At 70.6% G+C, this 57,671-nt stretch carries 49 protein-coding genes and 1 tRNA gene (2 of these 50 only partly in view); 13 read left to right on the top strand and 37 right to left on the bottom strand.

The window, feature by feature from the left end; genetic code table 11:
• From B3G12_RS01115 to mca, 3 genes are all read right to left on the bottom strand, one after another.
• On the bottom strand, positions 1-1,207 hold the 5' portion of the coding sequence (locus B3G12_RS01115; RefSeq protein WP_290498691.1) for a thioredoxin domain-containing protein. 920 nt of this gene lie to the left of the window's left edge; only the first 1,207 of its 2,127 coding nucleotides appear in the window; it begins with the start codon at positions 1,205-1,207; its stop codon lies beyond the left edge, outside the window.
• A 99-nt stretch (positions 1,208-1,306) separates the two neighbouring features.
• Positions 1,307-1,639 (bottom strand): hypothetical protein, encoded by a 333-nt coding sequence (locus tag B3G12_RS01120; protein ID WP_083482306.1) that lies wholly within the window; start codon positions 1,637-1,639, stop codon positions 1,307-1,309.
• Positions 1,640-1,645: 6 nt separating this feature from the next.
• Positions 1,646-2,566 carry a mycothiol conjugate amidase Mca gene (gene mca, locus B3G12_RS01125; protein ID WP_126874772.1) on the bottom strand — a complete coding sequence of 307 codons (921 nt, stop codon included), beginning with the start codon at positions 2,564-2,566 and terminating at the stop codon, positions 1,646-1,648.
• A gap of 202 nt (positions 2,567-2,768) precedes the next feature.
• Here mca and B3G12_RS01130 point away from each other — a divergent pair, with 202 nt between their 5' ends.
• The 3 genes from B3G12_RS01130 to B3G12_RS01140 all read left to right on the top strand — a co-directional run bounded on the left by B3G12_RS01130 (position 2,769) and on the right by B3G12_RS01140 (position 4,255).
• Positions 2,769-3,248, top strand: coding sequence for a DUF4307 domain-containing protein (locus tag B3G12_RS01130; RefSeq protein ID WP_126874771.1), 480 nt, complete (start codon positions 2,769-2,771; stop codon positions 3,246-3,248).
• 183 nt (positions 3,249-3,431) lie between these two features.
• Positions 3,432-3,929, top strand: a complete 498-nt coding sequence (gene greA / locus B3G12_RS01135) for a transcription elongation factor GreA (RefSeq protein ID WP_055082587.1) — start codon at positions 3,432-3,434, stop codon at positions 3,927-3,929.
• Positions 3,930-4,039: 110 nt separating this feature from the next.
• Positions 4,040-4,255 (top strand): hypothetical protein, encoded by a 216-nt coding sequence (locus B3G12_RS01140; RefSeq protein ID WP_055082585.1) that lies wholly within the window; start codon positions 4,040-4,042, stop codon positions 4,253-4,255.
• 126 nt (positions 4,256-4,381) lie between these two features.
• Here B3G12_RS01140 and ilvA read toward each other — a convergent pair whose 3' ends face one another.
• Positions 4,382-5,629, bottom strand: a complete 1,248-nt coding sequence (gene ilvA / locus B3G12_RS01145; protein ID WP_094393567.1) for a threonine ammonia-lyase — start codon at positions 5,627-5,629, stop codon at positions 4,382-4,384.
• A gap of 150 nt (positions 5,630-5,779) precedes the next feature.
• The gene (locus tag B3G12_RS01150) at positions 5,780-7,150 is read right to left on the bottom strand and encodes an AI-2E family transporter (RefSeq protein ID WP_290498697.1); all 1,371 of its coding nucleotides are present in this window, start codon (positions 7,148-7,150) and stop codon (positions 5,780-5,782) included.
• A 73-nt stretch (positions 7,151-7,223) separates the two neighbouring features.
• Between B3G12_RS01150 and B3G12_RS01155 the strand changes: the two genes are divergently transcribed.
• Positions 7,224-7,826 carry a nitroreductase family protein gene (locus B3G12_RS01155; protein ID WP_232300192.1) on the top strand — a complete coding sequence of 201 codons (603 nt, stop codon included), beginning with the start codon at positions 7,224-7,226 and terminating at the stop codon, positions 7,824-7,826.
• Between the two features lie 191 nt (positions 7,827-8,017).
• On the opposite strand, the gene B3G12_RS01160 is transcribed toward B3G12_RS01155, so the two are convergent.
• The 18 genes from B3G12_RS01160 to B3G12_RS01245 all read right to left on the bottom strand — a co-directional run bounded on the left by B3G12_RS01160 (position 8,018) and on the right by B3G12_RS01245 (position 28,105).
• The gene (locus B3G12_RS01160; RefSeq protein ID WP_055082577.1) at positions 8,018-8,818 is read right to left on the bottom strand and encodes a Bax inhibitor-1/YccA family protein; all 801 of its coding nucleotides are present in this window, start codon (positions 8,816-8,818) and stop codon (positions 8,018-8,020) included.
• Positions 8,819-8,963: 145 nt separating this feature from the next.
• Positions 8,964-9,037 (bottom strand) — tRNA-Leu (locus tag B3G12_RS01165).
• 56 nt (positions 9,038-9,093) lie between these two features.
• Positions 9,094-10,479 (bottom strand): NAD(P)/FAD-dependent oxidoreductase, encoded by a 1,386-nt coding sequence (locus B3G12_RS01170; protein WP_290498699.1) that lies wholly within the window; start codon positions 10,477-10,479, stop codon positions 9,094-9,096.
• A 108-nt stretch (positions 10,480-10,587) separates the two neighbouring features.
• Positions 10,588-11,946 carry a S8 family serine peptidase gene (locus B3G12_RS01175; protein ID WP_126874768.1) on the bottom strand — a complete coding sequence of 453 codons (1,359 nt, stop codon included), beginning with the start codon at positions 11,944-11,946 and terminating at the stop codon, positions 10,588-10,590.
• 70 nt (positions 11,947-12,016) lie between these two features.
• The gene (locus tag B3G12_RS01180) at positions 12,017-12,964 is read right to left on the bottom strand and encodes a Ppx/GppA phosphatase family protein (protein ID WP_126874767.1); all 948 of its coding nucleotides are present in this window, start codon (positions 12,962-12,964) and stop codon (positions 12,017-12,019) included.
• Between the two features lie 60 nt (positions 12,965-13,024).
• Entirely contained in the window at positions 13,025-13,576 is a 552-nt protein-coding gene (locus tag B3G12_RS01185; protein ID WP_126874766.1) for a DUF501 domain-containing protein, read from the bottom strand.
• Positions 13,573-14,106: an FtsB family cell division protein gene (locus B3G12_RS01190; RefSeq protein ID WP_126874765.1), complete on the bottom strand. Its 534-nt coding sequence runs from the start codon at positions 14,104-14,106 to the stop codon at positions 13,573-13,575. Before B3G12_RS01190 ends, B3G12_RS01185 begins: the two co-directional genes overlap by 4 nt.
• Positions 14,107-14,255: 149 nt before the next feature.
• On the bottom strand, positions 14,256-15,539 hold the full coding sequence (eno, locus tag B3G12_RS01195; protein WP_144942392.1) for a phosphopyruvate hydratase: 1,284 nt from the start codon (positions 15,537-15,539) through the stop codon (positions 14,256-14,258).
• Between the two features lie 115 nt (positions 15,540-15,654).
• Positions 15,655-16,527 carry a MazG nucleotide pyrophosphohydrolase domain-containing protein gene (locus tag B3G12_RS01200; protein WP_414672716.1) on the bottom strand — a complete coding sequence of 291 codons (873 nt, stop codon included), beginning with the start codon at positions 16,525-16,527 and terminating at the stop codon, positions 15,655-15,657.
• The gene (locus tag B3G12_RS01205; protein ID WP_144942393.1) at positions 16,524-17,723 is read right to left on the bottom strand and encodes an adenosine deaminase family protein; all 1,200 of its coding nucleotides are present in this window, start codon (positions 17,721-17,723) and stop codon (positions 16,524-16,526) included. The genes B3G12_RS01200 and B3G12_RS01205 overlap by 4 nt, the downstream gene beginning before the upstream one ends.
• A gap of 2 nt (positions 17,724-17,725) precedes the next feature.
• A complete protein-coding gene (locus tag B3G12_RS01210; RefSeq protein WP_186367277.1) occupies positions 17,726-19,558 on the bottom strand; it encodes a hypothetical protein in 1,833 nt (610 codons plus the stop codon).
• Between the two features lie 226 nt (positions 19,559-19,784).
• Complete coding sequence (locus B3G12_RS01215; RefSeq protein WP_144830769.1) at positions 19,785-20,198, bottom strand: cytidine deaminase; 414 nt, start codon at positions 20,196-20,198, stop codon at positions 19,785-19,787.
• Between the two features lie 41 nt (positions 20,199-20,239).
• Positions 20,240-21,565, bottom strand: a complete 1,326-nt coding sequence (locus B3G12_RS01220; RefSeq protein ID WP_414672717.1) for an ABC transporter permease — start codon at positions 21,563-21,565, stop codon at positions 20,240-20,242.
• Positions 21,562-22,779: an ABC transporter permease gene (locus B3G12_RS01225; protein ID WP_144942395.1), complete on the bottom strand. Its 1,218-nt coding sequence runs from the start codon at positions 22,777-22,779 to the stop codon at positions 21,562-21,564. Before B3G12_RS01225 ends, B3G12_RS01220 begins: the two co-directional genes overlap by 4 nt.
• Positions 22,776-24,416, bottom strand: coding sequence for an ABC transporter ATP-binding protein (locus tag B3G12_RS01230; RefSeq protein ID WP_144942396.1), 1,641 nt, complete (start codon positions 24,414-24,416; stop codon positions 22,776-22,778). Before B3G12_RS01230 ends, B3G12_RS01225 begins: the two co-directional genes overlap by 4 nt.
• A gap of 27 nt (positions 24,417-24,443) precedes the next feature.
• A complete protein-coding gene (locus B3G12_RS01235) occupies positions 24,444-25,535 on the bottom strand; it encodes a BMP family lipoprotein (protein WP_144942397.1) in 1,092 nt (363 codons plus the stop codon).
• 120 nt (positions 25,536-25,655) lie between these two features.
• Complete coding sequence (locus tag B3G12_RS01240; protein WP_186367279.1) at positions 25,656-26,924, bottom strand: amidohydrolase; 1,269 nt, start codon at positions 26,922-26,924, stop codon at positions 25,656-25,658.
• Positions 26,925-26,989: 65 nt separating this feature from the next.
• Entirely contained in the window at positions 26,990-28,105 is a 1,116-nt protein-coding gene (locus B3G12_RS01245) for a mannose-1-phosphate guanylyltransferase (RefSeq protein ID WP_055083500.1), read from the bottom strand.
• A 331-nt stretch (positions 28,106-28,436) separates the two neighbouring features.
• On the opposite strand from B3G12_RS01245, the gene sdhC reads away from it, so the two are divergent.
• From sdhC to B3G12_RS01265, 4 genes are all read left to right on the top strand, one after another.
• On the top strand, positions 28,437-28,814 hold the full coding sequence (gene sdhC, locus B3G12_RS01250; RefSeq protein ID WP_083482375.1) for a succinate dehydrogenase, cytochrome b556 subunit: 378 nt from the start codon (positions 28,437-28,439) through the stop codon (positions 28,812-28,814).
• 4 nt (positions 28,815-28,818) lie between these two features.
• Positions 28,819-29,304 (top strand): succinate dehydrogenase hydrophobic membrane anchor subunit, encoded by a 486-nt coding sequence (locus B3G12_RS01255; RefSeq protein WP_055083498.1) that lies wholly within the window; start codon positions 28,819-28,821, stop codon positions 29,302-29,304.
• A 106-nt stretch (positions 29,305-29,410) separates the two neighbouring features.
• A complete protein-coding gene (gene sdhA / locus B3G12_RS01260; protein ID WP_126874918.1) occupies positions 29,411-31,162 on the top strand; it encodes a succinate dehydrogenase flavoprotein subunit in 1,752 nt (583 codons plus the stop codon).
• Entirely contained in the window at positions 31,162-31,944 is a 783-nt protein-coding gene (locus B3G12_RS01265; protein WP_126874919.1) for a succinate dehydrogenase iron-sulfur subunit, read from the top strand. Before sdhA ends, B3G12_RS01265 begins: the two co-directional genes overlap by 1 nt.
• 138 nt (positions 31,945-32,082) lie before the next feature.
• Here B3G12_RS01265 and B3G12_RS01270 read toward each other — a convergent pair whose 3' ends face one another.
• The 7 genes from B3G12_RS01270 to glyA all read right to left on the bottom strand — a co-directional run bounded on the left by B3G12_RS01270 (position 32,083) and on the right by glyA (position 39,009).
• On the bottom strand, positions 32,083-33,285 hold the full coding sequence (locus B3G12_RS01270; protein WP_126874920.1) for a YihY/virulence factor BrkB family protein: 1,203 nt from the start codon (positions 33,283-33,285) through the stop codon (positions 32,083-32,085).
• Positions 33,272-33,844 carry a 2'-5' RNA ligase family protein gene (locus B3G12_RS01275; protein ID WP_055083486.1) on the bottom strand — a complete coding sequence of 191 codons (573 nt, stop codon included), beginning with the start codon at positions 33,842-33,844 and terminating at the stop codon, positions 33,272-33,274. The genes B3G12_RS01270 and B3G12_RS01275 overlap by 14 nt, the downstream gene beginning before the upstream one ends.
• A gap of 63 nt (positions 33,845-33,907) precedes the next feature.
• Positions 33,908-34,936, bottom strand: a complete 1,029-nt coding sequence (trpS, locus tag B3G12_RS01280) for a tryptophan--tRNA ligase (protein ID WP_055083484.1) — start codon at positions 34,934-34,936, stop codon at positions 33,908-33,910.
• A 183-nt stretch (positions 34,937-35,119) separates the two neighbouring features.
• Positions 35,120-35,959: an exodeoxyribonuclease III gene (locus B3G12_RS01285; RefSeq protein WP_055083482.1), complete on the bottom strand. Its 840-nt coding sequence runs from the start codon at positions 35,957-35,959 to the stop codon at positions 35,120-35,122.
• Between the two features lie 59 nt (positions 35,960-36,018).
• A complete protein-coding gene (locus tag B3G12_RS01290) occupies positions 36,019-36,555 on the bottom strand; it encodes a hypothetical protein (RefSeq protein ID WP_126874922.1) in 537 nt (178 codons plus the stop codon).
• Between the two features lie 275 nt (positions 36,556-36,830).
• Positions 36,831-37,721 (bottom strand): bifunctional methylenetetrahydrofolate dehydrogenase/methenyltetrahydrofolate cyclohydrolase, encoded by an 891-nt coding sequence (locus B3G12_RS01295; RefSeq protein WP_094393553.1) that lies wholly within the window; start codon positions 37,719-37,721, stop codon positions 36,831-36,833.
• 1 nt (position 37,722) lies between these two features.
• Positions 37,723-39,009 (bottom strand): serine hydroxymethyltransferase, encoded by a 1,287-nt coding sequence (gene glyA / locus B3G12_RS01300; protein ID WP_055083476.1) that lies wholly within the window; start codon positions 39,007-39,009, stop codon positions 37,723-37,725.
• Positions 39,010-39,268: 259 nt separating this feature from the next.
• On the opposite strand from glyA, the gene B3G12_RS01305 reads away from it, so the two are divergent.
• Together B3G12_RS01305 and B3G12_RS01310 are read left to right on the top strand one after the other, a co-directional pair.
• On the top strand, positions 39,269-42,625 hold the full coding sequence (locus B3G12_RS01305; RefSeq protein ID WP_144942399.1) for a beta-phosphoglucomutase family hydrolase: 3,357 nt from the start codon (positions 39,269-39,271) through the stop codon (positions 42,623-42,625).
• Between the two features lie 117 nt (positions 42,626-42,742).
• Positions 42,743-43,276 carry a gamma carbonic anhydrase family protein gene (locus B3G12_RS01310; RefSeq protein WP_126874924.1) on the top strand — a complete coding sequence of 178 codons (534 nt, stop codon included), beginning with the start codon at positions 42,743-42,745 and terminating at the stop codon, positions 43,274-43,276.
• Between the two features lie 238 nt (positions 43,277-43,514).
• Here the strand turns inward: B3G12_RS01310 and purH are convergent, their stop codons facing one another.
• Positions 43,515-45,125 carry a bifunctional phosphoribosylaminoimidazolecarboxamide formyltransferase/IMP cyclohydrolase gene (gene purH, locus B3G12_RS01315; RefSeq protein ID WP_055083470.1) on the bottom strand — a complete coding sequence of 537 codons (1,611 nt, stop codon included), beginning with the start codon at positions 45,123-45,125 and terminating at the stop codon, positions 43,515-43,517.
• 175 nt (positions 45,126-45,300) lie between these two features.
• Positions 45,301-45,894, bottom strand: a complete 594-nt coding sequence (purN, locus tag B3G12_RS01320) for a phosphoribosylglycinamide formyltransferase (protein ID WP_055083468.1) — start codon at positions 45,892-45,894, stop codon at positions 45,301-45,303.
• 86 nt (positions 45,895-45,980) lie between these two features.
• On the opposite strand from purN, the gene B3G12_RS01325 reads away from it, so the two are divergent.
• On the top strand, positions 45,981-46,625 hold the full coding sequence (locus B3G12_RS01325) for a hypothetical protein (RefSeq protein WP_153245895.1): 645 nt from the start codon (positions 45,981-45,983) through the stop codon (positions 46,623-46,625).
• Between the two features lie 109 nt (positions 46,626-46,734).
• On the opposite strand, the gene B3G12_RS01330 is transcribed toward B3G12_RS01325, so the two are convergent.
• The gene (locus tag B3G12_RS01330; RefSeq protein ID WP_222126493.1) at positions 46,735-48,579 is read right to left on the bottom strand and encodes a DUF6350 family protein; all 1,845 of its coding nucleotides are present in this window, start codon (positions 48,577-48,579) and stop codon (positions 46,735-46,737) included.
• Between the two features lie 116 nt (positions 48,580-48,695).
• Between B3G12_RS01330 and B3G12_RS01335 the strand changes: the two genes are divergently transcribed.
• Positions 48,696-49,895 (top strand): glycosyltransferase family 4 protein, encoded by a 1,200-nt coding sequence (locus B3G12_RS01335; RefSeq protein WP_144942400.1) that lies wholly within the window; start codon positions 48,696-48,698, stop codon positions 49,893-49,895.
• Positions 49,896-50,114: 219 nt separating this feature from the next.
• Positions 50,115-50,411, top strand: a complete 297-nt coding sequence (locus B3G12_RS01340) for a hypothetical protein (RefSeq protein ID WP_126874927.1) — start codon at positions 50,115-50,117, stop codon at positions 50,409-50,411.
• Between the two features lie 221 nt (positions 50,412-50,632).
• Here the strand turns inward: B3G12_RS01340 and B3G12_RS01345 are convergent, their stop codons facing one another.
• The 4 genes from B3G12_RS01345 to B3G12_RS01360 all read right to left on the bottom strand — a co-directional run.
• Positions 50,633-52,213, bottom strand: a complete 1,581-nt coding sequence (locus B3G12_RS01345; RefSeq protein ID WP_144942401.1) for a GMC family oxidoreductase — start codon at positions 52,211-52,213, stop codon at positions 50,633-50,635.
• A gap of 176 nt (positions 52,214-52,389) precedes the next feature.
• Entirely contained in the window at positions 52,390-53,883 is a 1,494-nt protein-coding gene (locus B3G12_RS01350) for an aldehyde dehydrogenase family protein (protein WP_144942402.1), read from the bottom strand.
• Positions 53,880-55,910, bottom strand: coding sequence for a choline BCCT transporter BetT (gene betT / locus B3G12_RS01355; protein WP_232300236.1), 2,031 nt, complete (start codon positions 55,908-55,910; stop codon positions 53,880-53,882). The genes B3G12_RS01350 and betT overlap by 4 nt, the downstream gene beginning before the upstream one ends.
• Positions 55,911-56,351: 441 nt before the next feature.
• Positions 56,352-57,671, bottom strand: the end of a protein-coding gene (locus B3G12_RS01360; RefSeq protein ID WP_144942404.1) for a hypothetical protein. 1,806 nt of this gene lie beyond the right edge of the window; only the last 1,320 of its 3,126 coding nucleotides appear in the window; its start codon lies beyond the right edge, outside the window; it ends in the stop codon at positions 56,352-56,354.

The raw sequence follows: 57,671 nt of genomic DNA on the forward strand, positions 1-57,671 counted from the left end.
CCTCACCCCACGCGGCGGTGACCGGTTCGGGGCGGACGCCCCCACTGCTGGAAAGGCCCTCGTCGACGCGGCTGAAGGTGTAGTACGCACCCTCGCGCTCCGCGTGCGGTTCGTCCGGGGACGGGTCACTGTCCGCGTCGAGGGACGCCGCGAACGCACCCTGGGGGGTCACCATCTCCCGGTGAAGCCAGTGCACGAGCGCGGTGGCGGCGTGACGGTACCGCGCCGCACGGTTCGGGTCCGTCCCCTCACGCTCCAGGATCACCACGGTGCGGGCGAGCACCCGCAGCAGCTGGGCGTTGTCGTAGAGCATCTTCTCGTAGTGCGGCAGGGACCAGTCCGGCGTCACGGAGTAGCGGAAGAACCCGCCTCCCACGTGGTCCTGGAGGGCTCCGAGCACGATTGCGTCCAGCGTCCTGCTCAGCAGCTCGCGTGCCGCTCGCCGCTGCTCCGGGATGAGCCACGAGGACGCCGTGCCCTCGTGGGCCTGGAAGGGTGACCGCGCAATCGTCGTCAGGGCCTCGAGCACCGGGGACGGCGGGAACTTCGCGCCCCCGCCGAAGCCCTCGTGGGCCGCGTCTCGGGCGAGTTCGAGGCCGTTGAGCCACTCACCCGCGAGCTCACCGGACGGTTCCCGCGCGCCGTCCCCCGCAGGCTCGGCCACCGCGGAGGGGCCGGCGTCCGCGAGCATCCTGTCGACGAGCTCCGGGTGCTGTTCCAGGGCCTCCGTCAGCTGCTCCGCGGAGCGTTCGACCTCGTCCCGTCGCACGGTCCAGGCCTCGGTGACGGCCACCATGACCTGCATGAAGGAGGGTCTGCCGTGCGCCGGCCGCGGTGGGTAGTAGGTGCCGGCGTGGAACGCGCGGCCCTCCGGCGTCAGGAACACGGTCATGGGCCAGCCGCCCTGACCGGTGAGCAGCTGGGTGGCCGCCATGTACACCGAGTCCACGTCCGGGCGCTGCTCACGGTCCACCTTCACGGGAACGAAGTGCGCGTTGACGTAGTCGCCCGTCTCCGGGTCCTCGAAGGACTCGTGGGCCATCACGTGGCACCAGTGGCACGCCGCGTAGCCCACGGAGAGCAGCACCGGCACGTCGCGCGTCTGCGCCTCCGCGAAGGCCTCGGGACTGAACTGCCACCAGTCCACGGGGTTCTCCGCGTGCTGGAGCAGGTAGGGACTCGTGGCACCGGCCAGACGATTCGGCATGGCACCACCGTCTCACAGTGCGGCCGGCGCCGTCAGGACCGGCTGGAGCCGTCCCGCCCGTCGGGTGCGCGGCCCGTGTGCGGTGACCGGACGGCGTCGCTACCGCTCGACGTCGCTCTCAGCACCGGTGCGGCGGGCGGCGTCGTTACCCGCTGTGCGGCCCTCGGCCGACGTCGTGCCCTCCGGGAGCGCACCGGTGGCGGCCCGTTCCTCGGCCGCGCGCCGCTCGGCGTACTCCGCCCGGTAGCGCAGCCGCCGGTTGCGACGGTTGAAGTCGATCACCAGCAGCACCACGGCGACCGCCAGCACGAAGGTCATCAGGAACCCGACCAGCCCCGGGGAGACCTGGCTCGGGTCGAGACCGGGGCGCAGCGTGTTCTCGGGGCTCGGCGCGGGCGTGGCCGCGTTCAGGACGCTCAGCAGCGTGGGCACGCGGGATCACTCGCTTCCGGGGTTCGAGGGCGCGTCCGCGACGCCCGCGAACAGGTCCGTCTCGGGCAGCTGCGCGTCCACGCGGGACTCCGCGAGCGTGTAGTCCTCCCACGGCCACACCTCCGCCTGCGTCTCCGCGGAGACCGCGAAGAACATGCCGTTCGGGTCCACCTGGGTGCGGTGGCTGCGCAGTGCCTCGTCCCGGGCCTCGAAACGGTCCGCGCACTCGATCCTGGTGGTCGTCTCGTGGCGCGGCACCGGCGGGCGGTGGCCCTCCGGATCGGACTCCTGAATGGCGGCGATCCGCTCGGCGTAGGGCGACTGCAGCCCGCGCGCCTCGAGCGCCTCGTGCAGGGCGACGAAGCGCTCCACGTTGAAGGCGCGGTCGTAGTACAGCTTGGACGGGGCCCAGGCCTCGCCCGTGCCGGGGTACGCGTCCGGATCCCCCGCGCGCAGGTACGCCTCCATGGCCACGTTGTGGGTCTGGATGTGGTCCGGGTGCGGATAGCCGCCGTTCTCGTCGTAGGTCAGGATCACGTGGGGCCGGAACTCCCGCACCAGCTGCACCACGGGCGCCGCGGCACGCTCCAGCGGCTGCAGTGCGAAGCACCCCCACGGCAGCGGGGGAAGCGGGTCCCCCTCGGGCAGACCGGAGTCCATGAAGCCGATCCAGCGGTGCTCCACGCCGAGTGCACGCACGGCAGCGGCCATTTCGTGGCGGCGCAGGCCGGCGAGGTCCCGTTCGGCCGCGACATCCCCCTCCATCTCGGGGTTAAGAATCGAGCCGCGCTCGCCGCCGGTGCACGTGGCCACCATGACGCGGGCGCCCAGGCCCGCGTAGTGGGCCATCGTTGCGGCTCCCTTGCTGGACTCGTCGTCGGGGTGGGCGTGGATCGCCAACAGGCGCAACTGTGAATAGTCCGTCACCGAACGAATGCCTCCAAGACCTCATCGCGGAAAACCGCCGTAAAAATGCAATCCCCGGTATCCTACGCCGCACCCGAATGCCGTGCGGCGCGTGCGTCACGCCACTTCACGACCGACGACGCCTCCCGTACCGGCCGCGCGGCGGCGTCGTCCGCCGCTGGGTACCCAGTCTTCGCCCACCGGCCCTCGGTAGAGTGGGGGCATGAGTTCTGCGATCCCCCAGCCGCCCGGTGGCGCGCCCGCACCCGGAACGGACCGCGTGCTCGCCCAGCGCTACGGCGGCGGGCACCGCCGCGTCAACCGGCCACGGCGGCGGGGGCCCTCCACACGCGGCTGGATCGTGATCGCGGCCGCTGCCACCCTTCTGGCCTCCCTGTTCGTCGTGTGGATCGTGTGGGGGAACTCCCAGCGGCCGGTGGCCAAGGACGTCAGCTTCCAGATCACGGACGCCGGTCACGTCTACGCGGACTTCGACCTCACAAAAGACCCGGACCAGACGGTCACGTGCGCGGTGCAGGCCCTCAACGAGCAGTACGCCGTGGTGGGCTGGCGCGAGGTCACGGTCGGGCACGTGGCGGACGAGGAGCTCAACGGCCGCACGAGCACGCACCGCGTCACGCTGCGCACCACGGGAATCGCCACGACTGCCGGCGTGGACACCTGCTGGGACGACGCCGGCTGACCCGCCCCCCCCTGCGACTGCGGTCGTGGAACGCGACACGTTGGGCTGGGCGCGCGGCCTCCACTAGACTTGCCGCGAGATCACATCCCCGACCCGGACACGCTGGGCCACGCGGCTCGCACCGGGGCGGGGTTTTTCACACGTGCTCACCAGGGCGGTGAGCACCGGAGAAACGGAGGCACAGTGCCTACTCACGAGGGAGCCTGGCTCACCCAGGAAGCGTACGACCGGCTCAAGAAGGAACTCGACTACATCGCCGGTCCCTACCGGCAGGAGATCGTCGACCGGATCGAACAGGCCCGCTCCGAGGGTGACCTCAAGGAGAACGGCGGCTACCACGCCGCACGCGAGGAGCAGGGCAAGAACGAGGGACGCATCGTCCAGCTGACCCAGCTCCTCGAGAACGCCCAGGTGGGCGAGGCCCCGGCGGACGACGGCGTCATCGAGGCCGGCATGGTGGTCACCGCGGAGATCGCCGGCGACGAGATGACCTTCCTCATGGGCAGCCGTGAGGTCGCCGAGGACCTCACCGGGGGCGAGGACCTCGAGGTATTCTCCGAGCGTTCCCCCATGGGTGCCGCGATCAACGGCCACAAGGTGGGCGACACCGTGAGCTACCAGGCCCCCAACGGCAAGGACATCACAGTCAAGATCCTGAAGGCCAAGCCCTTCAGCCGCTGACCCCCGAACTGAGGGCCACGCCGCAGCCGCGGTGTGGCCCTCAGCCGTTTCCTACGCCGTCACAGCACAACGTGGCGGCTCCCGTTGCCTCCCCGACAGGAGAACCCCTCGTGGTCACCCACTGGAACCGCACCCCGAACCGCTGGAGCGGGCCCCTACTCGTGCTCACCGCGCTGCTGGCCGTGGCCGCGGTGGTCGTGCACTTCGTGGGCCAGAGTCACCCCGCACTGAACTCGACCGGCGGTCTGCGCAACATCCTGTGGTTCGCCACGTTCGTCATGGCGTTCGTCACCTACGTGACGGCCCGCGGGGCACGACGCCGCTGAGCGGGCGCCGCGGCGACGTCGTCGCGTCCTCGTGGTCGTAGCGTCGTCCTCATTGCAGCGTCGTCCTTGCGACGTGGCTTCCGCAGCGGCACAGGCCCCAAGGCCCCGGGCCTGAGAGTCCAGGGATCAGTGCGCGATCACGGGGTGGAAGCCGTGCGCCTCCAGCTCGGCGATCACCTGGTCGCAGTGCTCGTGGCCCTTGGTCTCCATGTCGATGGTGATGGACACGTCCCCCATGGACAGGGAACCGCCGATGCGGGTGTGGTCCACACCCGTGACGTTGGCGTCCAGGTCCGCGATGATCTGCGAGATCTGAGCGAGCTCGCCGGGGCGGTCGGTCAGCATCATCCTGACCGTCATGTAGCGTCCCGCTGCGCTGAGACCACGCTGGATGACCTTGAGCATCAGCATGGGGTCGATGTTGCCGCCGGAGAGCAGCACCACCGTGTTGCCGAGGTCCGGGTGGCTCTCCTTGAGGTCGCCTTCGAGGATTGCGGCCACGCCCACCGCGCCGGCGGGCTCCACGACCATCTTGTTGCGCTCAAGCATGAAGATCAGCGCCTGGGCGAGCGAGTCCTCGGAGACCGTCACGACGTCGTCCGCGAGCTCCCGGATCACGGTGAAGGGCAGCTGCCCCGGGCGGCCCACCGCGATGCCGTCCGCGATCGTGGAGACCCGGGACAGCGTCACGATGGCATCACCGGCGAGCGACGGCGGGTAGGCGGCGGCGTTCTCCGCCTGTACGCCGATCACGCGGATGTCCCGGCCCTGTTCACGGGCCTTCGCCTTGATGGCCACCGAGACGCCGGCGAGCAGCCCGCCTCCACCCACTCCCGCGATCACGGTGTCCACGGTGGGCAGCTGGTCGAAGATCTCCAGGCCGATCGTGCCCTGCCCGGCAATGATGTCCACGTGGTCGAAGGGGTGCACGAACACCGCACCGGTCTGGTCCGAGAAGCGCTGAGCCTCCGCGAGCGCCTCGTCCACGGTGGAGCCGTGCAGCACCACTTCCGCGCCGTGGTCCTGGGTGGCCGCGATCTTGGGCAGCGCCGCACCGAGCGGCATGTAGATCCGCGCCTCGATGCCGAGCTTGGCGGCAGCGAGGGCCACGCCCTGGGCGTGGTTGCCGGCCGAGGCCGCCACCACTCCCCTGGCCTTCTCCTCGTCCGAGAGCTGCGACATCCGCACGTACGCGCCGCGCACCTTGAAGGAGCCCGCGCGCTGGAGGTTCTCGCACTTGAGGTAGACCTCCGAACCGAGCGCGCGCGACAGCGCCCGGGAGTGGGCCAGCGGCGTCCGCTCGGTCACCCCCTCCAGCAGCGTGGCGGCACGGCGGACGTCCTCCACCGTTACGGGCAGATCTGGGTGGGCCACAGAGAACTTCCTTCGTCGTAGCCGGTTGCTTGGTCCGCCGCGGGGTGCCGGGCCCGGTGGATCGCGACCGGGACTGCGGGGCGGGGACAACAGAACGCGGCGCCCGTGGGTGGGGGCGCCGCGCTCCATGCTATTACCTCGCGAGAGGTCTCAGCGCCGGGAGTCGTCCGTGCTCAGGACGTCCTCCTCGATGCTCGCGTTGTGCTTCGTCTGCTTGCGGTGCTTCTCGTCACGCCTGTGCTCCTCGGCCTCGCGCTCCTTGTGGCGCTTGCCGCGGAAGCGCTGGAGCAGCGCCATGACCTGGTCGCGGTCCAGGTCCTTCTTCTTGGCCGTCTTCTTGATCTCGCGGGGGTACATCAGCGGCTCCCACGCGATCTCGTCGTCGTGCTCCCAGGCACGGCTGGCCAGGTAGCGAACGATCGTGTTGAGCACGGCCATCAGCGGCACGGAGAACAGGGCACCGGCAATGCCGAAGAGCACGCTGCCGGAGGCCACCGCCAGGAACACGGCCACCGGGTGCAGGGAGACGGCCTTTCCCATGATCAGGGGCTGCAGCACGTTGGACTCGAGCTGCTGCACGAGCAGCACCACGCCCAGCATGGCCAGGGCGATCCGCGGGCTCACGGCCACGAGGGCGACCAGCACGGCCACCGCACCGGTGGCCACGGCGCCCACGATCGGAATGAAGGACGCCAGGAACACCAGCACGCCGATGGGCAGGGCGAGCGGGACGCCCAGGAAGAATGCGCCCACGCCGATGCCCACGGCGTCCACGAACGCCACGAAGACCTGGATCCGCACGTACTGGGCCAGGGAGATCCAGCCACGGCGACCGGATCCGTTGACTGCGGAACGAGCGCGGCGGGGGAAGAGCTTGACCACGAACAGCCAGATGTTCTCGCCGTCCATGAGGAAGAAGAGCAGCACGAACAGCATGATGATCGTGCCGGTGACGATGTTGCCCGCAGTGGAGCCGAAGGTCATGGCCCCGGAGAGGACCTTGTCCGAATTCTGCTGCAGCGTGTTGCCGAGGTCCGCGATCCACTGGTTGATGTTGTCCGTGGAGAGGTTCAGCGGGCTGTCCTCCAGCATGCCGATCAGCTGCTGGAAGCCCGCCACGGCGTTGTCCGAGAGCTGGGCGAAGCCCACGATCATCTGCTGCCCCGCCAGGGTGAGGAGCCCCAGGACCAGCACGATCAGGCCGAGCTCCACGGTGATGGAGGCGAGCGCGGCGGGGAATCCCCTGGAGCGCAGCCAGCGCACGGCGGGGAACAGCAACCCGGCGAGCAGGGCGGCGAGCAGTACCGGGATCAGAACGGTGGTGACGAGCGAGAGCAGCCACCCGACCACCCCCACCCCGGCGATGATGAGCAGGATGCGCCAGGACCACGCCGCGGCGATCCGCACGGGAGCCGTGACCGTGTCCTGGGCGTCGAGGGCGGGAGCGTCGCTCGACCGCGGGGCGTCCGGCACGCGGTCCGGGGACGTGCTCGCGGGAGACGTGGAGATGCTGGAAGACATGGGCACCATGATCGCATCATTGCGCGCAATGTTGTTACCGGGCCGCCGCCCGCGGGATGACAAAATGGCTGCCATGTCCACCACACTGCTGCGCATCCTGGCCCAACGCCGTCCCGCGAGCCTGCTGAGCCAGGAGGCACCCCGCCAGGAGGAGCTCGAGGCCGTCCTGCGTGCCGCCGCCGGTGCGAAGTACGACGAGCGGCCCACCGGCTGGCGTGCCGTGGTGACCACCCGCCCCTCAGCCCCCCTGCTGGCCGCCGCCATGGCCGGGCTGGCCTCGGTGCCCAACCTCACGGGCCCGGTCCCCCGCCTGAAGGGCAAGAAGATCCGGGTTCTCGCCGCCTACCGCGGTTCCCTTTCGTGGGCCTCCCGCGGCGGCGCCGCCATCGCGATCGTCTTCCGCCACCACCCGGAGCTCGAGGAGTCCAAGAAGGTCCAGCGTGGGGAGGTCTCCGCGGCACGCGGTGTCCTGGAGGCCGCGTTCTACGCGCAGGGCTGGGCCACCATCTGGTCCCAGCGCGAGCCCTACGACCGGGAGATTCTCCGCTCGTTCTACGACCTCGACGAGCACGAGGAGGTCCTCGGCTGGCTCTTCGTGGGCCGCGCCGCTCCTGACAGTGTGCCCTCCCGTGCGATCAACCTGCCACCTCGCGACCTCGGGATCAGCTACATCTGAGCGGGCACCGGGCGCGACGACGCTGCGCGGCCCCGGTGACGCGGCGTGCCGCACGTCCGCTGCGCAGCGCCGTTGTCGGCCCCGGTACCTAGCGGCGCCGCGCCTCGTCCACCGCCCTGGGACAGACAGAGCGACGGCCCGGTGTGCGTGCACCGGGCCGTCGCTGTCGGGACGTTTCAGTCCAGGAGGAGTCAGTCGCTCATCGACCGGATGATCGTCAGCAGACGCAGGATCTCCACGTAGGTCCAGATCAGGGTCACGGTCAGGCCGAACGCCGCAGACCAGGCAGCCTTCTGGGGGATGCCGCGCCTCACGCCGTCGCTGATGTTCTCGAAGTCCAGTACGAAGCTGTAGACGGCCAGCAGGATCGCGATGGCACCCACGAAGAGCCCCAGCGGAATGCCGAAGACGGAGACGTCGGTGCGCAGGTTGAAGCCGCCCAGCAGCGAGGTGCCCAGGTTCACGAGGGCGAAGATGGCGTAGGCCATCATGGCCACGAAAAAGAACTTGGTCACTCGCGGGGTCGCGCGCAGCACGCCCGTCTTGTAGAGCACGAGGACCGAGACGAAGACCGCCAGGGTGCCGATGACCGCCTGCACCACCACGCCCGGGTAGGTGCTCTCGAACATGCCCGAGATGCCGCCGAGGAACAGGCCCTCCGCGAGCGCGTACAGGATGATGAGCACGGGGCTGGGTTCCCGCTTGAACGAGTTCACCAGACCGAGGACGAGGCCCACGATGGCACCGGGAACCGCGAGGACGGGCACAAACCAGCCCGCGAAGGCGGCCACGACCACGCAGCCGAGCACGAGCGAAGTGCGCATTACGACGTCGTCGTAGCTCATGCGCCCGGTCTGGGCGGGCCCGGCGGCGGGCGCGTTGTACATCCGCTCGAGCTGCTCGGGCGAGTACTGGGCACCCTGGGGTGATGCGGGTACGGTGGTGGCGTTCTTCTTGTTGAAGTCTCGCAGGAGGGGGTTGCCGCCGGCCATGGGACGTCCTTTCTGGGCGTGGGCGAGCTGAGATCCCAGGTTAGCACCGGAACCTGCACGCCAGCCTGGAGTCCGTGGACGGCGAACAGACCCGCGGGGGTCGGTTCACGAGTGCCGGGCGGCGGGATCGGTGCTGCGTCGGGGGTGCCCCCAGTGGGATTCGAACCCACACTGAGCGGATTTTAAGTCCGCTGCCTCTGCCGGTTGGGCTATGGGGGCGGGTACGACGACGGTGGGGCCGCCCGCAGGCGGCCCCACCGTCGTCGACGTGCAGGCTACAGGCTGGCCTTGGCGTCCGAGACCTTCACGCCGGCGGCTTCCTCGAAGGCCCGGCGCGGATCGTGCAGGTGGCGCAGCGGCTGGGTGTCCCGCCCGAAGACCATGTTCAGGCCCCACTGGGTGAACACGCGTGCCTTGCGGTCCACCGTGGGGATCGCATAGCCGTGGTACAGACGGTGCATGAGCCACGCAGGCAGTCCGCCGAGGTCGATGTTGCGCACCGTGGCGGCACCCTTGTACAAGCCCAGTCCGGCCACGGAGCCGAGGCCCTCGTGATAGTAGTCCTGCAGGGGCTCGCCCTGGTGGGCGGCCATGATGTTCTTGGCCATCCTGGCTGCCTGGCGGACCGCGTGCTGGGCGTTCGGCACGCAGAAGCCACCCGGGCCGGCACCGGTGAGGTCCGGGACGGCGGCGATGTCGCCGGCGGCCCAGGCGCCGTCGAAGGGCCCGTCGTCGCCGGTGACGCGCAGGTCTGCGCCCACGCGCAGGCGGCCGCGCTCGTCGATGGGGAGATCGCTGTTCTTGATGAAGGACGCGGCGGCCACGCCGGCGCACCAGATCAGGGTGTCCGTGGCGAGCTCGCCGGCGGGCGACTTGTCACCCATGTTGATGAGCTTGACGACGTCCCCGTCTACCTCGGACACGGACGTGTTCAGGAGCACCTCGACGCCGCGGGAGCGCAGCTCGGCCACGACCTTCTCAGCGCGGTCCTTGGAGACCTCGGGCATGATCCGTCCCATGGCCTCGATCATCACGAAGCGCAGGTCCGAGACCTTCAGGCGGTCGTTGCGCTCCACAGCGGTACGTGCCATGTCCTCGAGCTCGGCAATGGTCTCGATGCCGGCGAAGCCGCCGCCCACGACCACGAACGTCAGCGCCTGGCGCTTGGCGTCCTCGTCGTCGGTGAGGGACGCCACCTCGATGCGCTCGAGCATCCAGTTGCGCACGGAGACGGCCTCTTCGATCGTCTTCATGCCGATGGCCTTCTCCGCGAGCCCCGGGATGGGGAACGTGCGGGTGTTGGAGCCGCCGGCCACCACGATCTCGTCGTAGGGCAGCTCGAACTCGGGACCCTCGTCGATGCCGCGGATGGTGACCTTGCGGTTGGCGTGGTCGATGTTCTCCACGCGGCCGGCGATCAACTCGCAGTCCCGCAGGTTCTGGCGGTGGGGAACCGTGGCGGAGCGCGCCTCAATGTTCCCGGCCGCGACCTCGGGGAGGAAGGGAAGGTAGGTCATGTACGGGTTGGGGTCCACCACGGTGACCACGCCGCCGGACTCCTTGATACGGGTCTGCAGCTTCTGCGCGACGGTGAAACCGACGTACCCGCCACCCACGATGAGAAGGCGCGGACGGTCCTTGGCAAGTTGATTGAAAGACATGCCTGGAAGTTTACTCATCACCGGGAACTTTTGCTCACGCCCTGCCGTACGGTGACGGCCTTGCAGGGTGCTCCGGAGGGTGCTCCACGCGGGTGGCGCACCGGCGTCTCAGCGCGAGAGTCGCCGGATGTGCAGGATCGCCGCCACGGTCAGGCCGCTGACGACCACCGCGAAGGAGGCGAGGATCACCACGGGCAACGCACCGGTCTCGTTCAGGGGCTTCTGCGCCACGGGCGGGGTGGCCTCCTGCGTCACGTGCTCGGTGTCCCCCTCGTCCGCGCTCGCCGAGGCGCTCGCGCCGGGCGAGGCGGTGTGCGGCCGGTTCTGCTCGATCCAGTGCTGCACGCTGCCCAGCGGGTTCTCCTCGGTGGTCTCGACGTCGTCCTCCACCGCCGCGCGGACGTCCAGGATCCCATAGCCGTAGAACGGGTCCTTGCCCTTCTCCCCCGCGTCGTGGGCCGTCTTGACGATCCGTTGCGCGATCTGCGCACCCGTGAGCTCCGGGTGCCTCTGCTTGATGAGCGCCGCCGTCCCGGAGACCAGCGGAACGGTCGCGGAGGTCCCGGACCACTCGGCGTAGCCGTTGCCCGGCATCGCCCCCACCATGTCCTCGCTGGGCCCCGCCACCCCGATCGAGATGCCCTGGGAGGAGGAGTCCCAGCTGGCCTGACGCTGGCGGTCCACCCCGCCCACGGACAGCACGCCCGGGATCGTCGCGGGGGCACCCACCTGGGTCAGTCCGCTGCCCCTGTTGCCCGCGGCAGCCACCACCAGCACGTTCTTCTCCTCGGCGTACGCGAACGCGGAGTCCCAGGACTGCGGCCACGCGGTGGCGTTGGAGCCCACAGACATGTTGATGACGTCAGCGCCGTGGTCCACGGCCCACCGGACGGCGTCCGGGATCTGCTCGTTGACGTCCTTCACACCCGGCTGCTCGGCGCCCAGCCACATCGACACCGGGAGAATCTCGGCGTCCGGGGCGACCCCCAGGATGCCCTGCTGTTTCCCGGGGCCGCCCGAGCGGTCCTCCCCGTGGCCGTGGCCCGCCGCGAGGGAGGCCACCAGCGTGCCGTGCTCCGGCTCCTCGCCGAGGCCCTGCTGCCCGTCCGCCCGCCCCTTGCCGGAGACGTCCGTGCCCTCCCCCACGGAGCCCGTGAGGTCCTGGTGGGAGCCGTCCACACCGGTGTCGATCACGGCGATCTTCACGCCCTTGCCGGTCGCGGACTTCCACGCGTCCCGCACGCCGTAGTCGTCCAGCCAGTACTCGCGCTGCTGGATGTCCGAGCCCTCCACGGCGGCCTTGCCGTTGGTGGGAGCGGGGGCGATGGGCGACTCCACGGGCACCGACGGCGCCGGGGCGGGCACCGCGGGCTGCTGTCCGAGCGCGGGGACCGCCGTCATCCCGACGAGCAGCGCGCCCGCCGCAGTGGCCGCGAGCAGGGCCCGAGTCCTCGTGCGTCCGATCATGACCCCTCTGTTCTGCCTCGCGGTGCGGCGCACCGCGCCCGTTCGTGCTCGTGGTGGACCGGGGCCCGCGTCAGGAGACCAGGGACAGTGCGATGCCGTCCAAAATATCGTGCTCACTCGCCGTCACGGCGCTGACCCGCCCGTCAGTGGCGGCCGAGACGCGCTCGAGCACCCGACGCCACACGAGAGCCCCGGCACCGATCACGTCCACGCGGCCCTCGTGCATGAAACCGAGCGCGGCACGCTGGTCCCGGGTCATCTGCGTCAGCTCACGGCAGGCGCGCACGACATCCGGGATGGACAGCTCGGTGCCGTTGATCCGCTGCGGGTCGTACTCCGTGAGGCGAAGTGCTGCCGCGGTGACCGTGGTGACCGTCCCTGCCACGCCCACGATCTTGGTGGTCTGCTCCAGCGGCACGGTCCGGGCGACCACGTCCATGGCCTCGTCCACATCCCGCAGCGCGAGCTCCTGCTGGGCCGCGGTGGGAGGGTTGCCGCCCAGGTGACGCTCGGTGAGGCGCACACAGCCGATGTCCACACTCTTCGCGGCCAGCACCTCCGTGGGCGTGCCGAGCACGCACTCCGTCGAACCGCCACCCAGGTCCACCACGAGCACGCGGTCCCGCGAGTCCAGGGACGACGCCGCATTGAGGGCACCGCGGAAGGACAACGCCGCCTCCTCCTCACCACTCACGACCTCCGGCTCGACTCCCAGGCGGGAGCGGATGCCCGCCACGAAGACGTCCCGGTTGCCTGCGTCGCGGGTCGCGGACGTGGCCACGAAGCGCACGCGCTGCGCCCCGTGCTGCGCGATCAGCGCCGCGTATTCGTCCGCTGCGGCGAAGGTGCGCTCCAGCGCGGCCTCCGCGAGCCAGCCGGTGGCGTCCACGCCCTGTCCCAGCCGGACGATGCGCATCTCCCGCACCACGTCCGTGAGCGTGGACCGCGGCCCGTCGGTGGCATCCGCGATGAGCAGACGGATGGAGTTGGTACCGCAGTCGATGGCAGCGACGCGCATGGCAGCAAGGGTCCTCTGGTCGTGGGGTGGGGAGTCGGAGTCGCTCGGCGCGGGGGCCGCTCAGGCCTCGCGCCAAGCGGGGTCGCACGCGCAGCGCTGCGGCGTCCACGTGGCGGAGATGCTCTCCAGCGTCTCGTCCCCCAGGGGGTTCACCCCGGGGCCCGCGGCCAGGCTGTGTCCCACGAGCACGTGGAGGCACTTCACGCGGGTGGGCATCCCCCCGGCGGATATCCCCTCGATCTCGGGCACCTCGCCGGTGCCGGCGAGCTCCCCGATACGACGGCGCTGGGCCAGGTAGTGCTCGTGAGCCTCCCGGTAGCGCTCGGTGAGCTCGGGATCCTCGGCCACGCGCTCCGACATGGCGTACATGGCACCCTCCGCTTCCAGCCGGGAGACAGCCGCGGTCACCACGGGGTGGGTCAGGTAGAAGACCGTGGGGAAGGGTGTCCCGTTGCCCAGCCGGGGTGCGGTGGCGACGACGAGCGGGTTGCCGCACACGCAGCGCGCGGCAATCTCCACCACGTCCCGTGCGGGCCGTCCCAGCTGGTGGCCCACGACCGTGAGGTCCTGGTCCGTGACGGTGCGGTCCTGCTCTCGTGCGGCGTCGCTCACTTGTCGCTGCTCTCCTGGGGTCGTGGTTCGAGGGTGACGTCCTGCTGCGGGTAAGCGGAGTCGACGACCGATTGCCAGAGCCCGTCACCCCACGCGGGCTTGCCCGCCTCGACCTGCTCGGCGGAGGACTCCACGCCCTGGTGGACGTCCGGCTGGGCTCCGACCACCACGTAGGCGCTCTCCCCCGGCATCACGTAGGACATCCGCTCCCGGGCCTGCTGCTCCACGTAGGAGTCGTCCCCCCACAGCTGCTCCTCGCGCTTGAGCTGCTGCTGCTGGTCCTGCTCCTCGGCGATGCTGCTGCGCAGCTCGGAGATCTGCGTGTGCTGGTCGATAAAGATCTTGGCCGTGGGCGCGGCCAGGAAGACGATGAGGGTGGCCACCACGATCAGCGCCACCAGACGACCGTTGAACGAGTGCGCCGGGGTGGGCGCCGCGAGGGTGTGGGAACCGCCGGGAGGTGCCGGAGTCTCGTCGCCATCGTCGCGCAGGGATCCCGGCCGGGGAATCCGCGGGCCTGGACCGACCATGCGGTCACCTCCGGGGGAAGACGTGGTGGGGCTCTTCGTGCTGGGCCAGTCTACCCGCAGCGCAGCGCCGCCCGGTCCCCTGCGAACGGGGACCGGGCGGCGCGTCGGTGGGCACCGGCGACGTCACGGGTGCGACGCCGCTGCGCGGCTCACTTCGCGGTGAAGCGCGGGAACGCGGAGGCGCCCGCGTAGGTGGCGGACTCGCCCAGCTCCTCCTCGATGCGCAGCAGCTGGTTGTACTTGGCCACGCGCTCGGACCGGGCGGGAGCGCCGGTCTTGATCTGCCCCGCGTTCACGGCCACGGCGATGTCCGCGATGGTCGTGTCCTCGGTCTCGCCCGAGCGGTGGGAGATCATGCAGCGGTAGCCGTTGCGCTGGGCCAGCTCCACGGCGTCGAACGTCTCGGTGAGCGAGCCGATCTGGTTGACCTTCACGAGCAGGGCGTTGGCCACGTGCTCGTCGATGCCGCGGGCCAGGCGCTCGGGGTTGGTCACGAAGAGGTCGTCGCCCACGAGCTGGACCTTCTCGCCGATGTGCTCGGTCAGGGTGGCCCAGCCCTCCCAGTCGTTCTCGTCCAGGGGGTCCTCGATGGAGACCAGCGGGTACTTCTCGACGAGGTCCGCGTAGTACGCGGACATCTGCTCGGCCGAGCGCTTCTGGCCCTCGAAGGAGTACGAGCCCTTCTCGAAGAACTCGGAGGACGCCACGTCCAGCGCGAGCGCGATGTCCTTGCCCGGCGTGTAGCCGGCCTTCTTGACGGCCTCGAGGATCAGGTCCAGCGCGGCGGCGTTGGACTCGAGGTTCGGCGCGAAGCCGCCCTCGTCGCCCAGACCGGTGGACAGGCCGCGGTCCTTCAGCACGGACTTGAGGCTGTGGTAGACCTCCACACCCCAGCGCAGGGCCTCGGAGAACGTGGGCGCACCGATCGGCGCGATCATGAACTCCTGGATGTCCACGTTGGAGTCCGCGTGGGAGCCGCCGTTGAGGATGTTCATCATGGGCACGGGCAGCACGTGGGCGTTGGGCCCGCCCAGATACTTGTAGAGCTCGAGGTCGGCGGAGCTCGCGGCGGCGCGGGCAATGGCCATGGAGGCGCCCAGGATCGCGTTGGCGCCCAGCTTGGCCTTGTTGTCGGTGCCGTCGAGCTCCAGCATGGCCTGGTCCACGGCCCGCTGGTCCGAGGCGTCCAGGCCCACGACCGCCTGCTCCAGCTCCTCGTCCACGGCGTGGACGGCGTCCAGCACGCCCTTGCCCTGGTAGACCTTCTTGTCCCCGTCACGGCGTTCGACGGCCTCAAACTCGCCGGTCGAGGCACCGGACGGAACGGCCGCGCGTCCGAAGCTGCCGTCCTCGAGAAGCGCCTCCACCTCGACCGTGGGGTTGCCGCGGGAATCCAGGATCTGGCGTGCTTGCAGCGCAATGATCATTGCCATGAAAATCTCCTTGTCGGTCGTCGACCCGTGGGACGGTCTGCGCCCCACCCTCCAGCCTACCGAGGGCACCGGGTCAGTGCGATCCGGCGGGGCCACCGGTTCTCGGCCCGCCTTCTCAGCGAGCCACGGGCCCGTCGTTCTCGCGCACGAAGCGCCGCACCGCCTGGCGCAGCGCGCGCTCGGCGTCGAGCCCGCGCGCCGAGCTCGACTCCAGCAGCGCGAGCAGGTGGTCTCCGAGTTCGCGCTCCCCCGCCTCCCGTTCCTCGGCGGTCGGCTCGGCCTGCGCGACGGCCACACCGGCGACGGCGTGGCGCCTCGCCTTGGAGAATGCCTTCTCGCCGTAGGCCAGCGCGGGCAGCGCCGGCGGGATGCCGTCGAAGATCCGGGTGCGGTGGGGCTTCTCGTCCCGCTTCACGGCGTCCCAGCGCGCGGAGAGCTCCGCGCTGTCGGGCGCTGCGGTGTTCGGGGTCGCGCTGTCCGGGGTGGCTCCGTCCGGAGTTGCAGTGCCCCGGGACGCGGTGCCCGCGCCGGTGGCGAACGACGCCGCAGCCGCGCCGTTCGCGGAGGACGTGGCCTCGACCGCGGACGACGTCGCCGCGTTGCCGGCCGCGGGCTGCCCCTCGGCGGCGTCGTTCCCCGGAAAGACGTGGGGGTGACGGCGGACGAGCTTGGCGGTCACCGCGTCGATCACGTCCGAGACGTCGAAGTGCTCCTCACCGGTGTGCTCCTGGCCGATCCGCGCGTGGAAGACCACCTGCAGCAGCACGTCCCCGAGCTCCTCGACGAGCTCGTCACGGCGCCGCCGGGAGGGTTCAAGCGTCTCGACCGCCTCGACGACCTCGTACGCCTCCTCCACGAGGTAGCGCAGCAGCGACTCGTGCGTCTGGGCGGCGTCCCACGGGCAGCCGCCCGGGGACCGCAGCCGGTCCATGACGGCGAGCAGCCGCTCGAACTCCTGCCCGGGTGCCGTCCCGTCCTCGCCGTTCACGCCCGCTCCTCCGTGACCTGCTCCTCGAGCCACAACTGGTACTTGCGGGGCACGAACGCCGCGCGAGCCGCGTTGCGCTGGACCACCACGACATCCTCGTCCGACCAACCCGCACTGGTGCGCAGCTGCTCGAGCTCGTGGCCGAGCGAGGTGTCGCTCATCAGCCGGTTGTCCGGGGAGATGGTGACCGCGAAACCGCCCCGCAGCAGCCGTGTGACCGGGTGCTCGGCAATGCCCTCGCCCCACGCGCTGCTCGCGCCGGTCTGCAGGTTGGAGCACGGGCAGACCTCCAGCGCGACCTGCCGGTCCCGGATCCAGGCCGCCAGCGGGGACGTGCCTTCCGGGTCCTCGTCCAGCAGCCGCACGCCGTGGCCCAGGCGCAGGGCGCGCCCCACCAGCAGGGCATCCGCCATGGACGCCGCGCCGTCCGCCTCGCCCGCGTGCAGCGTCACCGGGATCCGGTGCGCGGCCAGCAGGTCGAGGGCCTCGCGGTGGGCCGAGGCGGGGAAGCCCGCCTCGGGGCCAGCGAGGTCGAAGGCGACCACCGCTCCGGGCTCCGGCTCCCCGGGAACCCGGCCGGGCGACGTCGCCGTCGGGAGCTCCTGGGGCGTCAGCTGCTCGGCGGCCGCTCCCGCGGCGCCGCCGACGAGGGCATCCTCGCCGCGGACCCGGCGCACCACGAGCTCGGCGATCTCGGTGGAGCGCTCCAGGTGGCGCATCGCGCACAGGATCTGGACCACCGAGAGGTGGCCCCCGGCGGCGCGGACCTCCTCGACGCCCTCGGCCAGTCCCTGCTGCACGGCGTCCACCGCGGCGTCGAGCGTGAGCCCGCCCGCGACGTGCTGCTCCGGCGCCCACCGCACCTCGGCGTGGACGAGCCCGTCCGCCACGCAGGCCTGCGTGTACTCGCGGGCCACGCGGCGCAGGGCGTCCGCGGTCTGCATCACGGCCACCGTGTGCTCGAAGGTCTCCAGGTAGCGCACCAGGCTGCCGGAGTTCGCGCTATCACGGAACCACCGGCCCAGGGACTCGGCGTCGGAGGCGGGCAGCTCGTGGCCCGCCTCGCGGGCGAGGTCGAGGACCGTGGCCGGGCGCACTCCCCCGTCCAGGTGGTCGTGCAGGCAGATCCGGGGACGTGGCCCGAGGGCCCCGCCCGCAGTGCGGACGGGGCCCTCGGGGGACTCTCGTGTGCTCATGCTCAGTAGTTCCAGTCCTGCAGCGCCTCGTTGACGTGCTGCGGGATGTTGGAGCCGGTGCGCGGGTACATCCGCAGCTCCTCCAGGTAGTTCTGCCCCGGCAGCCGCTGCTCGTAGCGCACGAATGCCTCCTCGTCCGAGTAGTCGAACGTGACCTCCGGGGGCAGGCCCGGCCGGAAGCGGAACATCATAGCCAGCGGTGCACCGGAGCCCTCCACGTAGGAGTCGTCCTTGAGCTCCTGGACCTTCAGCAGGTCCTCGGGCACCAGATCGAACGTGGGGCGCTGGTCCCAGAAGCCGTTCAGGCGCACGTGGGTCAGGGCGTCGTAGTACGTGCCGAGCGCGCGCACGCGGATCAGCACTGTGGAGACCTCGCGGGCCGTGCCCTCGGAGCCGAAGAGGTGCCGCTGCGCCTCGGCGAGGCGGGCGAGCACGTCCCCGGTGGTGAGGGTGAGGTTGCCCGGAGCCAGCGCGGACATGTCCACGCCCTGCTCCTGCGAGCCCCGGTAGGACGGGGACACGTCCGTGGCGGCCGCGAGCTGCGGCGCCCCTTCGGGGTCCTCGTCCGCGTCGGTCGCGGCACCCGGGACCAGCGGGTCGCTCGTCTCGGTGCCGAACGCCGACTCGTCCACGTGGGCGGGCAGGTCCTCGGAACCGGTGGCGGTGCTCTCCTCCGCGGCCGCCGTGGCGGTCGTCGGGAGCTTTTGCTCATCCAGTGCCACGCCCTGCTCGGAGACGCCCTGCTCGGGGAGGTTCTGGCCGGAGAGGTTCTGCTCGGTGAGCTCCTCCCCCTCGGTGCTGGTCAGCGTCTGGGCGGTCCCGTCCGTGACCACCTCGTCCTGGGCGTCCACGGCGGGCGCGGTGAACGGGTCCTCGTCGGCCACGCCGGTCTCGGGCGCCACGTCCTCGGCGTCCCGGCCGTCCTGGGCGTCGAGGCCCTCGGCGCGGGCGGCGTCAGCGGCCGCGGCGTCCTCGGCCAGGGGGTCCCCTGCCGTGGTGTCCTGCGCGGTCGGTGCGTTCGTGACCAGCGGTGCCGGGTGCTCGCCGGCCGCCACGACGTCGCCGTCCTCGGCGGGCTGGGCCACACCGTTGTCGACCACGCGCACGGCGTCGTCCTGGCCGTCGAGCTCGGCCTCGCCGGGCGTCACGGCACCCGCGCCGTCGGCGCGGTCCGTGGACGTGACGTCGTGCCGGGCGTCCTCGGGGAGGCCACCGGTGGGTTCCTCGGCGACGCCGCCCTGGGAGGCGTGGTCTACCACGTCGCGATGCGCGCCGGCGTCCGCACCGGGACCCGCGATGGCGCCGTGGCTGACGGCACCGTGGCTGTAGCGCTCCACGCGGGACTCGCCGTTGGGGAAGTCGTAGGACACCGTGATCTCACGCCGGCCCTCGTTCGGGGCGGACGCCGCGATGTCCAGCTGCCGCCACGGGCCCACGGGGGTGCTCATGGCCTGGGTGTAGAGGTCCGCGACGTCGTCGAACAGCGGCGAACCCTGGTCCACCGTGCCGTTCTCCACCTCGTCCTGCGCCTCACCGACGGCCTGCCGGGTCTGGTGCGTCATGATGTTGCCGGACTGCACGAGCGTGAGCCGTGCGCGGTCCGCGCCGCGGGAGAGCAGCAGCTCCACGAGGTTGCGCAGTGCACCGCTCTCGGGCAGGGGCGCCGCCTGGGTCTCGGGCCGACGCCGGGTGCTCTCCTGCTTCGCAGCGGCCGACTCGGGGGCGTTCGGCTGCGCAGGCCGCTCCACCGCGGGGAGGGTCGGCTGCGGGCCGGGCGACGGCTGCGGGGCCGGGTTGGTGTTCTTGTTGCCGCGGAACAAATCTCTCAAACCCACGTGATCGTTTCCCTTCAGAGCCTGGCGTGGTTTCTCGTCCAAAGTATATGCGGGGCGTCCCTGGCGGAGCCTGGACCCGTGACACCGGGAGTCCCCGCGCGCACCGCCGTGGCCCGCGCCGAAGCCTCGTCCGCCGCGTCCCCGTGTCCATCCTGCTCGCGCAGCTCGGAGCCCATGGCCCAAGGAGACGGGCGGGGCAGGGATCGATGGCGGCCCGGCAGGACCGTCAGAGGTTCTGCGGCCCGAACGCGTCCGGCAGCACCTCGTCCATGGAGCGGACACCGCTGACGGTGAGTAGCTGCATGTCCTGCGCGCGGTGCTCGTAGAGCAGCTGGCGGCAGCGCCCGCAGGGCATCAGGACGTCCCCGTTGCCGTCCACGCACACGAACGCCACGAGGGACCCGCCACCTGACATGTGCAGCGCGCTCACCAGCGAGCACTCGGCGCACAGGGTCACTCCGTAGGAGGCGTTCTCGATGTTGGCCCCGGTCACCACCCTCCCGTCGGAGACGAGCGCAGCCGCTCCCACGGGGAAGTTCGAGTAGGGCGAGTAGGAGTGGGCGAGGGCCTCGGTGGCCGCGCGCTGCAGCTCCTGCCAGGTGGTCCCGTCCACGGGTGCGTGGGCGTGTGCGTCCTGCATGGGTGCTCCTGTCTCGTGGCCGCCGTGAGCTGGCGGCATCGTCATTCCTTGGTGTAGGGCTCTCCGGAAGCCGCGGGTCCTCGCGAGCGGCCCGCGAGCCCGGCGACGGCGAGGATCGTGACCACGTACGGCAGCATGGCCAGGAACTGGCTGGGGACCGGCGTCCCGAGGAACGAGAGGATGGACTCCAGGTTGGACGCGAAGCCGAACAGCAGGGACGCCAGCAGCGCACCCACGGGGTTCCAGCGCCCGAAGATCAGTGCGGCCAGCGCGATGTACCCGGCACCGGCGGTCATGTCCCGGGTGAACGCCGAGACCGAGACGAGCGTGTAGAACGCGCCGCCGATGCCTGCCACCGCGCCGCCCAGCAGCACGTTGCGCACGCGCAGCGCGTTGACGGACACGCCCAGGGTGTCCGCGGCCTTGGGGTGCTCCCCCACGGCGCGGGTGCGCAGCCCCCAGCGGGTGCGGTAGAGCGCAAACCACACCACGGCCACCGCGAGGTACATGAGGTAGCCGATCACCGACTGGTCAAAGAGCACCGGGCCGATCACGGGGATCTCTGCGAGCAGCGGGATCCGCACGAGTGGCAGCCGCTCGGGAGCGTTGAACACCGCGGCGTTGGGCTCCAGCACGGTGGCGAAAAGGAAGCCGGTCAAGCCCGAGACCAGCACGTTGAGCACCACGCCCACGATCACCTGGTTCACCCGGAAGCGGATCGCGAACAGTGCCAGCACGGCGGAGACCAGCACGGAGCCGAGCACCGCCGCGAGCAGGCCCACCCACGCGCTTCCGGCCAGGGTGCCCGCGACCGCCGCGGCGAACGCGCCGAACAGCAGCTGCGCCTCGATCGCAATGTTCACCACCCCGGAGCGCTCGCACAGCAGCCCGCCCAGCGACCCGAAGACCAGCGGGGTGGCCAGCGCCACCGAGCCCGCGAGCAGCGCCGTCACCGAGAGGCTGGGAGTGCGCGCGGTGGCCACGACCCACACGAGGAAGCCGGTCACGAACAGGAACCCTGCCAGCACGGCAGCCCAGCGTGGCAGTTTCCGGGCCCGGACGGCGGCCCAGACCGCGAGCACCGCGAGCGCGACAGCCACGAACCACCCCCAGGGCGCGGAGGGCACGCAGAGATCGGGCAGCCGGACGGCGTCGTCATCCTCGGAGAGGCGGAACTGCACCGCCTGCCCGGAGGCGCCCAGCGCAAAGACCAGCAGGGCGAGCAGCGCGAGGACGCCCAAGCCGAGAGCGGGCCGCAGGGTCCGCACACCCACCGCGCGGTTGGCGGCCGCGGTGGCGAGTTCGGTCTCCGGAACCGTGTCCCGACGCTGCGGTCGGGGAGCCGGGGTGGTGAGGGCGGAGCTCACGCGGCAACCTCCTGGATGCGGCGACGGCGGGTGGCGAGCGTGAGCAGCGGCGGCAGTGCCACGAACAGCACGATGAGGGACTGCACGACGAGCACGATGTCGATGTTCGTGCCCGTCATCGACTGCATGGTCACACCCCCGGCGCGGAACGCCCCGTAGAGGATGCCTGCGAAGAACGTGCCCCACGGCGTGGAGCGCCCGAGCAGCGCCACGGTGATGGCGTCGAAGCCGAAGGACGCCGCGACCCCGGAGGTCAGCGAGTGCTCCGTCCCGGAGATCTGGGCCGTGCCCGCGAGTCCGGCGAGCATTCCGGCGAGCAGCATCACGACGACGAAGCCGCGCGTCACCGAGATCCCCGCGGTCCGCGCGGCGCGCGGGTTGGCTCCTACCGCGCGCAGCTCGAAACCCACCGTGGAGCGGTTGAGCAGCCATGCGACGGCCACCGAGGCGAGCACGGCCACCACGAAGCCCCAGTGCAGCCGAAAGTGCTCCCCCAGCAGCTTGGGGAACATCGCATTCTCGTCGACGGCCGGGCTGATGGGGTTCGAGGAGCCCTCGCGCTGGAAGCCCGGCAGCGTGAGCAGCCACGCGACCAGGTTCAGTGCCACGTAGTTGAGCATGATGGTGAGGATGACCTCGTGCGCGCCGGTCCTGGCCTTGAGGAGGCCGACGATGCCTCCCCACACCGCGCCGCCCAGCGCGCCCGCAGCGAGCACGGCCAGCAGGTGCACGCCGGCGGGCAGGTGCCACGAGAACCCGACCCAGGCCGCGAGGGTGGCCCCCACGAGGATCTGTCCCTGGGCACCGATGTTGAACAGCCCCGCCCGGAACGCGAGTGCCACGCCCAGGCCCGCAAGGATCAGGGGTGTGGCCACGGTCAGGGTCTCGGTGAGGGGGTAGAGCTTTCCCGAGAGTCCCGCGCCGGACGGGTTGTAGACGGCCCCGTGGAACATCGCCACGTACGCGCTGGACGCCGCTCGCCACATCGCGGCGAACGTGTCCCCCGGGCGGGCAAAGAAGTACCCGGCGGTGTGGCGGACCTTCTCGTCCGTGACGGCGACCAGCAGCCCGCCCAGCAGCAGGGCGGTGACCACGGCGAGCACGGACTGCAGCGTGGAGCCCAGCAGCGTCCTGCGCTGCCCGTCCGCGGAGAGCTCGGTAGGTGGTGGCGCGGAGACCTGCTCCGTGGGTGCCGGTGCGGTGGAGGCGCTCATGCGGTGGGGTTCCCCTCGGGTCGGTCGGTCGCCGCGGATCCGGGTCGCGCGGCGTCGGCACTGCGGACAACCGCGCCGTTGTCCTGCTCGCTCGGCGAGGGCTGCTGCGAGTAATCCCATGGCACGGGCGGCACCACCGCCACCGCGGGCTCGCCCGCCATCATCCGGCCCAGTGCCTCGCGCGGGGTGTCCGGGCCCACGATGCCCATGAGACGGCCGTGGAAGAGGACGGCGATCCGGTCTGCGAGGGCGTAGACCTCATCCAGCTCGGTGGACACGATCAGCACGGCGGTGCCGGTGTCGCGCTCGGCCACGATCCGGCGGTGGATGAACTCGATCGAACCCACGTCCACGCCACGGGTGGGCTGGGAGGCCACGAACAGACTGAGCGGGCGCCCGAGCTCGCGGGCGATGACCACCTTCTGCTGGTTGCCCCCGGACAGCGTGGCCACTGCGGAGTCAACCGAGCCGGTGCGGATGTCGTACTCGGCCACCTGTGCGCCGGCGTGATCCGTGATCGCTCCGAGACGCAGGGACGGACCCCGGGAGAACTCCCGGTCCCGATACCTGTCGAGCACGAGGTTCTCGGCCACGGAGAAGGTCCCCACGAGACCGTCCGTGGACCGGTCCTCCGGCACGAAGCCCACGCCGAACCCGAGCACCTCCCGTGTGCCGAGCCCCACGAGCTCCCTTCCCTCCAGCCGCGCTGAACCGCTCACCCGCTCCTCGAGACCCACGAGCGCCTGCGTCAGCTCGGTCTGCCCGTTGCCCTGCACGCCGGCCACCGCCAGGATCTCGCCGGGTGCGACGTCGAGGTCCACACCGTCCAGCAGCACGACGCCGTTGTCCCCCACCACGGTGAGGCCGCGCACCTCCAGTGCGGCGCCGCCGCCCCGGGCGGGCTTCTTGGCCACGGTCAGGCTGACGTCCCGGCCCACCATCAGGGCGGCGAGCTCGTCCGTGGAGGTCTCCGGGCCCACCTGCGCGACCACGCGGCCGCGACGGATCACGGTGATCACGTCCGAGACGGCGCGCACCTCCCGCAGCTTGTGGGAGATGAAGACGATCGAGGTGCCGCTCTCCCGCAGCTGGCGCATGATCTCGAGCAGCTCGTCCGTCTCGCGCGGGGTCAGCACGGCGGTGGGCTCGTCCAGGATCAGCACCTCGGCGTCGCGCACCAGCGCTTTGATGATCTCCACGCGTTGCTGGACACCCACCGGCAAGTCCTCCACCACGGCATCGGGGTCCACCGCGAAGCCGTAGCGCTCGGAGATCTCCCGGATCCTGGCCCGTGTGCTCTCCAGGTCCAGGGACGCCCCGCGGGTGCTCTCGTGGCCCAGCGCCACGTTCTCGGCCACGGTGAACACCGGGACCAGCATGAAGTGCTGGTGCACCATGCCGATCCCAGCCGCCATGGCATCCCCGGGGCCGCTGAAGCGGACGGGTTCGCCGTCGATCTCGACGGCCCCGGACGTGGGCTCGTACAGCCCGTAGAGGACGTTCATGAGGGTGGACTTGCCCGCGCCGTTCTCACCGAGAAGGCAGTGGATCTGGTGGGGTTCCACCGTGAGGCTCACCCGGTCGTTGGCGGTGAAGTCACCGAACTTCTTGGTGACCTCGTTCAGTGTCAGCTGCACGTGTCGGCTCCTGCCGGGAGTGATCGGTCAGGGCTTCGGCGCGCTCTTGGACTCGACCGTGACCTTGCCGTCGATGACGTCCTGCTTCAGCTGCTGGACCTGCTTGTCGAGGTCCTCGCCCACCGCGTCCTCCTGGTCGTGGTAGGGAGCCAGGCCCACGCCGCCGTTCTCCAGCGTGCCCACGTACTGGGTGTGGTCAAAGGTGCCGTCCGCCGCCTGCGTCACGACATCCTCCACAGACTTCGACATCTCCTTGAGCACCGACGTCAGCACGTACTCCTTGCCGGAATCCAGGGACTCGTAGCCGTCGGTGTCCGGCCAGATCAGGCGCACCTCGTCGCCGCCCTTGTTCGCCTCGGACACCGCGTCTACCGTTCCCTGCGCAGCCTGTCCAGCCACGGGCAGCACCACGTCCGCGCCGTCCCCGATGAGGTTCTGAGTGACGGTCTTCGCCTTGGACGAGTCCTGGAAGGAGCTCAGGAACGTGCCGTTCTGCGAGTCCTTGTTCCAGCCCAGGACCTTGACGTCCTTCTTGTTCTTCTCGTTGTAGTACTTCACGCCGTCCGCGAAGCCGTCCATGAACACAGTCACGGTGGGGATGTCCATGCCCCCGTACGTGGCCACCTTGCCGGTCTGCGTGGTCCCCGCGGCCAGGTACCCGGCCAGGAACGCGGCCTCGGCGGTGTTGTAGACGATGGGCTTGACGTTGTCCGCCGTGATCGAGTTGTCGTCCACGATTGCGAAGTGCTTGTCCGGGTTCGCGGCGGCAACCTTCTTGGTGGTGTCCGCGAGCAGGAAGCCCACGGAGACCGTCAGGTTGCAGCCCTGCTGCGTCATGGAGGTGAGATTGGGCTCGAACTCCGTCTCGGACTGGGACTCCGCCTGGCTGACCTGGATTCCCTTGTGCTCCTCAGCTGCCTTGAGGCCCTCGTAGGAGCTCTGGTTGAAGGAGCGGTCCTGGAACCCGCCGTCGTCGGAGACGATGCAGCCCTTGAAGTCGGAGGCCTGCTGGCTGGACCCACCCGAGCTGTCCGGGGCGGAGCCGCAGCCGGCGAGGACCAGGCCGGTGACCCCGGCCAGTCCGAGCGCGCCGAGAGCGCGGAAACGTCGAGTGGTCATGGGGGTCCTCCGGTCGGTGGGGCTGGGGGACGCCGTGCGCTCGCGGGGCGGCGCAGGCGGCTCGTGAGTCTGCTCAGTGTAGCCCCGGAGAACCCCGTGAATGCCCTCACCCCGGGCGTGTCAAACCTCTGCGCCCTCCGTGCCCTCCGGCGGCAGTGTCGCATCCGCGAGTTCGCGCACCCTCAGGCGCAGGGCCCGCAGCGCGGTGGAGGCCATGACCTGGACGCCGCAGCGGATGGCCTCCTCCTGGGGGGCGTAGTCGGACTGGTGCAGGTCGAAGGTGCGCCCACCCGGCTCGCGCGTGCCCAGGCGCATCATGGCGCCCGGCACGTGCTGCAGGAACCAGGCGAAGTCCTCCCCGCCCATGGACTGCTCGACCAGCAGGATGCTCTCCTCCCCCAGCTCGGCGCGGGCCGAGATCTCCAGCAGGGTGGTCTCGGTCTCCCCGTTGACCACCGGTGGGACGCCACGGATGTGCTCGAGGTCCACGTTCACCCCGTAGGGCGCGGCCACCTGTCCCACGACCTCGTCCAGCATCTCGCCCGCCCGGTACCACGCGTCCGCGTCCAGGCAGCGCATGGTCCCGGCCATGAAGCCGCTCATGGGGATCGCGTTGGGCGCCACGCCGGCGTGGATCTGCCCCCACACCACCGCCACCCCGGAGCGCACGTCCACACGGCGCGAGAGGACGGCCGGCACGTCGATCGCGATCTGGCTCATCGCGTAGACGAGGTCTTCGGTCAGGTGCGGACGGGAGGTGTGCCCGCCGCGCCCGGAGAGCTCGATCCGGATGGTGTCGGAGGCCGAGGTAATGGCGCCGATCCGGGTGCCCACGCTGCCCACGTCCACCTTGGGCTCGCAGTGCAGCGCGAACATCCGCGGCACCCCGGCCAGCACGTTCTGCTTGATGATGCTCAGCGCACCGCCGGGCAGCTTCTCCTCCGCGGGCTGGAAGACCACGCGGACGGCGCCGGCGAACGGCGAGGAGCGATGCAGGTCCGCGAGCACACGGGCGGCGCCGAGCATCACCGTGGTGTGGATGTCGTGGCCGCACGCGTGCATCACGCCCTCGTTGATCGAGGCGTAGTCCAGCCCCGTCTCCTCGAGGATGGGCAGGGCGTCGATGTCCGCCCGCAGCCCCACCATGACCGGACCACGGCCGATGTCCACGTAACACCCCGTGCGCTCGAAGCGCACAGGGCGCAGCCCCGAGGCCTCCAGCGCGTGGACGATCCGCTCCGTGGTGCGGTACTCCTCGTAGGACAGCTCCGGGTGCCGGTGGATGTCGCGGCGGAAGCGGACCAGGTCCGGGAAGTAGTGCGAGAGCAAGGGTCCGATGGCGGGAGGCTGGCCGATGTCGTCGGCGTTCGGCAGTGGCAGATCCAACATGGCTCTCAGGTTACCGCCGGGGCTCTACCGCACGCGCCGCCACGCCCCGCGCCGCGGGGAACGGGTCACAGGACGTCCGTGTCCCCGTTGCGCTTGAGGGAGTCCACCGCGTTCTTCACGCGCTGGGCGTGCTCAGCCGTGGTGACCAGCAGGGCGTCGGGGGTGTCCACGACCACGATGTCGTCCACCCCGATCAGCGCGATCAGCCGGGCGGTGTCCGAGACGACGATGCCGGAGGACTCGTCCGCGAGCACTCGCTTGTTGCTTCCCAGGATCGAGACCTGGGAGTCCGTCTGCGGGTCCACCTTGTTCAGCCGGTTGATCGCCGCGAAGTCCCCCACGTCCTCCCACGTGAAGTCGCCGGGGACCATGGCCACGTCCCCGGCCGCCGCGGCGGGCTCGGCCACCGCGTAGTCGATCGCGGTCTTGGTGAGGGTGGGCCACACCTCGTCCACGACGGCGTCGCGCTCGGTGGTCTCCCACGCGTCCGCTATCCGGTCCAGGCCCTTCGCGAGCTCCGGCTCGCTGCGCCGCAGGTAGTCCAGCATCAGTCCCACGGGCGCGACGAACATCCCCGCGTTCCACGTGTAGCGCCCGCTGGCCACGTACTGCCGGGCGGTCTCCTCGTCCGGCTTCTCCACGAACTGCTCGACCGTGAGCGCGTGGGGGGCCTGCTCGAGGCCCAGGGAGCGCCCCGCCTTGATGTAGCCGAACCCGGTGGCAGGGGACGACGGCGTGATGCCGATCGTCACGATCCGCCCCGTGTCCGCGGCCTGGATGGCCTCGCGCACCACGTCCTGGAAGGCCTGCGCGGGCTCCACCACGTGGTCCGCGGCGAACGAGCCGATGATCGCGGTGGGGTCCCGCCGCTCGATGAGCGTGCACGCCAGGCCGATCGCCGCGGCGGAGTCCTTGGGGGAGGGCTCGAGCACGAGGTCGGTGGCGGAGAGCTCCGGGAGCTGCTCCTGCACCGCCCCCGCGTGCGAGCGTCCGGTGACCACCATCAGCGGGCCGGCGGACAGGCCCTCGAGCCGGTCGTAGGTGGCGCGCAGCAGCGACGAGCCGGAACCGGTGAGGTCCAGCAGGAACTTGGGCGCGTCCGCTCGGGAGAGCGGCCACAGCCGAGAGCCCACCCCGCCCGCGGGGATGAACGGATGGAATCGTTGCAATGGCGAAGTCACGACCGACAGTGTACGGGCCGCCCCCTCAGCAGCACCGGAACCCGGCTGTGTGACGCCCCGGGAGGGTGGCCCGGCAGCCAGTCGCGGGAACCCCTGCTCGATCCCGATTCGGACACGTCCGAGTGCCGTAATTCCCCGTCACGGCGCGGGTCACGCTTGCAGACACGTTGTCAGTCACCGTGCGCGGGGCTGGTATCTTTGCTGAGAACTACCGCATCATCCATGACAGAGCCAGCCAGGGCTCCGCCGTCGCCGTGCACGAGCGCGAGAACGCTGCCGCTTCCACCACTTTCAGTGCGCACGACGACGAGCGACACAGGGAGGACATTCCGTGGCGAACTCATCCAGGGGCACCCTTTACCGCGGCCAGTACGGCATGTGGTCCTGGGTTGCCCACCGAATCACCGGCGTGGCCATCTTCTTCTTCTTGTTGGTCCACGTCCTCGACACCGCCCTCGTGCGTGTCTCCCCCGAGGCCTACAACGCAGTGATGGCCACGTACAAGAACCCCGTAATGGGTCTGGGCGAGGCGGGCCTTGTGGCCGCCATCGTGTACCACGCCTTCAACGGCCTGCGCATCATCCTGATCGACTTCTGGAAGGGCGGGACCAAGAACCAGAAGGGCCTGCTCTGGGGCGTCATCGCCCTGTGGGTCATCGTGATGATCCCGTTCCTTATCCGTCACCTGTCGCACGTTTTCGGGGGTTGATACCGTGAGCACTCCTCTCAAGACCAAGATCCAGGTCCCTCGCAGCCGGGACCTCGAGGTCGACGGCGTGAAGTACAACCGCGCCAGCTCCTCCCGCAGCAGCTTCGAGATGTTCGCGTGGCTGTTCATGCGCATGTCCGGCGTCGTGCTCGTCGTCCTCGTCTTCGGCCACCTCTTTGTCAACCTCATGGTCGGCGAGGGCGTCCACGCCATCGACTTCGGCTTCGTGGGCGGCAAGTGGGCCAACCCGTTCTGGCAGGTGTGGGACCTCCTGCTGCTGTGGCTCGCCATGCTGCACGGCACCAACGGCATCCGCACGATCATCGACGACTACGCCGGGCGCAGCACCACGCGCTTCTGGCTCAAGGTGCTGCTCTTCGTGGCCTCCGCGTTCGTGATCCTTCTGGGCACCATGGTGATCTTCACCTTCGAGCCGTGCCCCGCCGGTGCGGACCCGTCCCTGCTGGCCTCCTTCTGCCCCGCACAGTGACCCGGTGACCGGTGGCGCCCCTCGCGGGGCCACCGGTCACGGTCGTCCCGGCCCGGTGCCGGGCCCCGCACTTCTCACCCTCACCCACGTAGAAAGAACATCTGGTATGCAGGTTCACAAGTACGATGTGGTAATCGTCGGCGCCGGTGGCGCCGGCATGCGTGCCGCCATTGAGTCCGGTCAGCGAGCGCGCACTGCCGTGCTAACCAAGCTCTACCCCACCCGTTCCCACACGGGTGCCGCTCAGGGCGGCATGTGCGCCGCCCTCGCCAACGTCGAGGAAGACAACTGGGAGTGGCACACGTTCGACACCGTCAAGGGTGGCGACTACCTGGTGGACCAGGACGCCGCGGAGGTCATGGCCAAGGAAGCCATCGACGCGGTGCTGGACCTGGAGCACATGGGACTGCCCTTCAACCGTACCCCCGAGGGCAAGATCGACCAGCGCCGTTTCGGCGGGCACACCCGTGACCACGGCAAGTCCCCGGTGCGCCGCGCCTGCTACGCCGCGGACCGCACGGGCCACATGATCCTGCAGACCCTGTACCAGACGTGCATCAAGCACAACGTGGAGTTCTACAACGAGTTCTACGTCCTGGACCTGATCATGGTGGACACCCCGGAGGGCCGCCGCCCCGCAGGCGTGGTCTCCTACGAACTCGCGACCGGCGAGCTGCACGTGTTCCAGGCCAAGTCCGTGGTCTTCGCCTCCGGCGGTGCCGGCAAGGTCTTCAAGACCACCTCCAATGCCCACACCCTCACGGGTGACGGCATGGCGATCGCGTTCCGCAACGGCCTGCCGCTGGAAGACATGGAGTTCGTGCAGTTCCACCCCACGGGCCTCGCTGGGCTCGGCATCCTCGTCTCCGAGGCGGCCCGCGGTGAGGGCGGCATCCTGCGCAACGCGGACGGCGAGCGCTTCATGGAGCGCTACGCCCCGACCATCAAGGATCTCGCCCCCCGGGACATCGTGGCGCGCTCCATGGCCAACGAGGTGCGCGAGGGCCGCGGCTGCGGCCCCAACAAGGACTACGTGCTGCTGGACCTCACGCACCTGGAGCCGGCGCACATCGACGCCAAGCTGCCGGACATCACGGAGTTCGCCCGCACCTACCTAGGCGTGGAGCCCTACACGGAGCCCGTCCCCGTGTTCCCGACCGCCCACTACTGCATGGGCGGGATCCCCACGGACATCAAGGGCGAGGTCTTCCAGGACTCCGAGACCACCGTTCCGGGCCTGTACGCGGCTGGTGAGGTGGCCTGCGTGTCTGTGCACGGCTCCAACCGCCTGGGCACCAACTCCCTGTTGGACATCAACGTGTTCGGCAAGCGCGCCGGCACCTTCGCTGCCGAGTACGCCCGCGATGCCGAGTTCCTGCCCGTCCCGGACGACGCCACCAAGCGCACCGAGGCGCTGCTCGACAACGCGCGCAGCCCGCACGGCAACGAGAAGGTGGCCGCGATCCGCAAGGACCTGCAGGACACCATGGACCTCAACATGCAGGTGTTCCGCACCGCGGAGACCATCCAGAAGGCCCTGGACGACATCGCGGCCCTCGAGGAGCGCTACGCCAGCATCTCGATCCAGGACCAGGGCAAGCGCTTCAACCTGGACCTGCTCGAAGCCGTGGAGCTGGGCTTCCTGCTCGAGCTCGCCAAGGTGATGTCCGTGGCGGCCCTGCACCGTGACGAGTCCCGCGGCGGCCACTTCCGCGAGGACTTCCCGAACCGGGACGACGAGAACTTCATGGTCCACTCGATGGTCTACGAGGACCCCTCCTCCCCCACCGCGGGGATCCGGCAGGAGACCAAGCCGGTGATCATGACCCGCTACGAGCCGATGGAGCGTAAGTACTGATGTCCACTGCAGTCACCGAGAACCAGAACAAGGACGCTCAGCAGCCCGCTGCCGAGGGCGAAGAGGCCATCCCCACGTACGACATCGTGCTCAAGGTGCGCCGCTACAACCCCGAGTTCGACTCCGAGGCGCACTGGGACGAGTGGCCACTGACCATGTACGGCACGGACCGTGTGCTGGACGCCCTGCACAAGGTCAAGTGGGAGCTGGACGGCTCGCTGTCCTTCCGCCGCTCGTGCGCGCACGGCGTGTGCGGTTCGGACGCCATGCGCATCAACGGCCGCAACCGTCTCGCGTGCAAGACCCTGCTCAAGGACCTGGACCTGTCCAAGCCCATCACGGTGGAGCCCATCAAGGGCCTGCCGTGCGAGAAGGACCTGATCGTGGACATGGAGCCGTTCTTCCAGTCCTACCGCGAGATCATGCCCTTCCTGGTGAACGAGGACCACACTCCCACTGGGGAGCGGTACCAGTCCCAGGAGGACCGTGCGCGCTTCGACGACACCACCAAGTGCATCCTGTGCGCGGCGTGCACGTCCTCGTGCCCCGTGTTCTGGACGGACGGCCAGTACTTCGGCCCCGCCGCGATTGTGAACGCGCACCGGTTCATCTTCGACTCGCGTGACCAGGCGGGTGACATGCGCCTGGAGATCCTCAACGACAAGGAGGGTGTGTGGCGCTGCCGCACCACCTTCAACTGCACCGAGGCGTGCCCCCGCGGCATCCAGGTGACCAAGGCCATCGCCGAGGTCAAGAAGGCGGTCTTCGCCTCCGCCCTGTGACGCCCCGCAGTGCCTGAGCGGCCCCGGAACTCCTCGTCGAGTCCGGGGCCGTTTCACATCTCGCGCACGACGCCGCCGCCGTCGTGGTGAGCGCGGCTACCGGTCGCGGGGCGTCGCGGCGTTGCAGATCGCGTTGTCCTAGGAGACCGCGTCGTCGTCAGCGGACACCGTGTGGGAACCGGCGCGGACCGCGCTGCTGCCGGCGCTGGGGCTGTCGAAGCGCACGGCGGGTTCCATGCCCCTGCCCCGGGCCGCGTTCGGCAGGGAGGCGGCGGCGACGACCGTGACGGCGCGGTCTTCGCGCTCGGGCTGGGCACGCGCCCCGCGGATGTCCGCCTGCACCACCGCACCGGCGGCGGCCGCGAAGAGCAGGATCTGCCCGTAGAGGTTGAACCACAGCAGCACGCCCACGAGCACGGCGGCCGAGAGCACGTACGGGTTCTGTCCCACGCGCCCGATGATCTCGCTGCCGCCGTAGCGCAACGCTTGAGAGCCGACGGCACCCACGATCACCGTGACGAGCAGCGCCCTGCGGTGCAGTGCCAGCTGCGCCACGCCCCGCACGAGCGAGAGGCTCATGAGCACGTCCACGAGCAGGCCCACACCGAAGATGATCGCGGACTTTCCCCCGCCGTCCAGCAGGGGCTGCACCCGTGTGAGACCGATGCTGCCGAGCCAGCGGATCACACCGTCCACCGCACCGGAGGCGAAGACGCTCACAGTGGCGGAGGCGAGCAGCAGGACGCCGATCACCACGAGCCACGCGAGGTCCCGGGGCACGGCCGCGAGCGGGACCCCAGGGGCCGGCGGGAGCTCGAACATCCGGCGGGTGGCAAGGCGCACCCCGGCCACCCAGCGCCACGCGGTGAACAGCAGCACCGCCACGGCCACCGTGGACGCCACAGTGAAGGGCCCCGTGTTCTCGAGCAGGGTCAGGGGGATCACTCCGCCGCGGCCGTCGCCGGTGTCCAGCAAGCCGGGAATGTTGCGGATCAGCCCCTCCACCAGCGTCTGCTGCAGCGGCGAGTCGGTTCCCAGGAATGTGGCGAGCCCGGCGAAGAAGATCACGAGCAGGGACGTGGAGGCGAAGAGCAGCTGGTACGCGAGCCCGGCCGCCATGAGCGGGCCGCCGTGGAACATGTAGTGCGAGACCAGCCGCACGGGGTAGAAGGCCATGAAGCGGGCGAAGAGCCACGCAAAGAAGGCCCCCAGGCGCCGTGGTGCCGGTGCGTGGCGGGAGGCCAGGTCCCGCCGGACGGCCCGCAGCCTGTGGTGTTCCGCCACCAGGCCAGCCCGGTCCACGAGCGCCGGGACCACCGGGGGCGGCTCAGGGGCCGTCACGGTGCCCCACCGCTTTCGCACCGAAGGGGACCTTGTCGCGGACGTGCCAGGCCCCGTGCTCGTCCGCCTCGTAGAGGTCGATGTGGTCCACCATGAACCCCGCGCGGTAGGTGCGCAGCATGGCCTGTGCGCGGTTCAGGTCGTCCTCCGTGGTGCCGTGCGCCAGCGTCACGTGGGGGTGGAAGTCGAAGGGGGACGCGGAGCGCATCGTGTCCCCGTGGAGCTCGCGGTGCAGCCGGACGCACTCCTCGAAACCGCGCCCGATGCGCAGGTAGACCACGGGTGTCAGCGGGCGGAACGTGCCGGTGCCGTCGATCTCCACGTGGAAGGGCTCCCACCCGGAGACCACGTCCCGGACGTGGGCCACGAGCTCGTCCCAGTCCTTGCCGCGGGTGGAGATCATCAGGGTGATGTGGGCGGGAACGGTGCCGGCCTGGGTGTCCCCGAAGGATGCCCGCCAGTCCTGCAGCTCCCTGCCCAGGGGCTCGGGCAGGCGGATGACCACGCCGGCGTACACCTGCCCGGGTCGCACGGTGGGAGAGATGTGACCCTCGCTCACGCGATCCTCCTCAGTTCAGCCGCGTCCCACAGTATCCCACCGGCGTGATCGCACACACGGTGCTCAGACGCCGGGTAGGAACCCCATCCGGTCGTAGACCTCGCGCAGGGTCTGGGCGGCGATGCCCCGCGCCTTGTCCGCGCCGCGGGCGAGCAGACGGTCCAGTTCAGCGGGGTCGTCCAGCAGCTCCTGCGCGCGCTTCTGGATGGGGTCCAGGGTCTGGGTGACCACCTCCGCGAGGTCCACCTTGAGGTGGCCGTACATCCTGCCCTCGTACTCGGCCTCGAGCGTGCCCACCGGCGTGCCCGTGAGCGAGGAGTAGATGGTGAGCAGGTTCGAGATGCCCGGCTTGGCCTGCCGGTCGAATCGCACCTCGGTGCCGTCATCGGTCACTGCGGACTTGATCTTCTTGGCGTTCTTCTTGGCCGGGTCCAGCAGCCGCACGAGCCCGGCGTCCGACGGCGCGGATTTGGACATCTTCGCCGTGGGGTTCTGCAGGTCGTAGACCTTGGCGGAGTTCTCCAGGATCTTGGCGTCCGGCACGGCAAAGGTCTCCCCGAAGCGGGAGTTGAAGCGCTGCGCGAGGGTACGGGTCAGTTCCAGGTGCTGACGCTGGTCCTCCCCCACGGGCACCTGGTTCGCCTGGTACACGAGGATGTCCGCGGCCATCAGCACCGGGTAGGTGAACAGGCCCACGGTGGTGTTCTCCGCTCCCTGCTTCACGGATTTGTCCTTGAACTGGGTCATGCGCGCGGCCTCGCCGTAGCCCGTGATGCAGTTGAGCACCCACGAGAGCTGCGTGTGCTCGGGCACCTGGGACTGGATGAGCAACGTGGAGCGCTCCGGGTCGATGCCCGCGGCAATGTACTGCGCGGCGGTCACCCGGGTGCGCTCGGACATCGTGGCCGGGTCCTGACCCGTCGTGATCGAGTGCAGGTCCGCCACGAAGAAAACGCAGTCGTTGTCGTCCTGCATGTCCACCCAGTTGCGCAGCGCCCCCACGTAGTTGCCCAGGTGCAGGCTGTCCGCGGAGGGCTGCACACCCGAGACGACGCGCGGTACCGCGCGGTGCTGCGTGCTCTGTTCGGTCATGGTGTTCCGGCTTCCTTCTCGGTCGTTGTTCTGGAGTGCGTGGCGCAGGGGGCGACGACGCCGCGGGGCCACCGCGGCGTCGTCCTCGTGTGTATGGAGTGGCCTTCCTGTACACCGTGCCCGGGACCGGCCCCCGGGAGTCACCGGGCGCATCGGCGGCGGAGTCTCACGGGCGCTCGACGCTCAGGCCAGGCGGTAGTCGACCACGAGCGGGGCGTGGTCGGAGAAGCGGGTGTCATAGGAATCGGCGCGGTCCACCACGGCCTCGGCCGCGAGCGCGGCGAGGCCCGGGGTGGCCATCTGGTAGTCGATGCGCCAACCGGCGTCCGTGTCGAACGCCTTGCCGCGGTAGGACCACCACGTGTACGGACCGGGCACGTCCCCGGCGAGGCTACGGGCCACGTCCACGTAGCCCACGTCCCCGAAGAACCGGTCGAAGTAGGCGCGCTCCTCGGGCAGGAAGCCCGCGTTCTTGACGTTCCCCTTCCAGTTCTTGATGTCCAGCTCAGTGTGGCCCACGTTGAGGTCCCCCACCACGAGGGCGTGGTCGCTGCGCTCGGCGAGCTGCGGCAGGCGGGTGAGCATGGCCTCCAGGAAGCGGTACTTGTCCTCCTGCTTGAGGGTGTCCACCTCGCCGGAGTGCACGTACGCGGAGACCAGCGTGAGGTTCTGTCCGTTGGGCAGCCGGACGTCGTTCTCGATCCAGCGCCCGGAGTCGTCGAAGTACTCCTCGCCGATGCCCACACGGGACTCCACCGGCAGCAGGGCGCCGTCGAAGGCGTCTCGGCGCGTGGCGATGGCCACCCCGGCGCGGCCCTTGGCCGCGGCCTCGGTGTGCCGCACGTCCCAGACGTCCTCGTCCAGCAGCTCGCGCGTGATCTTGTCCGGAGCGCGCACCTCCTGCAGGCACAGCAGGTCCACCCCGCGCGGGGCGAGCCAGTCCGCCATGCCCCTGCGGTACGCCGCGCGGATGCCGTTCACGTTCACCGTGGCAATGCGCACCGTCTGCCCTGAATCCGCCATGTCCGTCCGTCTCCTCGTGGTTCCTGCGCGTTGGTCGTTCGTACCGGTGGGGGCCGGTCTCAGTCCTCCACGGTACCGCTGACCGGCGTGCCGGAGTCCTTGAGACTGCGCAGCCCGTTGGCGGCGGTCATGTCGATGGTCTCCAGCGCGCGCTGGACGTGCTCGGCGTCCGGGTCCGGCGAGGAGAGCTGCTCCTTGACCACCTTGGACTGCACCAGGATCACCTGCATGCCGTGGGCGAGCTTCTCGTCCCGCAGGGACTGCCCAGGGCCGGCGGCCGCAGCGGACGTGGCGGGGGCCCGCCCGTGCTGCGCGCGCAGCTGCTCCTGCGCCTGACGCATCTGCTCGCGGCCGAATACCGCGGCCTTGTGCACCATCCACAGTGCCCACACGGCGAGCATGAGCCACCCGAGCGCGATGCCCGCCAGCACCCAGCCCAGCAGGGAGTTGGAGTGGGCCGCCTGGATGAGGGCCACCGCGAAGATCACCACCAGCACGGCGAGACCGATCACCGTTCCCCACAGGGCGGTGCGCCCGGTGCGGGGGCCCTGGGCGGAGGCGGCGGTGTGGGCGTTCGAGGATCCGATCGGCTGCATGGGGCCATTGTCTCAAAACCCGCGGTGCGCGCCGAATTCTGCCCCGCTCTGATCCATGTCCTGCGCCGACTTCCGTCCCGAGTCGGGCGCGAACCCGCAAACACGAGATGTGGGCCTCGCGGTGCCGGCCGAACGAATGGCATGCCACCGCGGGACCAGCCGTGCGACGTCCTCGTGCCCGGAGGGTTCCCGCACATGACAACGCCGCGGGGCCCTCGCGGACGAGGCGGCCCCGCGGCGTCGGGCACCGGGGTGTGGTGACGGTGTGCTGGTGCTCAGGCGCCCTCGGAGACTGCCCGCTCGCAGGACTCCACCACGTTGACGAGCAGCATGGCCCGCGTCATGGGGCCGACACCGCCCGGGTTCGGGGAGATCCAGGAGGCAGTCTCCGCCGCCGCCGGGTCGATGTCGCCGGTGAGCTTCTTCTTGTCGGTCTCCGGATCCACCACGCGGGAGACGCCGACGTCCAGCAGCACGGCGCCCGGCTTGATCTGGTCCGCACCCACCATGTGCGGCCGCCCGGCGGCTGCCACCACGACGTCCGCCTGCGCGAGCAGCTCGGGCAGGTTGGTGGTCCCTGTGTGCGCGAGGACCACTGTGGCATTGACCGGCTTGCGCGTGAGCAGCAGCCCGATGGGCCGCCCCACCGTGACACCGCGTCCGATCACGAGCACCGTGCGGCCCGCGAGCTCCACGCCGTGGCGCGTGAGCAGCTCCACGATGCCGTTGGGCGTGCACGGCAGCGGAGAGGTCATGGGCTCGTTGACGTTGAGCACCAGGCGTCCCAGGTTGGTGGGGTGCAGTCCGTCCGCGTCCTTGGCCGGGTCGATCCGCTCGAGGATCGCGTTGGTGTCCATGTGCTCGGGCAGGGGCAGCTGCACGATGTAGCCCGTGCACCGGGGGTCCTCGTTGAGCTCGTCGATCACCTGCTCGAGCTCCTCCTGCGAGGCGTCCGCGGGCAGCTCCCTGCGGATGGAGGCGATGCCCACCTGCTCGCAGTCGCGGTGCTTGCCCGCCACGTACGAGCGCGAGGCGGGGTCGTCCCCCACGAGGACCGTCCCGAGGCCGGGCACCACGCCCTGCTCCGCGAGCCGTGCCACACGCTGCGCGAGCTCGGACTTGATCTGTGCGGCAGTGGCCTTGCCGTCCAGGACCTGGGCCGTCACCTCACCACTCCTCGAGGCCGGGGTACAGGGGGAACTGCCCGGTCAGCGTCTCCACGCGCGAGCGCAGGGCCGCGATGTCCGCACCGGGCTTGAGCGCCTCGGCAATGATGTCCGCGACCTCGGTGAACTCCTGCGCGCCGAAGCCGCGCGTGGCGAGCGCCGGGGTGCCGATCCGCAGCCCGGAGGTGGTCATGGGCGGGCGGGGGTCCCACGGCACCGCGTTGCGGTTGACGGTGATCCCGGCCTGGTGCAGGAGGTCCTCCGCCTGCTTGCCGTCCAGCTCGGAGTCCCGCAGGTCCACGAGCGTGAGGTGCACGTCCGTGCCCCCGGTGAGCACGGAGACGCCGTGCTCAGCGAGGTCCGGGGAGACGAGGCGATCGGCGAGGATCTGGGCACCCTCGATGGTGCGCTGCTGGCGCTCGGCAAACTCCTGCGACGCGGCGATCTTGAAGGCCACGGCCTTCGCGGCGACGGCGTGCATCAGCGGCCCGCCCTGCTGGCCGGGGAACACCGCGGAGTCGATCTTCTTCTTCAGGTCCGCCTCGCACAGGATCACACCGGAGCGGGGTCCGGCGAGGGTCTTGTGCACGGTGGAGGTGGTGACGTGCGCGTGGGGCACCGGGTTCGGGTGCAGCCCCGCGGCCACGAGACCGGCGAAGTGGGCCATGTCCACCCACAGCTTCGCGCCGACCTCGTCCGCGATGGAGCGGAACGCGGCGAAGTCCAGCTGCCGGGAGTACGCGGACCAGCCGGCCACGATCACCGCGGGGCGGGCAGCCAGGGCCTGCTCGCGCACCTGGTCCATGTCGATCCGGTGGCTCTCAGGGTCCACTTCGTAGGCCGCGATGTTGTAGAGCTTGCCGGAGACGTTGATCTTCATGCCGTGGGTCAGGTGGCCGCCGTGGGCGAGCGAGAGCCCCATCAGCGTGTCACCGGGCTGCATGAGGGCGGCCATCACGGCGGTGTTCGCCTGCGCGCCGGAGTGGGGCTGCACGTTCGCGTGGTCCGCGCCGAAGAGCTTGCACGCCCGGTCGCGGGCGAGGTTCTCCACGACGTCCACGTACTCGCAGCCGCCGTAGTAGCGGCGGCCCGGGTAGCCCTCCGCGTACTTGTTGGTCAGCACGGAACCCTGCGCCTCGAGCACGGCCCGCGGCGCGAAGTTCTCGGAGGCGATCATCTCGAGCGTCGAGCGCTGGCGGCCCAGCTCGTCCTCGATGGCCTGGGCGACGTCCGGATCCACCTCTGAGAGCGGCTGGTTGGTCACGGAATGTCCCGGGGATTGCGTCATGCTCCACCTTCTCTGTGCGCTGTAGGGTCCGCCCCAGCATATCCGGGCCACCCCCGTTCGCTGCCCCGCCGGGGGCCCATCATGTCATGTGGTACCGGGAGGTCACATGAGGGTAACGTGTGTGTAGGTACCGCGCGCGTGCCAGCTGTCCGCGCGGAGCCCCGCGACGATGCCGGGCCACGGCCCTCGACCAGTGAACATGCGCACCCGCAGCACCCGATCCAGGCCCTCATTTCCCCGTGCTAGGAGTTCCCGCACCGTGAACGCTCTTCCCACTGCCCCGTTCACCACGGCCATGCCCCGCGTCGCGGACGGACCCGTCCTTTCCCACCCGGTGGACGTGCTGCGCACCTCCTACTCCGCGGTGATCTTCGACATGGACGGCGTGGTCACGGACACCGCCAGCGTGCACGCGCGCGCGTGGAAGAAGCTGTTCGACGAGCTGCTCGCGGACCCTCGCCTCGAACCCGCCCAGGAGGGCGACGAGGTGGACCGCTCCCCCTTCGACATGGTCGCCGAGTACCGTACGTACGTGGACGGACGACGCCGCGAGGACGGCGTGCGCGCCCTGCTCGCCGCGCGCGGCGCAATGCTTCCGGAGGCCGAGAACCGCGAGGACCCGCAGCCCGGAGACTGGACCGTGCAGGGCCAGGCCGCGGCCAAGGACGGCTACTTCCACGAGGAGCTCGACGTCCACGGCGTGCGCGTGTTCGACGGCACCGTGGCGCTGATCGAGCGGCTGCGCGAGGGCGGGGTCCCCGTGGGTCTGGTGACCGCGAGCCGCAACAGCGACGTCGTGCTGGCGGCGGCCGGGCTGCGGGACTCGTTCGACCGCATCGTGGACGGCAACTGGGCCGCCGAGCACGATCTCCCGGGCAAGCCCGCGCCGGACACCTTCCTGGAGTGCGCCCGACTGCTGGACGTGGACCCGGCCAACAGCGTGGTCGTCGAGGACGCCGTGGCCGGCGTGCAGGCCGGCGCCGCGGGGGGCTTCGCGCTCGTCGTGGGCATCAACCGGGACGGCGCCCGCGAGCGGTTGTACCGGGCCGGCGCGCACGTGGTGCTCAACGACGTCGGTGAGCTGGACCTGGGCGCGCGGCGCACCGATCCCTGGGCACTCGTCTTCGACGGCTTCGACCCCGCGTCCGAGCCCCGCCGCGAGGCGCTGCTCACCCTGGCCAACGGCTACATGGGTGTGCGCGGCGCCGCGTGCGAGTTCCCGGCGAACTCCGTGCACTACCCCGGCACGTACCTGGCCGGCGTGTTCAACCGCGTGCTCAGCCACCTCAACGGGCGGGACGTGGAGCACGAGTCAATGGTCAACGCCCCCAACTGGCTGCACCTGGACCTGCGCTTCTCCGAGGGCCAGTGGTGGTCCGAGGGCGGGCTGGTTCCCTCGCACGAGCGCGAGGAGCTGGACCTGCGCCGCGGGCTGCTGACCCGCACGCTCGTGCTCACGGACGCGGACGCCGATCCGAACACGGACGAGCCCGCCCGCAGCCTCGAGATCATCCAGCGGCGCCTGGTTTCGCTGCGCCACCGCCACCTGGGCGCGCAGGAGACGCGGATCGTCTCGCGAGGCTACACCGGGCGCCTGCACGTGCGCACGGGCGTGGACCCGGCCGTGACCAACAGCGGCGTGGCCGAGTACCGCGAGCTCAACGCCCACCACCTGGTGCTGCTGGAGTCCACCACGCTGCCGGACGAGCACGAGACCCTGCTGTCCCTGGTGCGCACGTCCCAGTCCAAGATCGAGATCGCGATGGCCCAGCGCACACGCGTCGACTCCGAGTCGCCTGTGCGCGAGCGCCGCGAGGTGCGCCCCGGCGGCATCGAGTTCCGCCGCCACACCGTGCAGATCTCCCCGGAGGCGCCGGTGCTGGTGGACAGCACCACCGCCGTGGTCACGAGCCGCGACGCCGCGATCGGCTCCCCGCGCGAGGGCGCCCTGGCGGAGCTGAACCGCACCCCGTTCGGCGTGCGCAAGCTGCTCGCGTCCCACGAGATCGAGTGGGCGCGGCTGTGGGACCGCTACGAGGTCACCCTGGAGTCCGCGGAGGACACCCCCCAGCATCTGAGCACCCAGCTGGCGGTGCGCACGCACCTCTTCCACGCCGCACAGACGCTGGCCCCTCACCTGTCGCTGCGCGACGCGGGTGTCCCCGCCCGCGGTCTGCACGGCGAGGGCTACCGCGGCCACATCTTCTGGGACGAGCTTTTCATTCTGCCCGTCATCAACATGCGCCAGCCGCACGTGACCCGCTCGCTGCTCTCCTACCGTTGGCGCCGGCTCGCGATGGCGCAGCAGCGCGCGCAGGACATCGGCCTCTACGGCGCGGCGTTCCCGTGGCAGTCCGGCTCGGACGGCCGCGAGGAAACCCCGCCGGAGCTCTACAACCACCACTCGCACCGCTGGCTGCCGGACAACTCCTGGCGCCAGTTCCACGTGGGCCTGGCGATCGCGTACAACGCGTGGCTGTACTACGAGTCCACCGGGGACATCGACTGGCTCTCGGGCCACGGCGCGGAGCTGATCATCGGCATCACCCGCCTGTTCGCGTCCCTCGCGGAGTACGACTCGCACGACGGCAAGTACCACATCGCGGGTGTCATGGGCCCGGACGAGTACCACGACGGCCCGGCGGGCCAGCACGGCGGAGGACTCAAGGACAACGCGTACACCAACGTGCTGGCGTCCTGGCTGTTCCGCCACTCGGCGCACATCTTCCACGACATGGTCGAGCACCAGCGCGAGGAGCTCGAGTCGCGCTTCGAGATCTCCGCGCGGGAGGTGCAGACCTGGCTGAACATGGCCAAGAACATGTACGTCCCGTTCAACGCGGACGGCACGATCGCGCAGTTCGAGGGCTACGACGACCTCCTCGAGCTGGACTGGGACTTCTACCGCAGCAAGTACCGCAACATCGGCCGCCTGGACCTGCTGCTGGAGAACGAGGGCGACCTCACGAACAACTACAAGCTGTCCAAGCAGGCGGACACCATCATGCTCGTCTACCTGCTGGGTCCGGACGGCGTGATCGAGGAGCTGGCCCGCATGGGCTACACCACGGACCTCGACGCCGTGCAGCGCACCGTGGACCACTACATCGCGCGTTCCTCCAACGGCTCCTCGCTGTCCCGCGTGGTCAACGCGGCGGTGCTCGCGTGGCTGGACCCAGACCGCTCCTGGGGCTCCTTCCAGGACTCGCTCATGATCGACATGGACGACACCCAGGGAGGGACCACCGGCGAGGGCATCCACCTCGGGGCGATGGCCGGTTCCGTGGACGTGGTGACCCGCGCCTACGCCGGGCTGCGCGTGCGCGGGAACTGGCTCGAGTTCCAGCCCGCCCTGCCCCGCGAGCTCGACGCCGTGGACTTCACGGTGCTCTACTGCGGCCAGGTGATCGAGGTCTCGCTGGACCACGACATCCTTGAGCTCGAGGGCGTCTCTGTGAAGGCCGCGCCCGTGACCATCCACGTCAACGGCGCCGAGTACGTCCTCAAGGGCGGGCAGAAGATCTCCGTGGCGCTGCGCCACCGGGAATCCCGCCGTCCCGAGAAGGCCATGGCAGCGCTCAAGCGTCGCTTCGTCTCGGACGAGGGCCGCGACTGAGCCTCCCGGCACCGCCGACGACGACGCCGCCCCGCCACCGTGCGGGGCGGCGTCGTCGTCCGCACCACGGGACACCACGCCCCGGCGTGAGGAGCATCCCGCACTATGCTGTGACGCATGACACCGCAGCACGAGCCCCTGATCCTGCCCTACGGCCCCCACCGCCCGTCCGTGGCGGAGACGGCGTTCGTGGCACCCACCGCAACCCTCATCGGCGACGTCACGGTGGGTCCCGGTTCCGGGGTGTTCTACGGGGCCGTGGTGCGCGGTGACCGCTCGCCCATCCGGCTCGGGGCGAACTCCAACCTGCAGGACAACGTGAGCGTCCACTCGGACCCGGGCCATCCCACGACGATCGGCGAGCGGGTGAGCGTGGGCCACGGCGCCGTCGTCCACGGTTGCACGCTCGAGGACGACGTCCTGGTGGGCATGAATGCGACCGTGCTCAACGGCGCGGTGGTGGGCAGCGGCAGCCTGATCGCCGCCGGGACCGTTGTGCTGGAGGGTCAGGTGGTCCCGCCCGGCTCCCTCGTGGCGGGGGTCCCCGGGAAGGTGCGGCGCCAGCTCACCGAGCAGGAGCGCCACGGGGTGAGTCGCAACGCGCAGAACTACATCGGTCTCTCCCGGGAGCACCGGGCACTGAACTCCTGAGCGCACCTGCCCCCTGAACTCGCTGACCTGCTGAATGGGCCGGGCCGAATTCTGAGCACGCTGAACTCTGAACGGGCCGACCGGCCCCGCAACGCCAGAGGCCCGCACCCCCGTGAGGGACGTGCGGGCCTTCTGCGTACCTGTGCCGTGTGCTTCCGGAGGCCCAGCGCAGGTGGAGCACCATAATCAGGACCGGGGCGGGCGGTGTCAGCCCAGGCGGGGACGGCTCAGTGGATCATCAGTGGAAGAAGTGCCGCGCCCCGGTGACGTACATGGTCACGCCGGCCGCTTCGGCCGCCGCGACGACCTCCTCGTCCCGGATGGAGCCGCCGGGCTGGACCACGGCCTTCACACCGGCGTCGAGCAGCACCTGCAGCCCGTCCGCGAACGGGAAGAAGGCATCCGAGGCCGCCACGGCCCCGCGGGCGCGCTCGGCACCATCCTCGGCAAGCGTGTTGGCCCGCTCCACGGACAGCCGGCACGAGTCCACGCGGTTGACCTGGCCCATGCCGATGCCCACGGAGGCGCCGTCGTGGGCGAGCAGGATGGCGTTCGACTTCACGGCCCGCAGGGAGCGCCACGCGAACTCGAGGTCCGCGAGCGTCTGCTCGTCCGCGGGCTCCCCGGAGACAAGGGCCCAGTTCGCGGGGTCGTCGCCCTCGGCGTCCAGGCGGTCGGCCTGCTGGAACAGCGTGCCGCCGGACACGGCACGGTACTCGAGCGGATCGCGCGTGAAGTCCTCGGGCAGGGTGAGCAGCCGGATGTTCTTCTTGGCCTGCAGCACCTCCAGCGCCTCGGGCTCGAAGCCGGGGGCAATCACGACCTCCGTGAAGATCGGCTTGAGGTTGCGCGCCATCTCCCCCGTGACCGTGCGGTTCGCGGCCACCACTCCGCCGTACGCGGACAGCGGGTCGCACGCGTGGGCCTTGAGGTGGGCGTCCGCGATCGGGTCGGCCGCATCCGGGGTCGCCACGGCCACGCCGCACGGGTTGTTGTGCTTGACCACGGCCACGGCGGGCTGCTCGTAGTCGTAGGCGGCGCGCACGGCGGCGTCCGCGTCAACGTAGTTGTTGTAGGACATGGCCTTGCCGTGCAGCTGCTCTGCCTGGGCAACACCCGGGGACGCGGCGTCGTTGGTGTACAGCGCAGCCTTCTGGTGCGGGTTCTCGCCGTAGCGCAGGGACTCGGCGCGCTGCAGCGCCAGCCCGGCGTAGGGCGGCCAGAAGTTGGCCTCGGGGTCGTGGTCGAACTGCTGGGCCGTCCACGTGGCCACCGCGGTGTCGTACGCGGCGGTGTGGGCGAACGCGGCGGCCGCGAGCTTCTGGCGGGCCGCGAGGTCGTAGCCGCCCTCGTGCGCGGCGCGCACGACGTCCGGGTAGCTCGCCGGGTCCACGACCACGGAGACGGCGGCGTGGTTCTTCGCCGCCGCGCGCACCATGGAGGGCCCGCCGATGTCGATCTGCTCCACGACGTCGTCCTGGGCAGCGCCCGAGCGAACGGTGTCCTGGAACGGGTAGAGGTTCACGATCACGAGGTCGAACGGGTCGATTCCGAGCTCCTCGAGCTGGTCCTCGTGCTCCTGCTTGCGGCGGTCCGCGAGGATTCCCGCGTGCACGCGCGGGTGCAGGGTCTTCACGCGCCCGTCCAGGCACTCCTGGAAACCGGTGACCTCGGAGACCTCGGTGACGGGCACGCCCGCAGCCTGGATGGTCTTGGCGGTGGAGCCGGTGGAGACAATGTCCACGCCGGCGTCGTGCAGCCCGCGCGCGAGGTCCTCCAGACCGCTCTTGTCGTAGACGGAGACCAGTGCCCGCTTGAGCGGCACGCGGTTCAGGTCGGAAGTGTTCACAGACTCTCCAGTGCAGACGTGGGTTCAAGTGCAGCGGTGCCGCCCGGGCGGGGAGCGCGGTGGACACCGCTGGTGTGGAGCTGGGGTGGGACGGCGACGTCGCCCGCGGGTCCTCCCCGCGCCCCTCGCCATGCAGAGAGGGCCGCCGGAGGTCCTGCGGACCGCCCGTTCCAGTCTACGGCCGCGCCCCAGGGGCCTGCGCGCCGTCGTGCTCACGCGCCAGGCGTGCCAGCGTGCTCACGAGCAGCTCCCGCTCCGCGGCCTTGATGCGCTCGTGCAGCTCGCCCTCGGTGTCCTGCTCGGCGACGGGCACAGCCACCTGGGCGAGGACCGGTCCGGCGTCCACGTCCGCGACGACCTCGTGGACCGTGGCACCCGTGATCTTCACCCCGTAGGCCAGGGCGTCGCGCACCGCGTGGGCACCGGGGAAGGAGGGCAGCAGCGAGGGGTGCGTGTTCACGATCAGGCCGGGGAACGCGGCCACGAACTCGGCGTCCACGATCCGCATGAACCCCGCGAAGACCACGCGGTCCGGGTGGTGGGACGCCACAGCACGCTGCAGTGCGCGGTTCCAGTCCGCGCGGTCGACGTGCTCGCCGGGCGGGACGACGAACGTCGCGATGCCGGCGGACTCCGCGCGCTCCAGTCCCTGGCAGGGCTTGTCCGCGCCCACCGCGACGATCTCCACCGGTTCCTCCCCCGCGTGCAGGGCGTCGAGCATCGCCTGCAGGTTGGTGCCGGAGCCTGAAACGAGAACCACTAAGCGCATGGACCCATGCTATCGGTGCGCCACACCCGGCGCGCTGCGCCGCCGGGGGGCATGGGCTGCCCCGCGCCTCCCCTACAGTGGAGGGCATGCACGAATCCGGCCCCCGGGGCACAGCACCGCACGACCAGCGCCCGGGCGGCCCGGCCACGGGCCCCCGCCAGGACGGCTCCGGATGGGTCCGGCTCGCCACGGCGGGCGCCGGCCTCTCCGTCCTGTCATCCGCCCTCGTGATGGGCGGGATCTGGTCCACGGCCGCGGGAGTGCTCGCCGCCGTGACGGGAACCGTCCTCGCCCTCGTGGCGCTCGTGCGCTCCCGGGGCACCACCTCGCGCGGGGTCGTGACGGCCCTGGCCATCCTCGCGATCGCGTGGGGCGTGCTCAACGCCGTGGGCGGCGGCACGCGCCTGGTGGTCTGGCCCGCCAGCGAGGCGTTCCAGCAGTGCACCGAGAACACGCTGACGCTGTCCTCCACCGAGCGCTGCGAGCAGCAGCTCACCGACAACGTGTGGCACCACTTCTCGGGCACCCCGCTGCAGACGGGTTTCCCGCAGGACTCGGCGTCCCCGACCGCCGGCCCGAACGCGTCCCCCGGTGCAGACGCCAGCGCGGATCCCAGCGCGAGGACGACCTCGTCCGCCACCCCCGGGTCGGACCCCACCACGGCCTCACCCTCCGCGAGCGCCTCTGCCACTCCCTCGCCCACACCGACCACGAGCCCCACGGACCGCTGAGCACTGGCTGGAGGGCCCGGGAAACGTATCCGTCCACGGATCCAGCTCGGCCACGGCGTTCTTCTCGTCCGGTTGCGGTCCGTGACGCGGGCACGGCACCCGCTGAAGACTACCCGCGGTCGTCCTCGTCCAGCGCGGCGAGCCGGGCGGCCTTGCGCTTCGCGGACTTCTTCGCGGCCCTGCGCTGCCTGGCCTCTGCCCGCCGAGCCACCCGGTCCGACGTCTCCTCCGCGGGGGTCTCTCGGGTGCCGGCGCCGTTGTCCGCGCGCGTGCGCGGACGGGTACCGGAATGGACAGGGAAAGCCGCGGCGGGCCGCTCGGCCGGCCGGGTGGCGCCCACGGCGGAGGACCCACCAGCGTGTGGCGCACTATCCGTGACGGATGCGGACGGCGCGGGGGTCCGGGGAACACCTGCCCCGGGAGCCACGGACTGGGGGGAGACCCCACGGGCCGCGGTGCGTCCGCGCCGCGCTCCGGCCGCCGCATCGACGTCGTCGACGGGATCGGGATCCGCCGCGTCGTCGTCCGCCTGCCACGCGCGCGAGCGGTAGCCCTCCCGCTCGAGCCAGGGCCCCAGGACGTAGCCGAGCGCGGCGCCAACCGCGAACTCCGCGCCGAGCCACAGGAAGACCTGCCACGTCTGGGGACCCACGGTGGTCAAGCGCCCGATGCCCAGCGACCCGTTGGACAGCCACGTCAGCAGCGAGACGAGGCCAGCGCCCACGGCGGCGATGAACACGACCGTGAGCAGCGTGGAGAGCAGGAACGTGAACCACCGCAGGGGCAGCCGGATGGCCATCCAGTCGTCCAGGTGGTTCTCGCCCTCGCGGCAGAACCACCACCCCGCGAGCAGACCCGCCAGCACCGGCAGCACCAGCACGGCGGGGGCCAGACCCCAGGGGTCACCGGAAGGCAGCGCCGCGAGCGCGGGCACCTGCGGAAGCGGTCCCAGGACGCTCTCGAACGGAGAGGTGATGGTGCCGGTGCCGAGCGAGAACCCCGCGCCGGTGGCCCATGCGAGCGCCCAGAGCACCAGGTTGGGCAGGTAGCCGAACTGCAGCGCCGTGAGCGCGGTGTCCCCGGCCGCGTCCGCGCCGAGGTCCTGGTAGACGGTGACCACGCGGTCCCAGTGCCACAGCAGCGTCACGGCGAACAGCAGGGCCCCGGCGCCCACCGCGGCCACGGCGGCCAGGAAGCCCGCCCGGATCACGGCCCACACGTAGGAGCCCGCCCAGCGGGAGTACTGGCTCGTGCGCTCCAACCAGGAGGCGGCGTCGGCCCCGAGGACCGCGGCGAGCGAGCGCGAGACGCTCCAGCCGCCCACGAGCGTCCCCAGCCCCGCGGGAATGAGGGGCAGCAGCGTGGCGGGCAGCAGCTCCACCCGGACCTGGTCCGTGCGGCTGAGCAGCCCCACGAGACCGGCGAACAGTCCGTAGCCGATCATGCCCGCGACGAACGGCACCAGGAACTGGCCGCGCCAGCACGCCCGCGCGATCCGGCGGCCGGCCACCACGGCCAGACCGAACGGGATGAGCGTGAGCCCCAGGGGCACGAGCGTGAGCGTGCCGCCGCCGTCCAGGGAGAGGCCCTGCACGGACTCGATGGTGAGGGGCGTGCAGTGCGCGAGCAGCCAGACCTGGCCGGCCAGGCGGAAGCTGCCCGCGGCCCCGAGGGTCGCGAAGCCGCCGGCCACCCACACGGCGCCGAGCAGCACTGCGCTGAGCAGCAACCCCACCACGGCCACCACGAGCAGCTCGATCACGCCCTGCAGTGCCAGGGGCATGGGCATGCCCGGGTTCTCGCCACGCGGAGGTCGGGTGCGCCCGGTGGCACCCGCGGCAGTGGAGCCACTGGTGCCCGAGCCCGGGTTGCTGGAGTCCCGGTTGCTGGAGCCGCGGGTGGTGAATCGGTCGCGTACGCCCGAGATCGCGCCGGGCACAGAGGGAAGTTTCATCGGCTTCATCTTTCCACGTCCGCGGGGGCGGGGCCCGCAGCCGTGTTCGCCCGTTCTTCACCGGCGCGTCACTGCCGCGTGACCCGCCCGTGGACCGGACCCGCCACGGTGGGGGCATGAGAATCGCAGTGGTCGCCGAACAGTTCCTCCCCCACATGAACGGTGTGACCCACTCGGTGCTGCGAGTGGTGGAGCACCTGCGGGCGCACGGGCACCGCGTGATGGTCGTTGCCCCGTCCTACGAGAAGGGTCTCTTTCCCGGTGCGGAGCCCGGGCTGCCCGGGGTGCACGTGGAGCGCATACCGTCCCTGCCCCTCGCCGGCTACCCGGAGGTGCGTGTGGCCGGCTGCACGGTGCACCGGATGCAGCGGGTGCTCAGCCGCTTCGCTCCGGACGTGGTGCACGTTGCCTCCCCGTTCGTCCTGGGGTGGCGCGCCATCCAGGCTGCTGCCGCCCTCGGCCTGCCGAGCGTCGCGGTCTACCAGACAGACGTGCCCGGCTACGCGGCGCGCTACGGCGCGGGAGTGCTCGAGACCGCGCTGTGGGCACACATGCGCACGATGCACAACGCCGCCACCCTCACGCTCGCGCCGTCCACGGCGTCCCTGCGGCAGCTGCGGGGCCACGACGTGCAGCGCGTGCACCTGTGGCGCCGGGGCGTGGACACCGTGCGCTTTCGCCCCGAGCTGCGGGACCACGCGTGGCGCGAACGCGTGGGTCAGGGACGCAGGCTCGTGGGCTACGTGGGCCGGCTCGCACCGGAGAAGCAGGTGGCGGACCTGGCGGTGCTGGACTCCCTGCCGGGCACGCGGCTCGTGGTGGTGGGCTCCGGGCCTGAGAAGGACGCGCTGCGCACCGCGCTGCCCCGCGCACACTTCGAGGGCTTCCGCACCGGTGACGAGCTGGCCGCGGTGATGGCCTCCCTGGACGTGTTCGTGCACCCCGGCGAGCACGAGACGTTCTGTCAGACCATCCAGGAGGCCATGGCCTCGGGCGTCCCCGTGGTGGCGGTGGGGCGCGGCGGGCCGCTGGACCTCGTGGACTCCTCACGCAACGGGTGGCTCTACCCGCCCGGGAACACGGCACGGCTGCGGGAGCTCGTGCAGGACCTGGTGGGCGACGAGGCCAAGCGCCGCGCCTTCGCCGCCACCGCGCGGGGCACGGTCCGGGACCGCACCTGGCAGGCCGTGTGCGACGAGCTGCTCGGCCACTACGAACGTGCCATGGCGACGTCTCCGCGCCCCACGACGCTGCGCACCCGACGCACCCGAACTGCACACCTGGCACGCAACGGCACCTTGGTTAAATTTTGGTGACATTCTCGGCCCGGACCTGGTTGCGGCGCAGCTCACGCGGATAGGCTCGACAACGACTTCATGAGATGTGCCTGCGCACGGGCACCACGCCCGCGCGCAACCGGAGCTCCAACTCGGCACACGCCAACCCTCGGTTCAGGGGTGGATTGGATGACGAAGCGGCCGTGTCCACACCTGTGGCCCCGGCAAGCAACCAGGAAAAACTCAGAGGCACAGAACATGAACACCGCAGCACAGACACCCCCGCAAGCTCCCGAAGCGAGCAACGAGTCCCGCGAGCAGTGGGTGGACGTCACCGTCAACGCGGACCCCGTCCGCCACGTCGTCGCCCTCACTGGATCGGACGGCACCCCCCACGAGTACTTCGCGGACGACGTCCGCGAGCTCGCCCTGGCCACCCAGCACACCAAGGGCCGCGGCCAGTGGTGCGCCAAGTACCGCAGGCTCCTGGTCCCGGGTGCGTCCCGCGTGACCGGTGGCGCCTCCTTCTACAAGCTGGAGCCCATGCCGGCCTGAGCCGCGGCTGCGCACCCAGCACAGAGGGCGGGCCCGGCGCGTGAACCACGTGCGGGGCCCGCCCCTTCTCATGTACCTGTGCTCATCAGAGTCGGTGCCGCGAAGATCTGGTGCCCCATGGAGCCGGCACTCCCCGGGCCCCCCTCCCACAAGGAGAGGCGCACCCGTGCCGGAAGCCGGCAGAGACGCCCGCAGCGGGTCGCGTCGGGCCCTGGCCCCGACTACTCGCCGGCGCGCTCCTCGCGGATCAGCTCCGCGGCGCGCTCGCCGATCATGTAGACGGTGATGTTCGGGTTCACCGTGACGAGCTCCGGCATCACCGAGGCGTCCGCGACCCGCAACCCGCTGACGCCCTTGACCCGCAGCTGCGGATCCAGGGGCGAGTCCGCGTCCGTGGCCGGGCCCATGCGGCACGAGCCCGCCGGGTGGTACACGGTGTTGTGGGTGCGGCGGATGTAGTCCGCGATCTCCTCGTCGCTCTGGACATCCTCTCCGGGGAACAGCTCCCGGCCGGCCCACTGCGAGAGCCCGCTCTGGGAGACGATCTCGCGGGCCCGGCGGATGCCCGCCGTCATGATCCGCATGTCGTAGCCCTCGGGGTCCGTGAAGTAGCGCGGGTCCACGCGGGGCTTGTCCCGGAAGTCACGCGTGCGCAGCCGCACGGTGCCGCGGGAGCGGGCGTGCGTGACGTTCGGGGTGAGGCAGAACGCGTTGTCCGCCGTGGGGTAGCCCTGCCGGTAGGTGTGCATGTCGAAGTTCACGCTGCCGTAGTGCATCATCAGGTCCGGGCGGTCCAGGCCCCCGTCCACCTGGTCGAAGATCCCGATCTCCCACCACTGGGTGGAGTCTTCCACCATGGGCTTCTTCGCCTCCCACTGGATGACCGCCTCCGGGTGGTCCTGCAGGTGCGAGCCCACGCCCGGAGAGTCCACGAGCACGTCCACGCCCACCTCGGACAGGTGCTCGGCGGGGCCGATGCCCGAGAGCATCAGCAGCTTGGGGGTGTCGATCGCACCCGCCGAGACGACCACCTCGCGCCGGGCGGAGATCCTGTGAGCCTTGCCGAACGCGTTGTCCGTGACCTCCACACCGGTGGCGCGGCGGTTCTCGTCGAAGAGCACGCGCTTGACCTGCGTGCCGGTGAGGATCGTGAGATTCTCCCGGTCCTGCGCGGGGTGCAGGTAGCTGACGGAGGAGGACGAGCGGGTGCCGTCCTCCCGCGCGCTGATCTGGAAGAAGCTCGCACCCTGCGTCACGGTCTTGCCGGTGTTGAAGTCCGCGCGCGGGATCCCGGCCTGCTCGGCCGCGTCCAGTAGAGCGACGCCGCACGGGTCCACCGCGGGCACGTTGCGCAGCCGCACGGGCCCGTCGTGGCCGTGGTGAGCGCCCGGGTCCTCGTTGTTCTCAAGCTTCTGGTAGAGCCGGAACGCCGTCTCCGAGTTCCAGTCCTCCAGCCCGTAGACGGACTCCCACTCGTCCAGGTCCTCCGACGGCGCCCAGAAGGCGATGCACGAGTTGTGGGACGAGCAACCGCCCAGCACCTTCGCGCGGGCCATGCGCATGAAGGAGTTGCCGTTCTCCTGTTCCTCGAGCGGGTAGTCCCAGTCGTGGCCGGACTCCAGCAGCTCCATCCAGCGGTTGAGCTGCAGGATCTCCGGGTAGCCGGAGTCGTGGTCCCCGGCCTCGAGCAGTGCCACGGTGACGTCCGGGTCCTCGCTCAGCCGAGCGGCGACCACCGCTCCCGCGGATCCTGCGCCCACGACCACGTAGTCGTACTCGGCGATGGGGTTCTTCTCACTCATGTGTTCTCCGTTCGGTGGGTGCCCGACGCCGTGGGCGCTCCCGCGCGGCGGCGGTGCGCACGCGGCGTCGTCGGCGGTGACTCGTGTCCCCGCCGCGCCGGGCCGGAACCCGGCGCGGCGGGGAGGAGCTCAATGGTGCTGAGCTCCGTGTGACGAACCTCGGGGGAGCGCGGCGCTCAGTGCTGTGGGAACCACCCGGTCACCGCGGGGCGGATGTTCTGGTAGACGTGCTTGGTCTCCTGGTACTCTCCCAGCCCGTCGTGGCCGAGCTCGCGGCCCACGCCGGACTGCTTCATGCCGCCCCACTCCGCCTGCGGCAGGTAGGGGTGGAAGTCGTTGATCCACACGGTGCCGTGGCGCAGCCTCCCGGCCACACGCTGGGACTTGCCCGCGTCCTGGGTCCACACTGCACCGGCGAGGCCGTAGTGGGTGTCGTTGGCGATCGCCACGGCCTCCTCCTCGGTGCGGAAGGTCTCCACGGTCACGGTGGGGCCAAAGGCCTCATCGTGCACGCAGTCCATGTCCGGGGTGCAGTTGTCGATCACCGTGGGCAGGTAGAAGAAGCCGTCTTCCAGCTGCAGGGAGCCGTCCGCGGAGGGGCCCTCCGCGAACCGGCCACCGCAGCGGATCCGGGCGCCCTGCTCACGAGCGTGCTCCACGTAGGCGTGCACCTTCTCGCGGTGGGCCTCGGAGATCAGGGCACCGGTCTCGGCCTTCTCATCGAACGGCCCGCCCAGCAGGATGGCCTCCGCGCGCGCAGCGAGGTCGCCCACGAACTGTTCGGCGATGGACTCCTCGACCACCAGGCGTGCGCCGGCGGAGCAGACCTGCCCGGAGTGCACGAAGGCGGCGTTGAGAGCGTTGTCAAGCGCAGCGTCGTAGTCGGCGTCCGCGAAGACCACGTTCGGGTTCTTCCCGCCCAGCTCCAGCGCCACCTTCTTCACGGTCGCGGCGGCCTCTCGGGCGATCACCCTGCCCGTGACGAGTCCGCCCGTGAAGGAGACGAGGTCCACGCGCGAGTCCGAGGACAGCGGCGCCCCGGCCTGGGCGCCCGCGCCGAGCACCAGGTTGGCCACGCCCGCGGGCAGCTCGAGCTCCTCGAGCACCTGCATCATGAGGATGGCCGTGTGCGGGGTGAGCTCGGCGGGCTTGAGGACGAACGTGTTGCCTGCGGCCAGAGCCGGGGCGATCTTCCACGCGGCCTGCAGCAGCGGGTAGTTCCAGGGGGTGATCAGCCCGCACACGCCCACAGGCTCGTGCACCACGCGGCTGACGACGTCCGGGTTCCCGGCGTCGACGACGCGCCCGGCGTCGTCGGCCGCGATCTTGCCGAAGTACTCGAAGCAGTCCGCAATGTCGGACATGTCCTGGCGGGACTCCTCGATGCGCTTGCCGGTGTCGAGGGACTCCGCGCGGGCGAACTCCTCGGCGCGCTCGCGCAGCCGGGCGGCCACGCGCAGCACAAAGCTGCCGCGCTCCCCCGCAGGCACGTCCGACCAGCGGCCGTCGTCGAACGCCCCACGGGCGGCGGCAATCGCGCGCTCGGTGTCCTCGGCAGTGGCCTCGGCGACGACGGCCACCTCAGTGCCGTCCGCCGGGCAGTGGATGGTGCGGGTGCCGCCCTGCAGGGCGGGGACCCACTGGCCGTCGATGTACAGGGTGCTGCTCATGCGTCGTCCTCCTTGGTCGGTGTGACCTCCAGCTCGGACGTCGGGAGTCCGATCTGGGTGCTTCCGGGGTGGTCGTGGTTGAGTCGGATGAATTCGAGATGGCGCTCGTAGCAGTCCAGGGCGTCGTTGATGAGCTGCTCGGACGTGTACCCCAGGACGTCGTAGCCCAGGGAACCCGTGGCCGTGAAGACCTCCAGGCGGTAGTACTGGTCAGAGTCCGGGTTGGTGCGGAAGCCACCGAAACCCGGGGTGGGGAAGGCCACTGGATGCACCCGGTAGACGAAGTCCCGTTCCGGTGCCAGGTCCACGTGCAGGCACACCTGCTCCACGGCCGGGTGGCCCTCGGCGGGCTTCGCCTGCACCGTGACGCCCACTCCGGTCTCGCGGATCTCGTCCGCAAACGTGGTCAGTGCGGGTACGACAACGTCGCGCGCGTAGCGCTGGGCTGCGCGGGCACCCGGGTAGCTGCCCAGCCGGGAGAGCCGGGAGCGCCAGTGGGTGTCCCGCCCGGTGCGACCCGCCACGGCAGAACGGCTGGCCACCGCGCCCGAGGCCGCGGAGCTGACCTCCACGCGCAGCGAACGCCACAGCCCCACCATGATGAGGTACATGACCACCGAGAACGGCAGGCCCATGATGAGGGTTGCGTTCTGCAGGGTGCTCACGCCGCCCACCAGCAGCATGGCCAGTGTCAGCACGCCGGTGCTCACGGCCCAGAACACGCGCAGCCACTTGGGACCGTCCTGGTTGGGGTCCTCGATCCGGGACGTGAAGTTGCTCATGACCAGGGCCCCGGAGTCCGCGGACGTCACGTAGAACAGCAGACCGGTGAATGTGGCGATCGAGGCCGCCACGGTGGCGCCGGGGTACTGCTCGAGCAGCGAGTAGAAGGCCCGCTCGGGGGTGTTCATGGCCACCTCACCGAAGGCCCTGTTGCCGCCCACCACGAGGTCCAGGGCGGAGTTCCCGAAGATCGAGATCCACAGCAGGATGAACGCGAACGGAACTGTCATGGTGCCCAGCACGAACTGGCGCAGGGTGCGCCCGCGGGAGATCCGGGCAAGGAAGAGCCCCACGAACGGCGCCCAGGCGATCCACCAGGCCCAGAAGAACAGCGTCCAGGCGCTCATCCACTCCTGCGGCGCCTCGAATGCAAACGTGTTCAGCGTCATCCCGGGGAACTGGGAGATGAAGTCCCCGATGTTCATCACGATCGAGTCCAGCAGGAACGCGGTGCGCCCGGTGACCAGGACGTAGAGCATGAGCCCAATGGCCAGCACAATGTTCAGCTCGGAGAGCCGTCTGATGCCCTTGTCCACGCCGGAGACGCACGAGACCACGGCCATGCCCACGCCCAGCGCGATCAGCGCGGACTGCACGGCGAGGTTCTCGGGCACGCCGAACAGGGACTTGAGCCCGTAGTTGAGCTGCACCACGCCGATGCCCAGGGACGTGGCCACACCGAAGACCGTGCCCAGCAGGGCGGCGGTGTCCACCGCGTCCCCCGCGACCCCGTGGATCCGCTTGCCCAGCAGGGGGTAGAGCGCAGAGCGGATGCTCAGGGGCATCCCGAAGCGGTAGGCGAAGTAGCCGAAGGCCATCCCCATGAGCGCATACATGGCCCACCCGGTGATCCCGTAGTGGAACAGCGTCCACACGACCGCCTGGCGCGCGGCCTCGAGGCTCTCCCCCTCGCCCGTGGGCGGCGCCAGGTACTGGCTGACCGGTTCGGAGACGGAGAAGAACATCAGGTCCACGCCGATGCCCGCGGCGAAGAGCATCGCCGTCCAGGTGAACATGTTGAACTCGGGCCGCGCGTGGTCCGGCCCCATGCGCACGGTGCCCCCGCGGCTTGCGGCCACCATGATCACGAAGACAATCACGAGGGTGGCGGTGAGGATGTAGAACCAGCCGAGGCGCGAACCCACCCACGCGACCACCCCGCCGATCACGGTCTCCGCGTGCTCCGGAGCCATGATGGCCCACACGGACAGCGCCACGATGGCTGTTCCAGCCGCGATCAGCACCCGCCAGTTGATCGGAAGCCGCGGCTCGGCATCGGCCGATGCGGACTGCCCCGGTTGCGCGGGTCGATCTGGCTGCGGGGGCCGATCTGGCCGCGCTCGTCGATCCGGCTTCACCGTGGTGTGGGCGCGGCTCACGGAGGATCCGGCAGGCTGCGGAGGTGTGGTCGAGGATTCACTCATGGAAGGGTCCACATGTCTGGGCCGGACGCGGGCGACCCGGGGTCGAGACGTCGTGTTACCGCACGGTAGTCCGCTGCGGCCCTCCCACTGTAGGGCAGTCGCACGCGAACGGCACATCGCGCGCTGGAGCTCCGGACCCGCCGAGCGGGCGGCACGCGGAGGCTGCACGGTGCCGCTCGGGGGACGGCACAGGAGCCACCCGGTGCCGTTCGGGGCCGCTGCGGGTCCCCGAACGGCACGGACGAGACGGCACCGGACGGTTCACCCCAGCAGCTTGGCCACCAGCGTGTGGGCGAACTCCGGGGAGATGTCCCCGTAGTTCAGGGAGAAGTCCTCGTCCACGAGCGTGGGCAGCAGCCCCGAGCACAGCACCGCGGCCCGCCCGTAGAGCCCCGGCAGCGCGGCTCCGATGGGCACTGAGAGCAGCCGCAGCTCGGGGTCGTAGCTCACGAGCGCCACTCCGGTCTCGCGTGCCACCACGTGCTTGCCGAGGTTCGAGGACACGGACCGGGCGTGGCCGGAAGCGACATCCTCGGCGGTGCGGTACGCGTAGCGCGTCTTGTGGTGGTGGTTGATCCGGTACAGCCCCGGCTGGTTGCGGTCCTCGGTGTGCTCCCATGTGGCGTCCTGCGGCACGAACCTCTCCGCCACGCCGTTGTACTGCATCTCCCGCAACGGCAGCTGCGCGATCACGGAGGAGAGCGGGGGCAGGGTCTCGAGCATCACGGGCCCGGCATCGAAGACCACGTCGCACATGCCGCTGGGCAGTGCCCGGCTCAGGACATCGAGGTCCACGTCCTGGAGCATCGTGGTGGCGTGATCCTCCGGGGAGAGCACGACGACGTCCCCGCCCTGTGCCGCCACAGCCGCGGTGACGGCGTCCTCCTGCTCCGTCTTCCACCCGCCCGTGAGCAGCACGGAGCCGTCCACGAGCTGAGTGAGCGCGGGCGAGCACACCTGCCAGCGGCGGGCCGTCCAGTTCTCGTCCCGGATCACCTCCAGGAACCCGAGGGCCTGCAGATGGCCCACGAACCACTCTTCGAAGCGCTCGGAGTCCTCCAGCTGGCGCGCCACGATGGACAGGCTCGAGCGCTTGCCGCCGCCCAGGAACGTGAGGGCGTCCTTCAGCGGCGCCCACGAGCCGGGGTACTCACCCTCGTCCGGGCCGATGAACTGCAGCGCCTCCACGGAACCGGTCTGGCCCACCGCGGAGAGCTTCGTCAGCCGCCCGGGGTAGCGCTTGGTCAGACCGCAGAACTTGCAGCGCCCGAAGACCCACGCGGCCTTCGCCTTCGGATCCATCGGGGGAAGGATCACCTTGTGCTTGCCGGTAACCATGCAGGAGACGTCCGGCGCGGCGGGCAGCTCGTTGCTGCGCTCCGGGAACATCTGGCCCTCGGCGGACTCCCAGCCCGGGACCTCGGGCACCTCGGCGGTCGCGGCGTCGTCGTCCTGCTCCCAGGGGTCCATGTTGTCGAAGGAGCCCTGGACGTACTCGTCCGGGAGCTCGTCCCGGGTGACGGCGGTGACGGGCCACAGTGGCTCCTGCGCCACGTGCACCATCTCGCCCTCGTAGCCCAG

Origin of the sequence: Kocuria sp. UBA5001, from assembly GCF_002398425.1 — a bacterium.
GTDB classification, from domain to species: domain Bacteria; phylum Actinomycetota; class Actinomycetes; order Actinomycetales; family Micrococcaceae; genus Kocuria; species Kocuria salsicia.

What these genes read in the sequence shown, in the direction of transcription:
- purN (WP_055083468.1), bottom strand. Translation starts at nt 45,894, where the DNA reads ATGCGCTTAGTGGTTCTCGTTTCAGGCTCCGGCACCAACCTGCAGGCG.
- glyA (WP_055083476.1), bottom strand. Translation starts at nt 39,009, where the DNA reads ATGACGCAATCCCCGGGACATTCCGTGACCAACCAGCCGCTCTCAGAG.
- B3G12_RS01225 (WP_144942395.1), bottom strand. Translation starts at nt 22,779, where the DNA reads ATGAGCGCCTCCACCGCACCGGCACCCACGGAGCAGGTCTCCGCGCCA.
- B3G12_RS01335 (WP_144942400.1), top strand. Translation starts at nt 48,696, where the DNA reads ATGAGAATCGCAGTGGTCGCCGAACAGTTCCTCCCCCACATGAACGGT.
- B3G12_RS01180 (WP_126874767.1), bottom strand. Translation starts at nt 12,964, where the DNA reads ATGCGCGTCGCTGCCATCGACTGCGGTACCAACTCCATCCGTCTGCTC.
- B3G12_RS01215 (WP_144830769.1), bottom strand. Translation starts at nt 20,198, where the DNA reads ATGCAGGACGCACACGCCCACGCACCCGTGGACGGGACCACCTGGCAG.
- B3G12_RS01240 (WP_186367279.1), bottom strand. Translation starts at nt 26,924, where the DNA reads ATGTTGGATCTGCCACTGCCGAACGCCGACGACATCGGCCAGCCTCCC.
- B3G12_RS01310 (WP_126874924.1), top strand. Translation starts at nt 42,743, where the DNA reads ATGACACCGCAGCACGAGCCCCTGATCCTGCCCTACGGCCCCCACCGC.
- B3G12_RS01190 (WP_126874765.1), bottom strand. Translation starts at nt 14,106, where the DNA reads ATGGTCGGTCCAGGCCCGCGGATTCCCCGGCCGGGATCCCTGCGCGAC.
- B3G12_RS01205 (WP_144942393.1), bottom strand. Translation starts at nt 17,723, where the DNA reads ATGAGCACACGAGAGTCCCCCGAGGGCCCCGTCCGCACTGCGGGCGGG.
- eno (WP_144942392.1), bottom strand. Translation starts at nt 15,539, where the DNA reads ATGGCAATGATCATTGCGCTGCAAGCACGCCAGATCCTGGATTCCCGC.
- B3G12_RS01325 (WP_153245895.1), top strand. Translation starts at nt 45,981, where the DNA reads ATGCACGAATCCGGCCCCCGGGGCACAGCACCGCACGACCAGCGCCCG.
- B3G12_RS01290 (WP_126874922.1), bottom strand. Translation starts at nt 36,555, where the DNA reads ATGCAGCCGATCGGATCCTCGAACGCCCACACCGCCGCCTCCGCCCAG.
- B3G12_RS01170 (WP_290498699.1), bottom strand. Translation starts at nt 10,479, where the DNA reads ATGTCTTTCAATCAACTTGCCAAGGACCGTCCGCGCCTTCTCATCGTG.
- sdhA (WP_126874918.1), top strand. Translation starts at nt 29,411, where the DNA reads ATGCAGGTTCACAAGTACGATGTGGTAATCGTCGGCGCCGGTGGCGCC.
- B3G12_RS01175 (WP_126874768.1), bottom strand. Translation starts at nt 11,946, where the DNA reads ATGATCGGACGCACGAGGACTCGGGCCCTGCTCGCGGCCACTGCGGCG.
- B3G12_RS01155 (WP_232300192.1), top strand. Translation starts at nt 7,224, where the DNA reads ATGTCCACCACACTGCTGCGCATCCTGGCCCAACGCCGTCCCGCGAGC.
- B3G12_RS01235 (WP_144942397.1), bottom strand. Translation starts at nt 25,535, where the DNA reads ATGACCACTCGACGTTTCCGCGCTCTCGGCGCGCTCGGACTGGCCGGG.
- trpS (WP_055083484.1), bottom strand. Translation starts at nt 34,936, where the DNA reads ATGACCGAACAGAGCACGCAGCACCGCGCGGTACCGCGCGTCGTCTCG.
- B3G12_RS01330 (WP_222126493.1), bottom strand. Translation starts at nt 48,579, where the DNA reads ATGAAACTTCCCTCTGTGCCCGGCGCGATCTCGGGCGTACGCGACCGA.
- B3G12_RS01160 (WP_055082577.1), bottom strand. Translation starts at nt 8,818, where the DNA reads ATGGCCGGCGGCAACCCCCTCCTGCGAGACTTCAACAAGAAGAACGCC.
- B3G12_RS01265 (WP_126874919.1), top strand. Translation starts at nt 31,162, where the DNA reads ATGTCCACTGCAGTCACCGAGAACCAGAACAAGGACGCTCAGCAGCCC.
- B3G12_RS01340 (WP_126874927.1), top strand. Translation starts at nt 50,115, where the DNA reads ATGAACACCGCAGCACAGACACCCCCGCAAGCTCCCGAAGCGAGCAAC.
- B3G12_RS01350 (WP_144942402.1), bottom strand. Translation starts at nt 53,883, where the DNA reads ATGAGCAGCACCCTGTACATCGACGGCCAGTGGGTCCCCGCCCTGCAG.
- B3G12_RS01150 (WP_290498697.1), bottom strand. Translation starts at nt 7,150, where the DNA reads ATGTCTTCCAGCATCTCCACGTCTCCCGCGAGCACGTCCCCGGACCGC.
- B3G12_RS01345 (WP_144942401.1), bottom strand. Translation starts at nt 52,213, where the DNA reads ATGAGTGAGAAGAACCCCATCGCCGAGTACGACTACGTGGTCGTGGGC.
- B3G12_RS01130 (WP_126874771.1), top strand. Translation starts at nt 2,769, where the DNA reads ATGAGTTCTGCGATCCCCCAGCCGCCCGGTGGCGCGCCCGCACCCGGA.
- B3G12_RS01285 (WP_055083482.1), bottom strand. Translation starts at nt 35,959, where the DNA reads ATGGCGGATTCAGGGCAGACGGTGCGCATTGCCACGGTGAACGTGAAC.